The organism is Prosthecodimorpha hirschii, assembly GCF_001305515.1.
In the GTDB taxonomy this organism is placed as follows: Bacteria; Pseudomonadota; Alphaproteobacteria; order Rhizobiales; family Ancalomicrobiaceae; genus Prosthecodimorpha; species Prosthecodimorpha hirschii.
Genome location: NZ_LJYW01000001.1, coordinates 2489605 through 2545019, shown reverse-complemented (window position 1 = coordinate 2545019; position 55415 = coordinate 2489605). Strand labels below are relative to the sequence as shown.

Genomic DNA, 55415 nt, shown 5'->3' with positions numbered 1-55415 from the left:
GCGATCGAATTCTCGGCCGGCCGCGTCGAGAAGTATCTGACCTGGGGCGAGCCGCCGGCCGATGTCGCCGAGAAGGTCGCCCGCGTGCGCAAGGCGGCCGCCGCCAAAGGCCGCGCGGTGACCTTCGGCATCCGCCTGCACTTCATCGTGCGCGAGACCGACGAGGAGGCCTTCGCGGCCGCCGACCGGCTGATCTCGCGGCTCGACGACGAGACCATCGCGGCGCAGCAGGCGAAATTCGCCACCGAGTCCGATTCCGTCGGCCAGCGGCGCATGTCGGCGCTGCATGGCGGCCGGCGCGACAATCTCTATGTCGCCCCGAATCTCTGGGCGGGCGTCGGTCTCGTCCGCGGCGGCGCCGGGACGGCGCTGGTCGGCAGCCCGGCCACCGTCGCCAGGCGGCTGAAGGAATACCAGGATCTCGGCATCGATACGGTGATCGGCTCCGGCTATCCGCATCTGGAGGAGGCCTACCGGGTCGCCGAACTGCTGTTCCCGGAACTCGGCCTCGCGCCGAAGAAGGCCGAGGTGATCGTCGGGGACTTCGGTACCGGCGCGCGCCCGAAGCGGATCACCGGCCTCGCCGCCGCGGTCTGACCGCCATTCCCGCCGGCTGCCGGATCCCCGGCGGCCGGCCACCCCGCCGGCCGTGCCGGTCCGGCCCGCCGTGCCGGTTCGCCCGGCATTGTCCACCCCGAGGAGGCATCGATGGCCAGACTCCGACTTTCCAGCCTGACCCCCTATGCGCTGCCGGCCGCGGTGATCGCCGTCTGGCAGGCCGGGTCTGCCCTCGGGGTGATCTCCGATCGCGTCCTGCCGGCGCCGACCGACGTGGTCGCGGCCGGCTGGCGGCTCGCCCTGTCGGGCGAACTCCTCGCCAATGCCAAGTCGAGCACGGCGCGGGCGCTGGCCGGCCTCGTGATCGGCGGCGGCATCGGCTTCGGGCTCGGGCTCCTCAACGGGCTGTCGCGCGCGGCCGACCGGGTCACCGACACGACCGTGCAGATGATCCGCAACGTGCCGCATCTGGCGCTGATCCCGCTGGTCATCCTGTGGTTCGGCATCGGCGAGGAGGCCAAGCTGTTCCTGGTCGCGCTCGGCGTCTTCTTCCCGGTCTATGTCAATACCGTGCACGGCGTGCGCGGCGTCGACGGCCAACTGGTCGAGATGGGGCGCATCTACGGCATGAGTTCGTGGACGCTGTTCCGCAAGGTGATCCTGCCGGGCGCGCTGCCGTCGATCTTCGTCGGCCTGCGCTACGCCCTCGGCATCATGTGGCTGACGCTGATCGTCGCCGAGACCATCTCGGCCTCCTCCGGGCTCGGCTACATGGCGATGCAGGCGCGCGAGTTCATGCTCGTCGATGTCGTCGTCCTGTCGATCCTGATCTACGCCCTTCTCGGCAAGCTCGCCGACGTGCTCGCCCGCGCGCTCGAACGCCGCAGCCTGGCCTGGCACCCGGCCTTCCAGAACCATTGAGAGGATGCGAGCCATGACCCGACCCTTGCGCCAGGTTCTCGCGGAGGCCCAGTCCGTGCCTCTCGAAATCGGCTGGCTGCCGGAAACCAAGGCCACGGCGCCGGCCCTGCCGCCGGAAGAGCCGCCGGCCGTCGTGCCGCGCGGCAGCGGCGTCGCGCTCGACCTCAAGGGGGTCGGCAAGAGCTTCGGCGACAAGCGCGTGCTCGGCGGCGTCGACCTGCAGGTCCGGCCGGGCGACTTTCTGGTCGTGGTCGGCAAGAGCGGCTGCGGCAAGAGCACGCTCTTGCGGCTCCTGGTCGGGCTCGACCGTCCGACCGAGGGCGAAATCGCGATCGGCCCCGGGCGCGACGGCGGCAAGGCCAATGCCCGCATCGTGTTCCAGGAACCCCGGCTCCTGCCCTGGGCGAGCGTGCTCGACAATGTCGCGGTCGGCCTGCCGGCGTCGCTCTCGTCCGAGGCGGCCTGGAAGGCGGCCGAAACCGTGCTGGCCGATGTCCACCTGCAGGGCCGCGCCGACGATTGGCCCTCGGTCCTGTCCGGTGGCCAGCGGCAGCGCGTGGCGCTCGCCCGGGCCCTGGTCAGCCACCCGGATCTGCTCGTGCTCGACGAACCGCTCGGCGCGCTCGACGCGCTGACCCGGATCACCATGCAGTCGCTGATCGAACGCGTCTGGCACGCCCAGGGCTTCACCGCCGTGCTGGTCACCCATGACGTGGCCGAGGCGGTCGCGCTCGGCGACCGGGTCGTGGTCATCGACGAGGGCCGCATCGTGCTCGATCTGGCCATCGACCTGCCGCGCCCGCGCGAACGTGGATCGGCCGCGCTGGCGGCGCTCGAAGGCAAGCTGCTCGATGCGATCTTCGGCGTCGCCGAGGTCGTCTACTGACCGGCTGCCCCGATCGGCCGCCCGGGCCGGCCGCCGCGATCGGCCGACTTTTTCGCCCCACCTCTTTCCCCTCGAACGACAACTGCCCGGCGTGCCGCCATGCGCGGCCGCAGGCGCCCAGGGAGTGAACCATCATGACGATGTCACGCAGGAGAGTGCTCGCCGCGGGCGCCGCCGGAACAGCGGCCCTCGGTCTCGGGCTCGGCGGCCCGGCGCGCGCCGCCGACGACAAGGTGATCCGGATCGGGTTCCAGAAATACGGCACGCTGATCCTGCTCAAGGCCAAGGGATCGCTCGAGGAGCGGCTGAAGCCACTCGGCTACCGGGTCGCCTGGTCGGAATTCCCGGCCGGCCCGCAGCTGCTCGAGGCGCTGAATGTCGGCGCGATCGATTTCGGCTCGACCGGCGAGGCGCCGCCGATCTTCGCGCAGGCCGCAGGCGCCGATCTGCAATATGTCGCCCACGAGCCGCCGGCCCCGCGCGGCGAGGCGATCCTGGTGCCGAAGACGAGCCCGCTGAAGAGCGTGGCGGAGCTGAAGGGCAAGAAGGTCGCGCTCAACAAGGGCTCGAACGTCCACTACCTGCTGGTCAAGGCGCTGGAACAGGCCGAGGTGCCTTACGACGCCGTCGAGAAGGTCTTCCTGGCGCCGGCCGATGCGCGCGCCGCCTTCGACGGCGGCAGGGTCGATGCCTGGGCGATCTGGGATCCGTTCCAGGCCGCCGCCGAGGTCGCCACCGGCGCCCGGACGCTGGTCAACGGTGAGGGCCTGGTGCCGAACCACCAGTTCTATCTGGCCGCCCGCAAGTTCTCGGAGAGCCACGGCCCGGTCGTCGACGCGACCATCGCGGCGCTCGCCGATATCGACCGCTGGATCGCCGCCAATCCGCAGGCGGCCGCCGACCAGCTCGGTCCGGCGACGGGCATTCCGGCGAGCGTCATCCGGGTCGCGGTCGAGCGCCAGGCCTATGGGATCCGCTCGTTGTCGCCGGCCGTCGTCGCCGAGCAGCAGAAGATCGCCGATGCCTTCTTCAAGCTCGGCCTGCTGGCCAAGCCGGTCGTCATCGCCGAGGTCGTGCGCAAGCCGACGGGCTGAGCCAGACGGGTTGGGACAGACGGGTTGCGACCGGCGCGTTGAGACCGGCGCGCCGACCCACCCGGCGTCATCGGTCTCACGTCTCGGACCGGCCGGCCGATCCCGAGGGGCGGCCGGCCGGTGCCGTTCTGGGGTCCCTTCTCAGGCCGCGCCGAGGATGCGCGTCTTGAAGGCCGGGAGGTCGCCCTCCGCGGCGGCGGCGACGGTTCCGTCCGCGCCGAGCGTCAGGGTGACGAGCCGGCCGGTCTCGCGCCAGCGTGCGGTATCGCCGTCGTCGAGATAGAGGCTGCCGGTGGCGGTGCCATCGTGGCCCGGGACTGCGAGCGCGGTCAGCCCGCCGGCCTCGTCGATCGGCAGGATCGCCCCGGCGCGCAGGAAGACCGGCAGGCGGCCGAGCGGCGCGGGGACCTCGACGGTCCGGCCGCCTGGGTGGCGGGTGCCGTCATGCCAGTCGACCCAGCCGCCCGGATGGGCCGGCAGGGTGACGCGCCGGGTGGTGGCGCCTTCCTCCAGGACGGGGGCGACCAGCACGTCCGGCCCGAACATGAAGGCATCCTCCACGTCGCGCGCGGCCGGATCGGCGGCGAAATCCCACAAAAGCGGGCGCACGACCGGGATGTCGGCGGCGGCCGCGCGCCACATCTGGGTGTAGAGATATGGCACCAGCGCGTGGCGCAGGTCCATGGCGGCCTTGACCTGCGGCAGCACTTCCGGGTGCATCCAGGGCGTGTTGACGATGCCGCTCGCCTTCCAGGAATTCATCACCATGCGCGGCCACAGCGCGCAGAACTCGACGAAGCGGCAGAACAGTTCCGGCCCGGGCGAGGGGCCGTGGAAGCCGCCCACGTCGTGGCCGATATTGTGCAACCCGGACAGGCTCATGTTGAGGCCCTGGGTCAGGTTGAAGCGCAGCGTCTTCCAGGCGGTCTCGTTGTCGCCGCTCCAGGTCTGGCCGTAGCGGGCGATGCCGGCGCCGCCGGCGCGGGTGATGGTGTAGGGGCGCTTGTCCGGGGCGTGCGCGGCCTGGGTCTCGTAGGCGAGCTTGTGCATCAGGAGCGCCTGGGCCGGGCGCGCGAGCGCCTGCCGGTAGGGCCGGCCGTCGCCCTCGACCTCGGCATCCTCGTCCCAGATCTCGAATTCGTTGTTGTCGCTCCAGACCGCGGTGACGCCGTAGTCGAGCAGCGCGGTCCGGATGCCGTCGGCCCACCAGGCGCGCCCGGCCGGGTTGGTGAAATCGACATGGAAGCCGAGGCCGTCCCAGAACTGGGCGACCGCCGGCGCGCCGGTCTCGCCGTCGCGGACCAGGATGCCCTTGGCGCGCGCCTCGTCGAGACGGGGATGGTCGTCGAGCAGGCAGGGCTTGATGTTGGTGACCGGCACCATCCCGGCCGCCTTGAGCCGCGCCATCGTGCCGGCCGGATCGGGGAACTTGTCCCGGTTCCAGTTGAAGACGTAGCGGCGGTGGCCGATCGAGGTATAGCCCGAGCCGAAATGGAAGCTGTCGCAGCGGATGCCGTGGCGCCGGCAATCCTCGATGAAGGCGGTGATGCGCCGGTCGGCGTCGGGGGCGTCGGCGATGGTCATGGTGGTCATCGCGAAGCCGAGCGTCCAACGCGGCGGGAAGGCCTGGCCGCCGGTCAGCCAGGAGAAGCGACGCGACACGTCCGGCACGGTCGGACCGGCCAGGACGTAGTAGTCGAGGTCGCCGTCCTCGGCCCGGTAGCCGCGGAACAGGTCGTGGTAGTTGTCGAGGGTGCAGCCGAGATCGACGGAGGCGAGCGCCAGGTTGTCGTAGAAGACGCCATGGGCGCCGCGCGCGCCATCGACGATGAAGAAGGGCAGCATCTTGTAGAGAGGATCGGACAGTTCGGCGTCGTAGCCGCACGGATCGACCGCATCGATGGCGAAGCGCCGCCCGGTCCGGTCGAGCGGCCCGGCCTTGTCGCCGAGCCCGTAGTGCCGCTCGCCCTCGTGGCGCTCCATGGAATGCGCGAGCGCCCCGGTGCGGCGCGACAGGTAGTAGGCCTGGGTCGGCCGGTCGCGCAGGAACGGCACCGTCTCGCCGTCGCGATACCAGGCGATGCCGAAGGGGGCGAGCCGGATCTCCGCGCGTAGCCCGCCGGCCGCCAGGGTCACCGACCCGTCGCTCTCCGCGAGCGTCGCCGGCGGGATCGCGAAGCCCTCTTCGGACGCGCGCGGCCGGCCCTCGAAGGGCGGCTCGACGCGGTTCGGCGCGATCGCCCAGCCGCGATCGAGCCGAGTGCCCTCGGGCCGCTCCAGCGTGACGCGGCCGATATCGGCCTCCAGGATGGCGACGCGCAGGCTGGCGAGCGCCGGCGCGTCCGGCCCGGCGGCGAGATCGAACCGGGCGGCATGGCCGTCGAGGCCGCGGAAGCGGCCATGGGTCAGGGCTTTCATCGGGAGGGCTCCGGCAGGGTTCCGGTGGATCGGTCAGGGCCGCGGCAGGGCCAGGCCGTCCGTGTCGAAGAGGTGGATGTGGTCGGGCGAGAAGCGGACCGGGATCGTGGCGCCGCGGGCGAGGCGGCTCTGGCCGTCGAGACGCAGGGTGATCTGCGGCAGGCCGGCATGACCGGCATAGACCAGCGCCTCGCTGCCGAGTTGCTCGACCAGGTCGACCGTCAGATCGAGCTGGCCGCCGCCGTCCGGCGCCAGCGCGATATGCTCCGGGCGGATGCCGAGCGTGACCGCGGACCCGGCCCGCAGGCCGCGCGTGGCTTGCGGCACCGCGATTTCGCGCGCGCCGAGCCGCAGCCGCAAGGTGCCGTCGTCGGCGATCACGGTGGCCGGCAGCAGGTTCATGCGCGGCGAGCCGATGAAGCCGGCCACGAAGGCGTTGGCGGGCCGGTTGTAGAGATCGAGCGGCGCGCCGACCTGCTCGATGCGGCCCGCGCGCAGGACCACGATGCGGTCGGCGAGCGTCATCGCCTCGACCTGGTCGTGCGTCACGTAGATCATCGTGCCGCCGAGTTCGGCATGCAGCGCGGCCAGTTCCTTGCGGGTGGCGACGCGCAGTTCGGCGTCGAGGTTCGACAGCGGCTCGTCGAACAGGAAGATCTTCGGGTCGCGCACGATGGCGCGGCCGATGGCGACGCGCTGGCGCTGGCCGCCGGACAGGGCCTTGGGCTTGCGGTCGAGATAGTCGGTCAGCCGCAGCATCTCGGCCGCGCGCTTGACCCGCGCGTCGATCTCGGCCTTGGGCAGGCGCATGTTTTCGAGCGCGAAGGCCATGTTGCGGGCGACCGTCATATGCGGATAGAGCGCATAGGACTGGAACACCATGGCGAGGCCGCGATCGGAGGCGGGCAGGTGGGTGACGCGCTCGCCGTCGATATGGACCTCGCCGGCGGAGACCATCTCGAGCCCGGCGATGACCCGCAGCAGGGTCGACTTGCCGCAGCCGGACGGGCCGACGAAGACGACGAATTCGCCGTCCTTCACTTCGAGGTCGATGCCGTGCAGGACATCGACGGCGCCGAAGGCCTTGCGCGCGCCGGTCAGCTTCAGATCAGCCATGGTTGAGGCTCCGCTCGCTCATTTCATCCCCGTCGAGCCGATGCCGGTGGTGATGAAACGCTGCAGGAAGACGAAGACCAGGGCGACGGGTGCCAGCGTCACGACGGTCATCGCGAGGAGATAGTGCCACTGCGTCTGCAACTCGCCCTGGAAGGCGGCGAGGCCGATCTGCAGCGTGTAGACCTCGGTCTTGGTGAGGACGGCGAGCGGCCAGAGGAATTCGTTCCACCGCCACATGATCGAGAAGATCGCCAGCACGGCGAGCGCCGGCAGGGTCAGCGGCATGACGATGCGCCAGTAGATCTGCCATTCCGAGGCCTTGTCCATGCGCGCCGCCTCGATCAGGTCGCGTGGCAGCGTCAGCATGTACTGGCGCAGCAGGAAGACGCCGGTCGGCGTCGCCGCGCCGGGCAGGATCACGGCCCAGAGCGAATTGACCAGCCCGAGTTCGGTGACGACCAGATAGACCGGCACCAGCACGATGGTGATCGGGATCATCAGCGTGCCGATCACCGCCAGGGTGGCGGCGGTCTTGCCGCGGAACTCGTAGACGGCGAGGCCGTAGGCGGCCATCGAGTTGATCAGAAGCGTGATCGCCGTGGCGACCACGGTCACGAACAGCGAATTCGACAGGAAGCGCAGGAAGGCGAACTGGCGCAGCGGCTCGGTGTAGTTCTCCGTCGCCAGAGCCACCTTGCGCACCGGCTCGCGCTTGTCGATCGCGACCCGGTATGTCTTGTCCGGCTCGGCCGGATCGACCATCTGGGCGACGAGCCCGACGCGCCGGATCTGGGCGAGCTCCTTGACGCTGCCGTCCGGCAGGGTGGCGCGGAACAGCGGCAGCGGGTTCGGCTGGCCCGCGACCGTCACCTCGACCTGCGCCATCGGCATCAGCGAGGGCGGGAATTCCAGGAGCGCGCTCTGCGTCTTGAAGGACGAGAAGACCAGCCACAGCACCGGCCCGAACATCAGCACGACGCCGAAGGCCAGATAGGCGTAGCTGGCGATGTCGGTCCAATGCAGCGGCCGGCCGGGGCCGTCGCGACGGGCGCCGAGCAGGCGGGCGAGGGCGGCCATGTCAGCGCTCCTTCATCCGGGTGGCGGCGAGCTGCGCCAGGGTGAGGGCGAAAAGCACCAGGCCGAGCACCACGGAGGCCGCGGCGGCGAGGCCGAAATTCTGCACCTGGTTGGCGAAGGCGGTCTCGTAGATGTACTGGACGACCATCAGCGTCGCCGTGCCGGGGCCGCCGCCGGTGAGCACGAAGACCTCGTCGAAGGTCTGCACGCCCTTGATCAGCGACAAGACGATGACGACGATCATGTTCGGCCAGAGCAGCGGCAGCGTGATCCGCCACAGGATGCGCCAGCGCGGCGTTCGGTCCATCTCGGCCGCCTCGTAGAGATCGCTCGGGATCGCCTGCAGGCCGGCGAGCAGGATCAGCGTGTAGAAGCCCATATGGGCCCAGACCGAGACGAAGACGGCCCAGAACATGGCCCAGCTCGGATCGACGAAGAACAGGATCTTCTGGCCGCCGAGCGACGTGATCGCGGCGTTGAGCAGGCCGTCGCGCTGCAGGATCCATTTCCAGATCAGCGCGACCACGACCGGGGAGAGCAGGACGGGGAAGAAATAGACCGCGCGGAAGAAGCCGCGGCCGCGGATCGGCCGGTTCAGCACCAAGGCGGTCAGAAGCGAGACCAGCACCATGGTGCCGACCTGGAACAGGACGAAGACGGCGGTGTTCGAGACCCCGCGCCAGAAATGGTCCTCCCGGCAGCTCGACGGATCGAGATAGGAGCCGCAGTCGAACAGGTAGGCATATTGCTCGGCGCCGACGAAGGGGCGCTCGGACGGGAACAGGGCCGGCCCGCCGGTGACCGAGAAGACCAGGTTGATGCCGATCGGCAGGAACACGAACAGGCCGAAGAAGACGAAGTTCGGGAACAGGAAGACGTAGGGCATGCGCCCGGCGCCGATCAGCCGCTGCACGGCGGCCATCAGCGGATCGAGCAGGCGCAGTGCCAGCGCGACCGGCAGACCGGCAAGCCCGGCCGCGCGGTCGCGCCAGCGTGCGGAGGCGGGAACGCGCGCCGTGCCGGCCGAGGGCCGCCCGGGAGGTCTCGACGATCCGTCCGACATGACGCGCGCCCGCTTTTCGGTCAGCCGATCACTGCTTGTTGCGCTCGGCGATCTGCTGGGTCACGTCGGCGGTGATGCGCTTGTAGGCCTCGTCCAGGCTGGTCTCGCCCGCGATGGCCTGGCCGAGCCGGCTGATCACCGCGTTGAAGATGATGCGGCTGTTGCCATAACCCTGGATCTGGTAGGCGGTCGGGGCGACCTCGGCGGCGCTGGCGGTGAACACCTTGAGGGCGGCGGCGGCCTCCGGGCTGGCGCCGGGATACTCGATGCCCTTCTTGGCGATGCCGAGATGGCCGGGCACGAACAGGGTGCGCGAATAGAATTCGCCGAGCACCTTCTCGCTGGCCAGATAGTCCATCAGCTTGGCCACCGCCTCGGGATGCTTGGTCGCCTTGAAGGCCATCAGGCCGGCGCCGCCCGGCATGCTCGAGCAGCCGCCCGCGCCGCAGGGATTGGGCACCGCGATCCAGTCGAAGGCGTTGCCGACCGTCTTGGCGAACTGCGCGGTCTGCCAGGAGCCGGACAGATACATGACCACCTGGGCGTTCTTGAACTCGTCGTTGGCGCCGCGATAGGCGGTGCCGGAGACCGAGCCCCACAGCTCCTTCGACATGATGCCGGCCTTGTGCCAGTCGTAGACCAGCTGCGCGGCGCGCTTGAAGCCGTCGTCGATCACGGCCGGCTCGCCCTTCTCGTCGAACACCTTGGCGCCCTGCGAGACGGCCAGCGCGAAGAAGCGGTGGCCGGAGCGGTCGAGCGCCAGCGGGTAGGGCGCCTGGACCTTGTCGGCGACGGTCTTGACCGCCTTGGCCCAGTCGTCCCAGGTCGCCTTCGGTCCCGGCAGGGCGACGCCGGCCTGCTCGAACAGGGTCTTGTTGACGAAGGGGCCGGTGACGGTCAGCTGCGTCATGAAGCCCGGGATGGACTTGGTGTCGCCGGCGGTGCGCATCCAGGTCAGGAAGGGGCCGAAATTGGCCTCCCAATAGGCCGGGTCCTTCAGATGCGGCCGCATGTCGAGCGCATAGCGCGCCAGCCCGCCCATGTCGGTGACGCGGGCGATGTCCGGACCCTGCCCGGAGGCGAGCTGGACGGGGAGATTCTCGTTGATCGCCTTGAACGGCACCTGGTCGAGGACGACCGCGATGTCCTTGTTCTCGGCCTGGAAGCGCTTGAGGAGGTCGGTCATGACCTCGCCCTCGTTGCCGTCCGAGTACCAGGTCATGCGCAGCGTGACCGACTGCGCCAGGACCGGACCGGCCAGGGCGGTGGTGGCCGCAAGGCCGAGGGCGAATGTCGTGATCAGGCTCGTGACGGAACGCATGGGCTTCTCCTCCGGCTCGCGGAACCGTGTTGGACGGCGCGCGTCAGGCACCGGGACCGTTCTCTCGACGGTTCCGCGGCGCCGCGTTTCTCCCCGACGGCGACCGGACGCACCGGGCACCGTGCCGTTCGGAAAGACAGGTCGGCCCGGGACGGCCCTCGCGCCGCCTCCGTCCGCCCGCCTCCGACGGCGATGGAACAGTTTTGGCAAACGTTTGCCTAAACGTCAATCCGGTGCGATCCTGCTTTTTGCGCAGGCTCGACAACGCCCGCCGCCGATGACAATGAGAAGACGACCAGACCGGAGCCGCCAGACCCCGATGCCCGCCGACGTGTCCCTCGCCACCGTGGCCGCGCAGGCCGGGGTTTCGGTTTCCACCGTCTCGCGGATCGTCAACGGCGAGACCCGCCGCGCCTCGCCGGCGACCGTGCAGCGGGTGCGCGATGCGATCGAGGCGGTCGGCTACCGGCCCAATCCGGCCGGGCGCGCCTTGCGGCGCGGCGAGACGCAGCTGGTCGCCGTGCTGGCGGCCAATCTCGACAACCCGGCCATGGCGACCATCGCCAGTTCGACCGAGGCCGCCCTACGCGAGGCCGGCTATGTGATGATCCTGTGCGACACCCACGACCGGCCCGAACTGCAGGACGAATATCTCGCGGCGATGCGGGTGCAGCGGGTCGGCGGCCTGGTGATGATCGCGGCGGTCGCCAGCCCGGGTCTCGCCGAGATGGCCGGGGCCGGCGTGCCGATGGTCTTCGTCACGCGCCGCAATCCGGTCGGGCCGGGGCTTTTCGTCGGCATCGACGACCGTGCCGCCGGGGCGGCGGTCGCCGACCGCTTCGTCGCGGCGGGGTGCCGGAGGCCGGCCGTGGTCTTTCCACGGCGCGGCTCGTCGGCCTCGCGCGACCGGGTCGCCGGCTTCGTCGACCGGCTGGCCGCCCTCGGCGTCGCGTCGGAGGCGGTCCTGCGCGGGGAGGGCGACGGCCTGTCGCATCTTCAGGTCGGCTACGACGGATCGGCTGCCCTGTTCGAGCGGGCCGACCGCCCGGATGCCGTCCTCTGCGTGTCCGACCAGATCGCCTACGGCTTGGCGCGCCGCGCCCGCGAGGCCGGCATCGGCATCCCGGATCCGTGCTGCGTGGTCAGCATCGACGGCACGCCGCTGAACCAGTGGGTCGCACCCTGGCTCGCCTCGGTGCGCATTCCCTATCCGGTCTATGGCGCCGAGATCGTCGCCGGGCTGGAGGCGATCCGGCGCGGCGAGGCCCCGGCCGAACGCCTGCTGCCCTTCGCGTTCGGCTGAACCGCGATCTCGGCTGCTCTGGATATCTTTGTTTCCGCGAGCGTTTTCCGATCGGAGCCAACCGCCCTGATCGGGCCGTGCTCTACCCGAACCGGTCGAGCGTGAAGGGCGCGATCGGCAGGGCGGGTTCGCGCCCGAGCAGCGTGTCCGCCGTCAGCCGGGCGACGATCGGGGCGAGCGTGTAGCCGTTCGAGGTCACGCAATTGTAGAAGCCCGGCGCGCCCGGCATGGCGCCGAGGATCGGCGCGCCGTCGATATTGATGTTCATGCCTGCCCAGGCGCGCAGCAGGTGGAAGCGGCGCGCCGCCGGCAGGACCCGCGTGGCCACCCAGGCATTGCCCTCGATCGCCCAGCCGAGCGAGGAACTGGCCCCGGTCGCCGGATCGAGGCCCGCCGACCAGCCGCCGCCGATGAGGAGACTGCCGAGCCGGGTCTGCTTCAGGCTGAGATGCCGGTTGGCGTGGGCGACCAGGCGCGAGACGAGCGGCGGGCCGGGCTCGGTGACCAGCATCTGCAGCGGGGCGCCATGGACCGGGATCGGGCGACCCGCCATGGCGGCGACATGCGAACTCCAGGCGCCGGCGCAGTTGACGATCCGGCCGCAGCGGACAGGACCGGCCGCCGTCTCGACGCGCCAGCCGGTCCCCTCGCGGGCGATCGCCAGGACGGCCGCATCGGCCTCGAACACCGCGCCGGCGGCCTCAGCCAGCGCGATCACCGCGAAGGTCCCGGCGAGCGGATCGATCTTGCCCTCGGCCGGGCACAGCGCCGCGCCGGCGAGACCGTCCCACAGGGCCGGTTCCAGGCTGCGCAGCTCGTTCGCGCCGACCACATGGGTCTCGACCCCGTGCTCGCCCTCCAGCCGGGCCTTGGCGGCCAGGAACTCCATGTCGCGCGCGGTCTCGCCGACCATCAGCCCGCCGGTGATCTTGATGTCGAGGTTGCGCCCGGACGCGGCCTCGATTTCGCGCCACAGGGCGACCGACGGGTTCCCAAGCCGCAGCGTCGCCGCCGCCGGCCCGCCGTCCGCCTCGGCCTTGGCGCCGAAATCGAAGGACAGCAGCTGGACATGCAGCGAGCCGGCATTGGCGGTCGAGGCCTGCTGGCCGGGCGCGTCGCGGTCGACCACGACGACGCCGAGCCCCGCCAGCGCCAGTTCGCGTGCCACCGCCGCCCCGACCACGCCGGCGCCGACGACCAGGACGTCGGTCTCGCGCATCGCCCAGCGCGGCCGGTTGCGATCCGGGCGCGGATGGGCCGGCGGCGGCACGGCGCGCCGGTGGCCGCCCCATTCGGGCTTCTCGAAAGCGAGCGCGGCCAGCGGCACCGGCACGACCGGCGGACGCGGCGCGAACAGGGCGCGCGGTTCGGGCGCCGCGCCGCCGGCAGCCGCCACCAGCCGTGCCGCCGTCGCCGCGCAATTGCGCCCCTGGCAGCGCCCCATGCCGGTGCGGGTCAGGCGCTTGACGGTGCCGATGTCGGCCCCGCCGCCCGCGATCGCCTGGCGGATCGCCCCCGCCCGGACGCCCTCGCAACGGCAGATGACGGTGTCGTCGGCGATCCCGGCCGGATCGAAGGGCGGCGCCCGGAACAGCGTCCAGAGCGCCGACTGAAAGGCCTCCGCGCGGGCGAGCCGGCTCTGCGCCGCCGCCACGGCCGGTGCGCCGAGGCCCGGCCGGTCGAGGCTCATGAGGATGGCGTCCGCCGCCAGTACGGCGCGCGCCTGCGCGACCACCGACCCGCCGATCGCGGCGCCGTCGCCGATCGACCAGACCGTCTCCAGGCTGGTCCGCCCGGTCGCGTCCGTCTCGACCGCCAGCGCGCCGACATGGCTGTCGACGAAACGCTGCCGGCAGCCGAGCTGGCGGGCGAGTTCGCTCGACGGCACGAAGCCGTGGCCGAGGGTGAGCACGTCCGCGTCGACGCGCCGTTCGCCCGACGGCGTGGCGATCCGGCAGGCCGTCAGCGCCTCGCCGCCCTCCGCAGCGATCACGCGCGACCCCCACAGGATCGGGACGCCGGCGCGCTTCAGCGCCGCCAGATAGCCGAGCCCCTGCGCGATCAGGCCCGGCGCGGCCCGGGCCGCCCGCCAGGCGGCGGCGAGGTTCGCGACCCCGGGGGCGGGCGCGCTTTCGACCACGGCGCCGATCTCGACGCCGGACCGCAGCAGGTCGGCGGCGACCTGGAAATTCAGCGGCCCGTTGCCGGCGACCACGGCGCGGCGGCCGGGAAAGACCCGATAGGCCCGGGCGAGCGTCTGCGCAGCGCCGGTCGTCATCACGCCCGGCAGGGTCCAGCCGGGGATCGGCACCGGGCGCTCATAGGCGCCGGTGGCGAGGACGAGGCGCCGCGGCCGCAGGATGCGGTGGCGGCCGTCGTGCAACACCGCCAGTTCGTCGGCCGCGAAGGCCGACCACACCGTCGCCTCCTGCCAGCGCCGTGCGCCCGACCGGTCGAATCGCTCGGTGGCGGCGAGACCGGCGGCGAACTGGGCGTCGAGCGCGCGGGCCGGCCGATGCGAATCGGCGACCGGCTTCCAGAACTGACCGCCCGGATCCGGGCGTGCGTAGACGACCAGCACGTCGAGCCCGGCCTCGGCCAGGGCGGCGGCGACCGTCAGCCCGGCCGGACCGGCCCCGACCACGGCGACATCGACGGCGAGGTCGGGGACCCGTTCGGGCGGCGTCTCGGCGAGATCGGCGCGACGCGGGGCGGCATCGCCGGGTCCGGTTCGGCCCGGCCCGCCCGGCCCCTCGATCTCCATGCCGGCGGCGAGCTTGGTCAGGCAGGCACGCTGGCCCGTGCGTCCGTCGACGGTCACCACGCAATCGAAGCAGGTGCCCATGCCGCACCACAGACCGCGCGGATCGCCGTCGCGATGGCGCCGGAACGCGGTCACGCCGGCCGCCGAAAGCGCCGCCGCGATCGTCTCGCCATCCAGCCCCTCCATGTCGCGCCCATCGAAGCGGAACGGAATCCGGGTCCCCGGTGCGAGATCGGGGTGCGAAAAACGCATGAGAATCACCTTCCGGGGACGCGACTGGTTGTTCCGAAAATATATCGGCGGTATGCAATCATCTCCAAGGGCGCTTGCCAACCCGCCTCCGGCCCTGCGATGCCGGTCGGGGTCCGCAGAGCCTCGCGACGGAGGCCGGCCGGCGGCTCCGCATTGTTGATCGAGCGCTCCCGGGCGGGGGCATGGAGGCCCGTGTGGCAGGTTTCAGAGGCACCTATACGGTTCTGGTCACTCCCTTCACGCCGGATGGCGGCGCGATCGATGTCGCGGCCCTCAGGCGTCTGGTCGACGATCAGATCGAAGGCGGGGTGCATGGCCTGGTGCCGCTCGGATCGACCGGCGAATTCCTGTCGCTCTCCCAGGACGAGCGCGATCTGGTGATCGAGACCGTGATCGGCCAGGCGCGCGGGCGGGTGCCGGTGCTGATCGGCACCGGCGCGGAATATACCCCCGACGCGGTCCGCTATGCGCGCGAGGCGGAGGCCGCCGGCGCCGACGGCGTGATGATCATCCCGCCCTACTATGCGGTGCCGACCGAGGCCGAACTGGTCGCCCATTATGGCGCGATCGCCGGCAAGATCGGCATCCCGATCATGATCTACAACAACCCGGCCGCCGCCAATGTCGACATGCTGCCCTCGACGGTCGCCCGGCTCTCCGAGATCGACAATGTCCGCTACATCAAGGAGTCCACGCTCGACGTGACCCGGGTGCGCGACATCATTCGCCTGTGCGGCGACCGGATGACCGTCTTCGCCGGCGTGCTCGGCTACGAATCCTTCTTCCTCGGCGCCGAGGGCTGGGTCGCCGTCTGCTCCAACGTCGCCCCGCGCATCTCCGCCGATCTGTTCGAGGCCGCCTGCGACCGCAACGATCCGGCCGAGGCGCGCGCGATCCATCAGCGGATGGTCGACCTGCTCTGGTGGGTCGGCGGGCCGCGCTACGTGGCCGGCACCAAGGCGGCGCTCAAGCTGATCGGCCGGGGCGTCGGCCCGCCGCGCGCCCCGCGCCTGCCGCTGCCCGAAGCCGACATTCCCGTTCTGGCCGGCGTGCTCGAGCGCCTCGGCCTGACCCTGGCAGGTGCCGATTGAGCGAGGACGACGTCTCCACCGCCGAACCGGGCGGCAACCTGTCCGCGCTCGCCTACCGGGCGATCGCGGGCCTGATCCGGTCGCACGATCTGCGCTCCGGCGAGGCGATCGTCGAGGCCAAGCTCGCCGAGGCGCTGGCCATCTCGCGCACCCCGATCCGCGAGGCGCTGCAGCGGCTCGAAGGCGAGGGGCTGATCGTCAAGACGGCCGGCCGCTCCTACATGGTGCGGCGGGTCACGCTGACCGAGTATCTGCAGAGCCTCAGGGTGCGCGAGATCCTGGAACCGGAGGCCGCCGCCGCGGCGATCGGACGGATTTCGTCGGAGGCCATCGCCGAGGTGCGGGCCGCCATCGACGCCCTGTCGAAGGCGCCGGCCTATTCGCGCGACGCGCACTGGACCTGCGACGCGCAACTGCACAACCTGTTCGTCGATGCCTGCGGCAACGAGATCATGGCCGCAATGATCCGCTCGCTGCGCGCCACGACGCATCTCTTCGAGATCGCCCGCCTGCAGGACCGCCTGACCCCCGACAACACCGAGCATGTCGCCATCCTCGACGCGCTCGCCGCCGCCGACGCCAAGGCCGCCCGCAAGGCGACCCAGCAGCACCTGCGCAGCCTGTACAAATTCGCCGTCGAGGTGCTCGGCTGAGCCGCAGGTCCGGCGCTTGCCTCCCCTTACACGCTCCGATCCCCGCGGGTGGCCTCCCCTCACGCTTCGAGATCTCTCGGTCGCATTCCCGGACAAGGCCCGCAGGGCCGCCGATCCGGGACCTACTCCCTTTTCGGCGGCATCAAGATTGCGGGAGACGCGAAGACCTGCGGTAAGTTGACAAGCGAGTAGGTCCCGGCTCTCCGCTTCGCTCCGGCCGGGATTGCGGTTTCGGGGGGATACGCGCAAGCGAGGATCCGCTCCCGCGGTCACCTTCCCTCACGCGTTCCGCTCCCTCGATCACCATCCCTCGCGAGTTCCGCTCCCGCGGTCGCATTCCCTCACGCGCCTCGATCTCTCGGTCGCATTCCCGGACAAGGCCCGCAGGGCCGCCGATCCGGGACCTACTCCCATCTCAGCGGCATCAAGATCGCGGGAGACGCGAAGATGTGCGGCAAGTTGCGGAGCGAGTAGGTCCCGGCTCTCCGCTTCGCTCCGGCCGGGATTGCGGTTTGGGGGGGACTCCCCACCGTTTGTGAAGAGGGTTTAGGTGCTGGTGGTAAGCCTTTCACCAGCGATATCCGGATTGAATGTGGTTCCGGTTTCAAGCATGGCGCAGGCGACGGCGATGAGACGGTCTCCGACGGAGCGCAGGGCGCGGGCGTGACCGTGACCGCGCTGGCGGAGCGCGGCGTACTTGGCGCGGCTTCTGGGGTCGTGCTGCACGGCGACGCGGGACCAATGGTAGACGGCGTTGGCGAGGCGCTGATGGGCGGCCTGACGACGTTGGACGATCCTGGACTTGCCCGATCGTTTGGTGACCGGCGCGACGCCGCACAGGCAGCGCAGGGCGTGATAATCTCGGCGCTGCAGGGCCTCCCAGGCTTCTGCCAGCAGCGTGGCGAGGACGACCCTTCCGACGCCCGGCAAGGATCTGAGGATCGTCACGTCACGCTGCGCCCCGTCCTGTTGCGCCCCGTCCTGCCCCGGTTCGCCCGGCTCCCAACCCGATCCCACCTGCGCCATGCGTTCGGTCAGGCGGTCGAGCCTGGTCTCGGCTTCGGCAATCTGGCGGTTGACCAGATCGAGCCGCTTGGCGAGGGCTTGGACATGGGCGACGGCGGCCTCGGTCGTGCCCGGCGCGACCAGGATGGCCGGGCGACGCAGCCGCTCGAGCACGTCCCCGGCCGAGAAGCGGCGGATGCGGTGGCGCTTGATCAGGCGGCCGACGGTCTCCTCCCGCACCCGCCGCGCCTTCTCGGGCGTGGGAAGGAGCGCCCACAGGTCGAGGAACCAGCCGGCCGCGACATCGTCGGCGAGGTCCAGGAGTTGCGGATAGTAGCGCCAGAGCTGTTCGCGGACGCGGTTGCCCAGCCGGTTGCGCTCGGCCCGCAATTCCTCCGCCATGCGCGACCATTCGCGCAGCTCGACCAGCACCGGATCGAGCGGGGCGAGGCGGCGGAAGCAGCGCCGGTCGGTCCTGAGCGCGTCGGCCAGAACCTCCGCATCCCGGCTGTCGTCCTTGGCACCGGCGGGCGAGAAGCGATCCCGGAAGCGATAGAGTTGCTTGGGATTGATGGCGTGGACACGGAAGCCGCGTTCCAGAACGCTTTCCACCACGGGACCGTGGGGCACCTCGATCGCCACGTCGATCCCGTCCGGCTCGACGCCGGTCACGGCAACGAGCCATCCGGCCATGTCGGCCAAGCCCTCGCCGCCATGAGCGAAGATGCGCTCGCCGGCTTTGCGGCCCCTTCCGTCCGAAATCCTCACATGGTGCGTCTCGCTCGCCCAATCGATGCCGACGAACCAGCGTCTGTCCTCTTCCTCCATGCGACAGCCCTCCCAAGACACGGAGCCGCCGTGATGCTCGCCGATCCCTGTACTGGCGCTCGAAGGCGCGGACTCCCCACGGGGCATCCATCACGGCAATCTGCCGGGGCACATGTCCCCCCCAGGTGCTCGAAGCACAGGGGGCGATCGGTCGCTCCCGGCAGATCGGTCCGATCCGATCAGACTAGCCGAAACGGATCGAACTGAGAGGTACAGGGGCGTGCACCATCGGGGGGCCGCTTCTGCGGTCGCATTCCATCAAGCGCTCTGATCTCTCGATCTCGCAAGCGCCTTTCCTCGCGAGTTCCGAACCCGCGATCACCTTCCCTCGCACGCTCCGCTCCCGCGGTCGCATTCCCGGACAAGGCCCGAAGGGCCGCCGATCCGGGACCTACTCGCCCGGCAGCGGCATCAAGATCGCGGGAGACGCGAAGACCTGCGGCCAGTTGACAAGCGAGTAGGTCCCGGCTCTCCGCTTCGCTCCGGCCGGGATTGCGGTTTCGGGGGATGCGCGCAAGCGAGGATCCGCTCCCGCGGTCTCCTTCCATCACGCGTTTCGATCTCTCGGTCGCATTCCCTAACGCGCTCCGCTCCCGCGGTCGCCCTCCCAGGCGCTCCGCTCACGCGGTCGTATTCCCGGACAAGGCCCGAAAGGGCCGCCGATCCGGGACCTACTCCCTTCTCGGCGGCATCAGGATCGCGGGAGACGCGAAGACCTGCGGCCAGTTGACAAGCGAGTAGGTCCCGGCTCTCCGCTTCGCTCCGGCCGGGATTGCGGTTTCGGGGGGCACGTGCGCCATCGGCGGGGCCGCTTCTGCGGTCTCTTGCCATCACGCGCTCTGATCTCTCGATCTCGCAAGCGCCTTTCCTCGCGAGTTCCGAACCCGCGATCACCTTCCCTCGCACGCTCAGATCCCACGGTCGTATTCCCGGACAAGGCCCGAAGGGCCGCCGATCCGGGACCTACTCCCCTCTCGGCGGCATCAAGATCGCGGGGGATGCGAAAACCAGCGGCAAGTTGACGAGCGAGGAGGTCCCGGCTCTCCGCTCCGCTGCGGCCGGGATTGCGGTTTGCGGAGGCTTCGTGGGGGGCTCGCGCTCGTCCAGGCCTATCCGCCGATGGTCAGGATCCTGCGGGGGGTTTCGAGCAGCAGAAGGTCGATCTCGGATTGTGAGAAGCCGCGGTCGCGCATCAGCGGTACGACGTTGCGCAGGATGTGGCCGTAGCCGTGGCCGCCGAGGCTCTGCAGGCGGGTGCGGGTGCAGATGTCGTGCGAGATGACGACCCGGTCGCCGAGCCCGGCGTCGAACAGCTTGCGCAGGGCGCGGATGCGCATCCAGTCGTTCGGGATGTCGACCACGCCGAGCCAGTAGTTCGAATGCTCGATGCCGAAGAAGTCGTATTCGACGATTGAGCCGCGCCGCGCCAGGGCGACCACGTCGGCGTCGTCGAGCAGCGTGCGGTCCATATGGCCGATGACCACGCGCGACAGGTCGGCGCCCTCGGCCTCCAGCACGTCCAGGATCTCGTCGGGGGCGGCGCGGTCGCGGCCGGGATGGATGGTGATCGCCGCGCCGGTCGCGATCTGCGCGCGCGCGCCGGACTTGAGCGAGCGCCGCTCGAACGGGGTCAGCGGCCAGGAGCAGCCGATCTCGCCGATGAGGCCGCAGCGGACTTTGGTGCCCCAGGCGCCCTCGGTCAGCTGGCCGAGGGTGATCTCGGTCAGCGCCTCGGTCGAGAGGGCGAGCGTTTCGGCATCGAGGAAGTTCTCCGTATAGAAGCCGGCGCCGAGCACCACGTGGATGCCGGCGCCGCGGGCGATCGCCGCGAGGCCTTCCGGGTCGGGCACGATGCCGCCGGTGGTCAGTTCCACGATGGCGCCGCCGCCGTCGGCCTTGAAGGCCGCCGCCTCGCGGGTCGCGAGAGCGACATCCTGGAGCCGATGATTGCCGTGATAGCGGCCGGGCCGGTAGCCCATGTCGAAGATGGTCTCGAGCGTGATCTCGGGCTCGGGCAGGCCCTGGCCGCGCCGCGCCGGCGGGGTCAGGTCGCACAGCAGATGCTCGTGCATCAGCGTCGCCCCGAGGGCCGCGGGCGCGATCGGACCCAGCACCGTTTCGATCCGCGCATGCCCCGTCCCGGTCTCTGCCGCCGCCATGGTCCCCTCCCGAGTGTGGCGCCGAAATGCGCAGCCGACGCCATCCCGCCTCTTGTGGGATTGCCGGCAATTTGCATACTGTTTGTATGCGGGCAGTGTCACTGTGACAAGGACGCAGAGACGTTCCGGGCCCGGTTACCCGCAACCCCGGCGGAGGGTATGAGACATGACGATGGATTCACGCGACGGTTCGAACGCCCGGTTTTCCGGCCTTTCCGGCTCGAAGTTGTCCGGCCCGAGCCCTTCGGCGGCAGGTCCGACGCGGCGCGGCATCCTTCTCGGCGCGGGCGCGCTGGCCGGCAGCGTCGCGCTCGGCGGCCGCCGGGCCTCGGCCCAGGCCAAGCTCGGTGCGCCGAACCTGATCAAGCCCGGCACGCTGATCATGTCGATCAACCCGACCCTGCCGCCGCTCCAGTTCGTCAACGACAAGGGCGAGCTGCAGGGCATGCGGGTCGAGCTCGGCAACGAGATCGCCAAGGTGCTCGGCCTGACGCCCGAATATGTCCGCATCGAATTCGCCGCCATGGTCCCGGGCCTGGCCGCCAAGCGCTGGGACATGATCAACACCGGCATCTTCTGGACCGAGGAGCGGTCCAAGCTGATGTACATGGTCCCCTATGAGCGGGCGGCGGTCAGCTTCCTGGTCTCGCGCGGCAATCCGCTCGGCGTCGCCAAGTGGCAGGACCTCGCCGGCAAGGCGGTCGGCGTGGAACTCGGCGGCATCGAGGAGCGGCGCACCCGCGAGGTCGACGCCATGCTCAAGAAGGAAGGCCTGGCGGGCCTCGACGTGCGCACCTTCAACAATTTCGCCGAGGCCTTCCAGGCGCTGCGCGCCGGCCAGGTCCAGGCGGCGACCTCGATCGACGCCACCGCCATGTACTGGCAAGGCCGCGGCGACTTCACCCGCGCCATCGCCGGCCTGTTCCCGCAGACCGCGACCTTCGCCTTCGCCGACAAGACGCTGGCGCTGGCCGTGGTCGACGCGCTCAACGGGCTGAAGAAGAGCGGCTTCTACGATGCCCTGTTCGACCGCTACGGCGTGCTGAAGATCGAAGGCGACAGCTTCAAGATCGACGGCCCCGGCCCGGCCTGACGGCAGGGCCGCCGACCTCTCGCGGCGATCGGAGACCCGATGAAAGTCTGGAATTGGGAAGGCTTCTTCAGCTACTTCGTCAACGGCTACCTGTTGACGGGGGCGCTGGTCACCCTGGCGCTGGCCGCCGCGACGCTCGCGATCGGCTTCGTGCTGGGCATGGTCCTGGTCCTGTTCCGACTGTCGGGCAATCCGATCCTGTCCGGCTATGCCCGTTTCCACGTCTGGCTGTTCCGCGGCACGCCGCTGCTCGTCCAGCTGATCATCATCTATACCGGCCTGCCCCAGCTGGGGCTGGCCCGGTTCTCGGTGATCGAGTCCGCGTTGATCGGGCTCGCGCTGAACGAGGCGGCGTATCTCTCCGAGATCCTGCGCGGCGGCATCCTGTCGGTCCACCAGGGCCAGCGCGATGCCGCCTATTCGCTCGGTCTCAACCGGTCGAAGACCTTCCTGCTGATCGTCATGCCGCAGGCGCTCCGGGTCTCGATCCCGGCGCTCGGCAATTCGGTCAACGGGCTCCTCAAGACCACCTCGATCGCCTCGGTCATCTCGATGGAGGAACTGCTCCGGCGCGGCCAGATCCTGATGCAGCAGCGCTTCGAGGTGCTGGAGGTCTTCACCTGCATCGCGATCCTCTATCTCTGCATGACCACCCTCTGGGAGATGGTCCAGCGGCGCATCGAGGCCCATTTCGCCAAGGGCTATGCGGCCAAGGCGCCGGAGGACGACAGCCCGGAACTGGCGCGCGATGCCCGGTGAAGCCGGCCGGGACGATCGCGGGCGTGCCGGCGCGCGGCCGCGCCTGCGCTGTGCGCTGCTCGGCTACGGCCGCATCGGCCGGCTGATCGCCGCCGGTCTCGCCGCGCGCCCGGACGGTCCCGAACTGGTCGGCATCCTGACGCGTGCCGGGCGTGGCACGGCAGCCGGCACGGCAGCCGGCGAGGTGTCGCTTGGTTCCTTGTCGCCAGATGCCTTGTCGCCCGCTGCCGTGTCGCCGGATGTGCCGGAAGCCGGGCTCGCCTGCGCGGCGCTCGACGATCTCGTCGCACGGCGCCCCGACATGGTCGTCGAATGCGCCTCGACGGCGGCCCTGGTCGGCACTGCGCCCGTGCTGCTCGCCGCCGGTATCGACATGATCCCCCTGTCGCTCGCCGCCTTTGCCGATCCGGCCGGCGAGAGCGTGCTGCGGGCCGCCGCCGATCGGGGACCGGGCCGCATCCTGGTGCCCTCCGGGGCGGTCGGCGCGCTCGGCCTGCTGGCCGCCGCCGCCGCCGCCGGGCTCGACAGCGTCCGCTTCGTGCAGAGCTATCCGCCGGCGGTCTGGCGTCGCACGCCGGCGGCCACCATGGTCGATCTCGACCGGCTCGACGGTCCCGTCGCCTTCTTCCGCGGCAGCGCGCGGGCGGCGGCACGCCTGTTTCCGCACAATCTCAACGCCGCCACCGGCATCGCGCTCGCCGGTCTCGGCCTCGACGCCACCGAGGTCGAACTGATCGCCGATCCGAATCTGCCCGGCGTGCGCTACGAACTGGCTGCGGAGGCCGCGACCGGACCGATTCGCCTGGTCATCGGCCCGCGCCCCGATCCGGGACCGGATCTCACCGCCTATTCGGTTCTCGCCCTGCTCGCCGGCCGCGCGGCCGCAATCGCCCTCTGACGGAGCCTTGCCCATGACCCTTCCGGCGGACGATGCGACCGGCGCCATCCTGGCCCGCCTGCGGGCGGCTTCGGCCGAACGCCGCGCCGCGACGATCGGGCTGCTGCAGACGCTGATCGCCGCGCAGCGCGACGGCGAGGCCGCCGTCCAGGCCCGTGTCGCCGAGGCCTTCGCGGCTCTCGGCGTCGCGGTCGAGACGGTTGACTATGATCCGGCGGCGGTGCCGCTGGTCGGCGAGTTCGCCGCGCCGCGCGCGACGCCGGCCGAGACCCGCACCTGCGTGGTCGCGCGGCTGAAGGGCCGCGGCGACGGCCGCAGCCTGATCTTCTTCGCCCATCCCGACAGCGAGCCGCTCGCCGGGCTCGACACGTGGACGCGCGATCCCTTCGCCGGCACGATCGAGGACGGACGCCTTTACGGCTGGGGCGTCGCCGACGATCTCGCCGGCGTCGCCGCGATGGTCGGGGCGGTCGACCTGATCCGGGCGGCCGGTCTCGAACCGGACGGCGACGTGATCCTGGTCTCGACGCCGAGCAAGCGCCACGCCCGCGGCGTGTCGGCGCTGCTCCATGGCGGGCTGACGGCGGATGCGGCCGTCTATCTGCATCCGGCCGAATCTGGCGCCGGTCTCGCCGAGGTCAAGGCCTTCGCGTCCGGGCAGCTCGAGTTCCGGATCGATGTCCCGGGTCGCGGCCCCGACACCACCGAGCCGCTGCAGACCGCCTTCGCCCATCAGGCGATCGATCCGATCGCCAAAGGCGCCTATGTGCGCGCGGCCTTGCGCCAACTCGAGGCCGAACGGGCGGCGCGCATCCGGCATCCGCTTCTGGAGGCGGCGGTCGGCCGGTCGACCAACATCATGGTCTCCCATGTCGTCGCCGGCAGCCTGGATGCCCTGGCGCGGGCGCCGGAGCTGTGCACCGTCGCCGGCGCCGTCTCGTTTCCGCCCGGCGAGACGCTGGAGGCGGTGGCCGAGGAACTGGCCGGCGCGGTCCGGACGGCCGCCGCGGCCGATCCGTGGCTGGCGGCGCATCCGCCGACGGTGCGTTTTCTGGCCGGCGTCTCGCCGGCCGAGACTCCGGCCGACAGCCCGCTGTTCCGGTCCGTCGCGCAGGCGGTCGAGGCGGTCACCGGCCGGGCGCCCTTCGTCAATCCGATGCATACGGCGAGCGACATCCGCAATCCGATCGTCCAGAAGGGCATCCCGACCGTCGGGCTCGGCCCGCTCGGCGGCGACCTGACGCAGAACGGCCGGATCGACGAATGGGTCGATCTTGAGGATCACCTGCGCGCCGTCGAGGCCGCCGCCGCCATCGTGGCCACCTGGTGCGGGCTCGGTGCGGTGCGGGCATGATCGATGCGGCAGCAACTCCCGAGTGATTCGGGCGGATGGGGGAGGTCATGAGCAGCGACGTCGAAGCGTCCGTTCGTGAGGGCACGGGCGGCTACAACCTCTCCAACCTCGCCTACAAGTCGGTCTCCGAGATGATCCGGACCCGCCGGCTGAAGGGCGGCGACCTGATCGTCGAGGCCAAGCTCGCCGACCTGCTCGGCATCTCGCGCACGCCGCTGCGCGAGGCGCTGCAGCGTCTCGAAGGCGAGGGCCTGGTGGTCAAGGTCGCCAACCGCTCCTTCGCGGTCCGCTCGGTCGATCTCGCCGAATATCTGCAGAGCCTGAAGGTGCGCGAGGTGATCGAGGGCGAGGCCGCCGCGCTCGCCGCCGGCAACGTCCCGGCGGCCAAGATCCGGGCGGCGCGGCGCGAGGTCGAGGAACTGATGACCGCGACCAGCTATCACACCGACGCGCATTGGCGCTCGGACGACAATGTCCACGGCCTGTTCATCAATGGCTGCGGCAATCCGGTGATGGCCGGGATCATCCATTCGCTGCGCGTGACCACCCGCCTGTTCGAGATCGCCCGCCTCGCCGACCGCGTCGGCCCGGACAGCCTCGAGCATCTGGCCATCCTCGACGCGCTGGAGGCCGGCGACCCCAAACTCGCCCGCAAGGCTGCGCAGGCGCATATCCGCAGCCTGTCCAAATTCGCCCTCGCCAACGTCGCCTGAGGCTCGTCGCACGGCCCTTTTCAAGGACCGCCCGAGTTCACTGGCCGGTGCGGATCAGGCCGATGCCGCAGAGCGTGACGAGTCCGGCGCCGAGCAGGGTGGTGACGGTCGGCACCTCGCCGAACATCAGATAGCCGAGGATCAGGGCCGAGACGATCTGGGTATAGACCATCGGCGACACGACCGACGTCGGCGCGATCCGGAAGGCGGCGACCAGCAGCATGTGGGCGGCGGTGCCGAAGGCCGCGCCGAGGGCGAGCAGGCCCCATTCCCAGGGCGCCATCGCCGACCAGGTCCAGGGCAAGGCCAGCGCGGTCAGCACGGTCGCCACCGCCGCGACCAGGAACACCATCGCGAACGGATCCTCGTCGGCCGCGATGGCGCGGGTCAGGACGTGATAGAGCGCGTTGGCGAAGGCCATGCCGACCGGCAGCAGGAGATGCCAGCCGGCATCCGGGGCGCCGGGCCGGAGCGCGATCAGGACGCCGACGAAGCCGGCCGCGATCCAGGCCAGCCGGCGCAGCGAGACGGTCTCGCCGAGAAAAAGCCGGGCCATCAGCACGGCCAGGAACGGGGTCGAGAAGGTGATCGCATAGGTCTGCGCCAGCGGCAGGACCTTGAGCGAGAGCACGATCAGCACGGTCGTGGAGACCAGCAGGGCACCGCGGCCGAGCTGCATCCCGGGGTGTCGAGTCGTCACCATGCGCCGGCCGCCGAGCACCGGCATCAGCGCCGCCATGTAGGCGACCTGGAACAGGTTGCGGCCCCAGGCGAGGAACAGCACGTCGTGCCGGGCGACCAGCAGCTTCAGGATGGAATCGAGGCTCGTGAAGCAGACCACCGCCGCGACCATCATCAAGGCGCCGGCCAGCGCGGCTTGGGGGCGCACGGGCGCGGCTGCGGCATCTGTCACGGGCGGGCTTTCACGGTCGGGCATTCATGGTGGGATTTCAGGGGCGGCATTTCACGGCGCGCGCAGCCGAAGGCGATCCGGCCGCGCGGGGAGGGAACCGCTGCCTTATCCCGCGGCAGTGCCGGATGGATAGAGGTCCATCCATCCGGATATCGCAGATGTGCCCTGCCCGGGCGGCCGGGCGGCCGGCCAGCCGGGCTTACGGACCGCGGCCGGGCAGGGGGATGCGGAACGGGCGGTTGCGGAGGTCCGGCTCAGAAGTAGGGCGACCAGCCGGTCGGGTTGATCATGTCGATGCCGAACCACTTCTTCCAGGCGGCGTCGGTCTTGCCCCGGCGATGCATCTCGAAGATCGCGACGTTCAGCCAGTCCTTCAGTCCCGTCGAGGCCTTCGAGACGCCCATGCCGCAGTAATAGACATCGACCGGGGTCTCGACCACCTTCCACTTCACATCCTTGAAGCGGTTCATCTGCTCGCCGACGAAGTCGATCACGTCGATCATCGCATCGCCGCGGCCCTGCGCCAGCGCGCGGATCGCGTCGGGGTAGTTGTCGAGCAGGGTGACCTTGGCGTTCTTGAGATTGTCCTCGATGAACTTGACCGGCGTGCTGCCGCGCACCTGGATCAGCATGACCTCGGGCTTGTCGAGATCCTTCCAGGACTTGAACGGCTTGCCCTCGGTGGTCAGGACGCCGAACACCTCGGTATGCACCGGAACGGTGAAGTCGATGACCTTGGCGCGCTCCGGATTGCGCGTCATCGCGCCCATGACGACGTCGATCTTGCCCGAGACGACGAAGGGGATGCGGTCCGGCGAGCCGACCTGCACGAACTCGACCTTCACGCCGAGCATCTTGCCGATCTCGGTGGCGAAATCGACGTCGAAGCCGACCATCTCGTTCTTCTCGTCGAATTTGGCCAGCGGCGGCAGGGTCGGGTTCACGCCGACCTTGAGCACGCCGGACTTCAGTACCTCGTCGAGCGGCCGGGCGTTCGCGTCCGGACTGGCGGTCAGGAGCGATGCGGCGAGCGCCGCCATGGCCAGGGCGGCTTTGCCGAAGGCAGACTTTCTGAACATGAGGCACCTCTCCGTTGATGGCGTCCTGAAGCTGCGATGCGGGTTCCGTCGAAGGGAAATGTTGCACCGCCTGTCTATAGACAGTATACAATTGATCGCCGCTGTAAAGCGCGGATGCCGAGCAGAACCAACCGAAAGCGCCCATGCCAGCCGTCAGAATCGCCAAGGGGATCGAACGCGGGCGACCGGTGACGATCGTCGTCGACGGCCAGCCCGTCGCCGCCCATGAGGGCGAGACGCTGGCGGCGGCGCTGGCGGCGGCCGGCCGCACCGTGCTCCGCCACAGCCCGCGCGCGGGTACGGCGCGCGGCGCCTTCTGCCTGATGGGCGTCTGCCAGGAATGCCTGGTCCGGGTCGACGGCCGCCTGCGCCAGGCCTGCCGGGTCGGCGTCGCCGATGGCCAGGTGGTCGAGTGCCGGGGGTCGCTGTGAGCGCAAAGGAGACCCGGGCCGATCTGATCGTCGTCGGGGCCGGTCCTGCCGGGGCCTCGGCCGCGCTCGCCGCCCACCGCGCCGGCCTCGCGGTCGTGCTGATCGACGAAGCCGGCCGGCCCGGCGGCCAGGTCTGGCGGGCGCCGGCCTCCGGCGTCGCGATCCCGGACGCCTTGCGGACGCAGGACGACCGCGACGGCGCCGCGCTTCGCGCCGAAGTCGCCGCGTCCGGCCTGACTTTCGTCGGCGATGCTCGGGTCTGGTCGGTCACCGGACGGTTCCGGGTCGACGCCGCGACCGAGACCGGCACGCAAGCCTATGTCGCGCCGCGGCTGGTCGCCGCGACCGGCGCGCATGAGCGCGTCGTCCCGTTCCCGGGCTGGACCCTGCCGGGCGTGGTCGGCCTCGCCGCGGCCACCATCCTTCTGAAATCCGAAGCCATGCTGCCCGGCCGGCGCACCGTGGTGGCCGGTTGCGGGCCGCTGCTGGCCGCGGTCGCGGCGAAGATCGTCGCCGCCGGCGGTACCGTCGCGGCGCTGGTCGACCTCGCCGGCCCGGCCGACTGGATGGCCGTCGCCCCGCGCCTCGCCCGTCGCCCGCGCCTGCTGCGCCAGGGGCTCGGCTGGATGCTCCGGATCGGTCTCGCCCGCGTGCCGGTCCATTTCCGCCATGCGGTCGTCGCCGCCGAGGGTGCGGAGGCGGTCGAGCATGTCACCATCGCGCCGGTCGATGCCGAGGGTGCCCCGGCCGCCGGCCCCCGGCACCGGATCGCCGCCGATGCGCTCGCGGTCGGTCACGGGCTCGTCGCCGGCGCCGAGATCCCGCGCCTGCTGCGGGCCGCCCTGCGGTTCGATGCCCTGGCGGGCGGCTGGATTCCGGTGCTCGACGCGGCCGGGCGGACCTCGATCGAGGGGCTCTATGCCGCCGGCGACGGCGCCGGCATCGCCGGGGCGGCGGCCGCGCTGCTGTCCGGCCGGCTGGCCGGTCTGGCGGCGGCGCGCGATGCCGGCGCGCTGGCCGAACCGGCCTTTGCCGGCGCGCGCGATCGGATCGCGGCCGAGCGCGACGCCGTCGAGGCCTTCGCGGGCGCCGTCCGCCACCTGATGCGGCCGCGCCGGGGCCTGGTCGACGCCGTCGCCCCCGAGACGGTGGTCTGCCGCTGCGAGGACGTGACCCGCGCCGAGATCGACGCCGCGGTCGCGGCCGGTGCGAGCGAGGTCAACCAGCTGAAGCATTTCACCCGCTGCGGCATGGGGCCGTGCCAGGGCCGCTTCTGCGGCGACACCGCCGCCGAACTGGTCGCGCGCCATGTCGGTTCGCGCGCCGCGGCCGGAGTCTGGACAGCGCGCCCGCCGCTACGGCCGGTCCCGCTCGATACGCTCCTCGGCGATTTCGACTATGCCGACATCCCCGTTCCGAAACCGGCGCCGCTATGACCCCAACCCTGTCCGGCGAACGCTACGATCTGGCCGTGGTCGGCGGCGGCGTCCATGGCGCCACGGTGGCGCTGTTCTGCGCCCGCGCCGGCCTGCGCACCATCCTGTTCGAGCGCGGCTCGCTCTGCCGCGAGGCCTCCGGCGTCAATGCCGGCACGCTGACCATGCAGATGACCCGCGTGGCGTTGATCCCCTATGCGCTGCAGGCCCATGCCATGTGGGCCTCGGCGCCCGAATGGCTCGGCCACGATGTCGGCGTCGTCGTCTGCGACGGGCTCTCGCTCGCCTTCACGGAGGGCGAGGCCGAACTTCTCACCTATCGCGCGGGCAGGCGCCGGGAGGCCGGCGCGCCGATCGAGCTCGTCGGACCCGCCCGCGCGCTGGAGGTCGAGCCCGGCCTGTCGGACCGGGTGCTGGTCGCCGGCCATTGCAAGGTCGACGGCTTCGCCAATGCCTATCTGACCGGCCTCGCCTACCGTGCGGCGCTGATCGAGGCCGGCGTGACGCTGTGCGAGCAGGTGCCGGTCGCGGGCGTGGTGCCGGATGGCGGCGGCTACGAACTCGATAGCGCCGCCGGCACGGTGCGGGCGCGCCGGCTGGTCCTGGCCGGTGGCGTCTGGCTGGAGGAGATGGCCGCCTGGCTCGGCCTCCGCCTGCCGATCAAGGTCCTGATCAACCAGCTCGCCGTCACCGAGCGGATCGCCCCGGTCATGCGCACCGTGGTCGGCATCGCGTCGGGGCTGCTGTCCCTGAAGCAGTATCCGCACGGCACCGTGGTGATCGGCGGCGGCTGGCAGGGCCGCGGCGACCGGCAGCAGGGCGGCGTCGAACTGGTGCCCGACAGCCTGATCGGCAACATGCGGCTCGCCTGCCACGCGATTCCGGCCCTGCGCCGGTCGCGGCTGGCCCGCGCCTGGGCCGGGCTCGAGGCGGAAACCCGCGACGCCCTGCCGGCGGCCGGGCCGATCCCGGGTTTCCCCGATGCCTGGATCTGCGGCAGCGTCCATTCCGGCTACACGAGCGGCCCGTTCATCGCCAAGAGGCTCGCCGACCGGATTCTCGAGCGCGGCGATCCCGATCCGCTCTTCCCCATCGATCGGCTGCTGGCGCCCGATGCCGGCGCCGCCGACCCCGCTCCCGTCGCAGAGGCGCCGCTGTCATGACCGTGCCGACCGCCATCCGCCGCCTCACCGGCATCCATGCCGCAACCGTCACGCCGATGCGGCCGGACTCCTCCGTCGATTGGGAGGCGCTCGCCGCGCATGTCGGCCGGGTCGGCCGCGCCGACGGCATCCGCGGCCTGCTGATCAACGGCCATGCCGGCGAGAATTTCCTGCTGACGCGCGAGGAGAAGCGGCGGGTCATCGAGATCTGCCGCGCCGAACTCGGCCCCGACGTCTTCCTGACCAGCGGCGTCAACGCCGAATCGAGCCTGGAGGCGGCGCTGCATGCCGCGGACGCGGAAGCCGCCGGCGCCGACGCACTGCTGCTGTTCCCGCCCAATGCCTGGATCGGCTTCCGCGATGCGGCCTCGGCGCGCCTGCACCACGAGCATGTCATCGCCGCCTGCGGCCTGCCGATCCTGCTCTATCAGGCGCCGGTCGGCGCCGGCTCGATGCCCTACGGGCCGGACACGCTCGCCGAGCTGGTCGCCCTGCCGCGCGTCGCCGGCATCAAGGAGGGCAGCTGGGAGGTCGCCACCTACGACCAGAACCGGCGCATCGCCAAGGCGATCCGGCCCGATCTCGCCGTCCTCGGCTCCGGCGACGAGCATCTGCTGACCGCCTATCTGATCGGCTCGGAGGGAAGCCAGGTCAGCCTCGCCGCGGTGACGCCGGAACCGCTGGTCGCGCTCTGGGACGCGGCGAGCCGCCAGGACTGGGCCGCCGCCCGCCACTGGCATGACGTGATCTATCCGCTCGCCTGCGCCATCTACCGCGACAAGCCCGCCGGCCGCGCGACACCGCGGCTGAAGGCCTGCCTGCGCATCCTCGGGCTTCTGGACCACGACACCGTCCGTCCGCCCTTCGCGCCGATCCCGGCCGAGGAATACGGCCGGCTGGAAGCGGCCCTGCGGCACGCCGGGGCCTTCGGCTGATCCGGCCCGGCGGCGCGCCGGGACGGTCGTCCGGTTCGCGGACGGCCGTTGACAAGCCGCCGCCACGAGGGCTCAATCGCATACAGAACGTATACAGCCAAGAAGGCTCCGCATGGGCTATACGCTGCAATACGGCCAGGTCACGCCCTATCTCGGCTATCTGGCCGGGGGCGCCTGGCTGGCGCTCCAGATCGCCGCGGTCGCGTTCCTGATCGGCTGGGCGATCGGCCTCGTCTGCGCGTCGGTCTTGCACTACGGCCCGCGCCCGGCGCGCTGGCTGGTCCGCGCCTATGTCACCTTCTTCCTGAACACGCCGCTTCTGGTGCAGATCTTCTTCATCTACTTCGCGCTGCCCGACTACGGCATCCTGATCGGCTCGGTCGAGGCGGTCATCCTCGGCATGTCGCTCAATGCCGGCGCCTACATGGCCGAGATCCAGCGGGCCGGCTTCGCGTCGATCCGGCGCGCCGAGATCGAAGCCGCCGAGACCCTCGGCTTCAGCCGGCTGCAGCAGATCCGCTACGTCATCCTGCCGCATATCGCCAAGGTTCTGTATCCGCCGCTTTCCAACCAATACATCATCCTGACCATGACCACCTCGGTCGCCGCCATCTTCGGCGTCGAGGAGCTGACCGGCCGCGCCTACAACATCAATGCGCAGACCTTCCGGTCGCTGGAGATCTTCTCGATCGCCGCGGTCTACTACGTCGTTCTGACCGTCATCGCCAGCGCCGTGCTCTACGCGATCGGCCGCTTCCTCTTCCGCATCAAGGGGAAGGTGTTCTGATGGCCGCGCTCCTCGACGAACTGCCGCGCTTCTTCAGCTACTACAACGTGATCTTCCTGGCGCAGGCCTTCGCCTATACGGCCGGACTGTCGCTGGTCGGCTGCGGGCTCGGCTTCGTGGCCGGCTTCGGCCTCGCCGTCCTGCGCCAGGAGCGCGTCATGCGCTTCGCGCCCGTCCGCATCCTGGCGCTGCTCTATGTCGAATTGTTCCGGCGTATCCCGTTCCTGGTCCTCCTGATGGTCGTCTTCTTCGGCTTCCAGCTGGCTGGGGCGGACGTGCCGATGTTCGTCGTCGCCGCCACCACGGTGGCGCTGTCGGCGGCGGCCTTCTCGGCCGAGAATGTCCGTGCCGGCCTGGAGGCTGTCCACCGCAACCAGTGGGACGCGGCCGAGACGCTCAACATGGGCGGGCTCAGGGCGCTGCGCCTGGTCGTCCTGCCGCAGGCCTGGCGGATCATCATCCCGCCGTCGATGACCTATGCGGTCGGCCTGGTCAAGGCGACCTCGATCGCCTCGCAGATCGGCGTCGCGGAACTCACCTTCGCGGCCAAGATCCTGAACCAGAAGGGCTTCTCGCCGGCGCTCTGCTTCGGGACGATCCTCGTTCTCTACTTCGTGCTGTGCTGGTCGCTGAACCGGTTCGCGGCCCATCTGGAGGTCCGGCTTGCCCCATCTCGTTCTCGATAGCCTCTCGGCCGACTACGGGCGCGATCCCGTGCTCAGCGATGTCGGCCTCTCGGTCGAGCGCGGCGAGATCGTCTCGATCATCGGCCCGTCCGGCTCCGGCAAGAGCACCTTGCTGCGCGTCCTGGTCGGCCTCCTGCGCCCGCGCGCCGGCACGGTCGCGGTCGCCGGCACGCCGGTCGACTACGGCTCGGATGCGGCCCTGCGCAAGGTGCGCGAGCGCTTCGCCATCGTGTTCCAGCAGTACAACCTGTTCCAGAACATGACCGCGCTGCGCAACGTCACCGTCGCCCCGACGGTGGTCAAAGGCCGGCCGGCCGGGGAGGTCGAGGCCGAGGCGCGCGCGCTCCTCGCCAAGGTCGGCCTGTCGCACCGGGTCGAGGCCTATCCGGATGAGCTCTCCGGCGGCCAGCAGCAGCGCGTCGCCATCGCCCGCGCCCTGGCGCTGAAGCCCGACATCCTGCTCCTCGACGAGGTCACCTCGGCGCTCGATCCCGAGCTCGTCTCCGAGGTGCTCGACACCATCCGCCTGCTCGCCGCCGACGGCATGACCATGCTGATCGTCAGCCACGAGATGGCCTTCGTGCGCGAGATCTCGTCCAAGGTGGTGTTCATGGCCGACGGCCGCGTGGTCGAGACCGGCCCGCCGGCGCAGATCTTCGACGCGCCGCAGACCGAGCGCTGCGCCGATTTCGTCCGCCGCATCCTGCGGCACTGACCCCGCCGGCCGCCGACATGGCCGCCCGCATCCGTCCCGCGATGGTCCCGCGCCTCTGGCGCCCGTCGGATCGTCGCGTCGCTTCCCCGGCCCGATGCGCTCGCAGCCCGGGCCTCATCCCCGACCTGGAGACCGCGATGCGCCCTGGCCTGAGCTACCTGAACGGCGCCGTGGACGTGCATGTCCATGTCTGCCCGCATCTCAACGGCCGCAGCGCCAATGTCTTCGAGGCGGTGCGCCAGGCGGCCGCGCTCGGCATGCGCGGCCTCGGGCTGATGGACAATTTCCAGAACTCGTCCGGCTATGCGGCCCTGGTCATGCAGGAGCTCGGCCATCTCGGCGTCGAGGTCTTCGGCGGGCTGATCATGCAGCCGACCGCCGGCGGCGTCAGCTACGAGGCCGCCCGCAACGCCGTCGACTACGGCTACGGGCCGGGCACAGGCGCGCGCTTCCTGTCGCTGCCGACCCACCATACCCATGCGGAGGCCCTGCGCGAGGGCCGCAGCCCGGCCTTCCTGGAGACCACCTTCCGGGTGCCGTCCTCCGGCAAGGTGCCCGACCCCGTCCCGGCGATCATGGATCTCTGCGCCGAGCGCGACATCGTGTTCGATTGCGGCCATGTCTCAGGCCCCGAGGCGCTGGCGCTGGCCGAAGAGGCGCGGCGGCGCGGCACGACGCGGGTGCGCTGCCACGCCCAGCGCTACGAGCCCGACGAGATCGCCGCCCTGGTGGCGCTCGGCGCCGTGCCGGAATTCTCCTTCTTCCTGCTCACCCACGCGACCCAGGTCGGCCTGACCCATGTCGACGCCGAGAAACACCGCGCGCCCTTCCAGACCGTCGACGACCTCGCCCCGCGCCTCCGCGCCGCCGGCCGCCACGCCGTCCTGTCCAGCGACGCCGGCATCGCCCTCCTGCCCGAACCCGCCGAAGCCCTGCGCGAATTCCTCCTCCTCCTGGAAGCCCAGGGCTTCGCCGAGGCCGACCTCAAGGCGATGATCTCGGAAAACCCGGCGCGGTTGTTTCGGGTGGGCGGGTAGGGAAGGGCCAAGCCAGGCCAAGCCGTCCCGACCGGATCCGCGGATCTACTGCGGAAAATGCTCGACATGGGTGTCGGCGCTACGCCCGAAATAGAGGACACGGCGGCCCGGGAAGGAGACGATGTAGCCGGCGCAGCCGTGCGCCTTCACGGATTTGGAGAATGCGGCGTAGGAATAGTCGGGCGGATCGGCCTGCGCCCATCGAACCTCGGCGGCGATCGCCTGGGGGTCGAAATCGGCAGCGACCGTGCCGACCGATACACGGTTGGCCAGCACGACGTTGTCTCCATCGGGGAGGAAATAGGTGGTCGTGTTGCGCCGGTAGTCGACGACATAGCCTTCGAAGCCGGCTTCGATCAGCCTCCCGACGATGTCCGGGAAAGCCAGGGTCCGGTCGTAGGCTGCGTCGAGGCAAGCCTGTGCCGTGCGGACGCGTTGCGCTTCCATGGCGATTTTCCTTTCTGAAGTTTCGGCGATGGGTTCGATCGCGGCTGGGATCAGTCGATCGGAACGCTGGTCAGCCCGTGTGCCTGGGCGATCCGGCGCAGGATTTCGGTGAGGGTTCGGCGCTGGTCGGATGGGAGGGCGTCGAAGAACTCCGCGTCGTTCTGATCGGCCAGCGCGGCGAGACGGGGCACGAGCCGGCGGCCGGCGACGCTCAAGGCGAGCGTCTGGGCGCGCTTGTCGTCCGGATTGGCGCGGCGCTCGATCAGGGATTTTTCGAGAAGGCGGTCGGCAAGCTTCGAGACGGCCCCCCGCGTCAATCCCAGGTCTTGCGCAAGCTGCGACGGCGCGATGCCTTCGAGATCGTAGAGCGCGCGCAGGAGAACCCATTCGGCAACCGTCACCCCCTCGCGCTCGACCTTGCGGGCGAAACCCTGCGAGACGGCGTTGGAGGCCATCCTGAGCCAATAGCCGAGATGCGCGTCGAGTTTGGCAAGCGTCGGTTTCGCCGGCATGGCCACCTCCATGGTTGACTAGGAAACTATATCGATCCTGTTTCCTAGTCAACAAAAAGACGGGGCCCCCGCCGCGCTAAGCCGGCGAGGGCCGTGCCTCGACGCCACCAGTCGTCGGCGCTCCGGGGGCGGCCCTTATCGGATGCCGGTCCCGACGGCATCGGGCCGGTACGGCCGCCATGATCGTCCTGTCCTGGGCCCCGCCGGCCGGATCCGTCAGACCGTCGGGATCGTCCCGCCGTCGATGACATAGTCCGCGCCGTGGATGGACGCCGCGCGGTCCGATGCCAGGAACGCCACCAGTTCGGCGATCTCCTCCGGCCATGCGGGGCGTCCGATCGGGATGCCGCCGAGCGCGTCCATGATCCCGCGTCGCGCGGTCTCCTCGTCGGTGCGGCCGCTTTCGGCCAGGCGCTTGACCATGCGGTCGGCGGCGGATGTCATGATCCAGCCCGGCGACACGGTGTTGACGCGCACGCCTTTGGGACCGACTTCCTTCGACAGCGTCTTGCTGTAGCTGGCGAGCGCGGCCTTGGCGGCCGCATAGGCGATGGTGGATTCGAACAGCGGCAGCCGGCGCTGGATCGAGGCCACATGGACGACCACGCCCGCGCCCTTTTCGATCATCCGGGGCACCAACAGGCGGTCGAGGCGGACGGCGGCGAGCAGGTTCAGGGCCAATTCGGCCTGCCAGAACTCTTCCGTGGCCGCCACGAAGCCGCCGCCCGGTGTGCTCGAGCCGCCCAGACAATGCACCAGGACGTCGACGCCTCCCATCCGGGCGGCAACGCCCTCCGCCAGTGCCTCGACACCGGCCGGCGTCGCGAGATCGGCCTGAACGAAGAGACCGTCGCCGGGGTCCTCGGTGGGCTCGTTGCGGGCGCTGGTCGCGGTTAGCGCGCCGGCGGCCCGGAAGCGGCGCAGGATCGCCGCGCCGGCCCCGTGCGTTCCGCCCGTGACGAGGACGCGCTTGCCGGCGAACTCGGTCGGGTCGATCTTGAAGGTCGGGGCGATCGTCATGGGGCAATCTCCAGGCGAACGATCCGGTCGGCCTTCATGGTGAAGTCGAGCCGCAGAAGGATCGGACTTCCGGGGAAGGCTCCGGAGACCTCGACGACAGTGCCTCTGGTGGCACTGTGTCTTGCCGTCGCCCGGTCGTCATATTTGGCGATCGTCTCCGCAATCCACGCCCGGATGGCGGCCGGTCCCGTATGGTCCCGGCCCTCATCTTTGACGGTTGCGGTTTCGGCGAAGCCGGAGACGGCGATGTCGAGATCGCGCGCGTTCTTGCCGGAGAAATAGTCTTGAATGGAGCGCGGTAGACTGTCTGACATGCGCATCGTCCTTGGTTCTGCTTGGCGGGCAAGGCCGCGCCGGCGACACTTGCTTCCAACCCAAGATGGCGGTACGCTGCCGGAATGACAAGAACAGACGAAAAAGTAGGGTACTTACCATCAAGTAAGGACCTGTTCCCGACGCCGAAGCTGGCGGCGGACGGCGTGGAAAACGTGCTGCGCATTCTCGAGGGCCGCTGGAAGCTGGTGATCCTGTTCCACCTGTTCGGAGGCAAGGTGCTCCGGTTCTCCGAGCTCGAGCGGGAGATTCCTGCGATCTCCCAGAAAATGCTGATTCAGCAACTGCGCCAGATGGAGAAGGACGGCATCGTCCACCGCATCGTCCATCATCAGGTTCCGCCCAAGGTGGAATACTGTCTCACCGCCTGGGGCCAGGCGCTCTGTCCGGCCCTCGACGCGCTGCTCACCTGGGCGATCGAGCGCCCCGCCGAGCCGACCGGCCACGAGCCGGCTCCCTGACGGTCAAATTCTCCAATCGGCCCCCGCTCGCCAGGCCTTTCGATGCGTACAAAACAGTGAGGCATGGCGAACCATAAACATAAATTCAGTAATTGGTTAGTCGATGATTGAGAAATCAAATATCTATCATCACATTCGACGCAGAACGGTGTGAGATCAATCAAATGTATTTTCAATCATTGTGGATTCATTGTAAATATTTTTTGAACACTGAATTATCATGAATATAGTTTGAGCCGAGCGATCCAGATCGCGTGCTCCCACCATGAAGAGACGTCGGAAGACAGCTTTGCGGCAGGGAGTTCGGGGATGTTCTTGTCGAAGGACTTCGGCGCGCCGCGTCGGGTGAAGACGAGAGCCATGCCTCCGCCATTCCCGCAGGCGAGGCCTCGGAATGCCCTGCCGGCAGGGCACGGATCATTCCATTCCTTCAGAGCGCAAGCAGCGCCAGGGCCCGGGTCACCAGGCTGTCGGCGAATTGACGGTCGAGCGGCAGATGACCGACGAGCAACCGATAGAAGATCGGCGCGTAGATCATGTCGAGCACCGTCTCGAGTTCGGCCGGCGCCGATATCTCGCCTCGCGCGACGGCCTCGCCTATGAGGCGCCGCCCGGCTTCCCGGCTCGACAGGATGATGCGGTTGCGAAAGGCCTTGGTCATTTCGCTTTCGGGATCGGACGCCGCCAGCGCCAGCGCGATCTGGCGTCCGCGTGTCGTTGCAAAGGCCGTGACAAGGGCGTGCATCTGGGCGCGCAGCGATCCTGCCAGGCCGTCCTTGGCCTTGTCCGCCTGGAAATCCGGATCGGCCATGAGTGCCGCCATCGCCAGTTCGCCGGCATTGGCCCAGTTGCGATAGATGGTCGGCTTGCTGATCCCGGATTTCGCGACGACGGCTTCGATGCTCAATCGGCCGAACCCCTCGCTCAACAGAATGTCGCGCGCCGCCTGCAGCGCCTTCTCGCGTGCAACTGCGCTTGGCGGCCTGCCGCGCGGACGAGGCAGAGATGATCGTTCTTGACTCATTTAATTACGTTTCGTACCGTAAATTATATATCCTTGCAAGGAGCGGTCATGTCGTCCGTCACTTCGGTCTCACCCTATATCGTGGTGCGCGGTGGTGAAGCGGCCATCGCCTTCTACAAGGCCGCCTTTGGCGCCGAGGAAGTCTTCCGTCTGACCGACCCTTCCGACGGGCGCATCGGCCATGCCGAATTGCGTTTCGGCGAGAGCTTCGTCATGCTCAGCGACGAATATCCCGATTTCGGCGCGGTGAGTCCGGACACGATCGGCGGTTCTCCCGTGACGCTGCATCTGTCGACGAAGACCGTCGATGCGGACGTGGCGCTGGCTGCCGCGCAGGGCGCCACCGTGTTGCGCGCGGCCGCCGACCAGAGTTTCGGGGAGCGCAGCGCGCTGGTGCTCGATCCCTTCGGTCATCGCTGGATGCTGTCGCAGACGGTCGAGACAGTCTCACCCCAGGAAATGCAGCGGCGTTGGAATGAGGAGACCGGAGCATGACCGCCGACGAGCAGGCGCTGGTCGATGCCGAGGCGGCGTTCAACCGCGCGATGATCTCCAACGATCCCGCGAAAATCCGTGAGTGCATCAGCGCGGATTGGGTCTTGGTGACGCCGGAACGCGGCCCAATTCCGGGCGCGGCCGTGCTGGACGCGATCGCCGGCGGGACCCTGGTTCACGATACCATGACCAAGCAGAGCCGTGTTGTCAGGGTATTCGGCACGACGGGTTTCGTCACGGGCCGCGGTCAGAACACCGGTTGGTTCCGCGGCCAACCGATAGGCGCGGATGAATGGATCACCGATATCTATCGCCGCGCCGATGGCCGCTGGTTGTGCGAGCTGACACATCTGACCCCAGCGGTCACGCCAGACGACAAGGCATGACGCAATGGAGGCCGGCACGCCTTGCGATGTCGGCCCGGATCTCGACCTGCGGCCCCGGCCTCGCCGTTCCCTCCGTCCGTCAAACGTGCTGGACCGGACACGGCGCGCCATCCCGCCGTGGCATCGGCTCAATGTTTAGGCGGCTCATGTCCAGACTCTCCCGACGCGAACAACGCGGAAGGACAAGAAGGATTCGAACTCTTCTGCCGCCCCTGCACTTCGCCGCTCACCGGCCGTTGCACGCTATGAGCCCCGGCGCAGTTCCGGCGGCGCATGCGCAATATGGAGACCAAAAGTCGGAAAGTGGCGCACCCGACAGGATTCGAACCTGTGACCTCTGCCTTCGGAGGGCAGCACTCTATCCAGCTGAGCTACGGGTGCGTGCTCTCGTCCCCACATGGGTGGGGAGGGATGCGGCTTGAATAGCCGATCCGTCGGGCGGGGGCAACCGCGAAACGAGGCCGATCGGGGATTTGGTCGCCAGCCGGCGGTTGGTCTCCGGCGACGGCGGCGGTCCTGCCGAACACGCCGCCGCCTGCCGGCGACGCGCTGGCCTCCGCAGCGGCGGCGTCGTTGCGGGCCGACCCCGGCGTTGCCAGGCGCCGGAGGATTGCCGCCGGGCGTGCGTCCTGACGAGGTGCGCCCCGCATCCGTGGCCGGGAGCGTAGAGTGCCTGCAACGCGGTGCCGCAGACCGCCCGGAAACCGGTCCCCGCATCGCCGGGGCCGCAGTCCCCCGGACTGCCGGGAACGCAGTCCCCCGGACTGCCGGCAACGCAGTCCCTCGGACTGCCGGCAACGCAGTCCCCCGGACTACCGTGAACGCAGTGCTACGGATTGCCGGGGCCGGTTCGGGCGGCCAGAGTCCGGTAATCGGAGTGGCGGGAGAATGCGCGTGAAGGGTCATCAGTTCAGCCGCGGCGCGGTGGTCGCGGCGGCGATCGTCGTCGGGGCGGGTTTTGGCGGTTCGGCCGGGGCGGAAACGTCGCTGGAGGTCGGCCGGTCCGAATTCGCCAGCTATTGCGCGGCCTGCCACGGCCATGACGGGCGCGGCGACGGGCCGTTCCAGGTCCTGCTGACGCGGCGTGTGCCCGGCCTGACCGGGCTGGCGCGCGCGAATGGCGGCACCTTTCCGGCCGACCGGGTCGCCGAGGTCGTGCGCGGTTCGGTCGACATGCCCGGCCACGGGCCGATGGGCATGCCGCTCTGGGGCGATCACTACCGGACCAAGGCGCCGAGCCAGCTCGGCCCCTATTTCAAGCCGGAGGACGCCGAGGCCTATGTGAAGAGCCGCATCCAGGGCGTCGTCGACTATCTGGCGACCATCCAGGAGAAGTAGCGGCCGACGCCCGTCCAAACAGCCGACGTCCGTCCAGGCGGCCGGTGCCGTGCAGGCGGCCGGCGCCGTCCAGGCGGCTGACCCCGCTCCCGGCGGGTCCGGGCCGCCTGTCCGTCGGGACGCGGGCCGCCGGCGATTCGGGGTCGGCATGGCGTCGGACGGACCGCGCTGACCCCGCTTCCGGCCGGGCGCGCAAAGGCTTGCGGCCCCCGTGGTCGCACGCGCCGCAAGACGGCGGTGGCGACCGAGGGGCGGCGACGCGTTGAATGCCGGCGGGCGCTCCGAAGCGCCCCGGGGACCTTGCACAGACCGGCCGTCATGGCCGAAACGCGATCACCCGCCCGGCGTCACTGAACCGTGCACGTCCCGACCGCGCCCGTGCCCGGCATCGGACGGGAGATTTCGGACGGACCGATCGGAAGGTCGGACCGCTCCGGCCCGGCGGGGGGCGCTCCGGCCGGCTGGCCGCACCTTCAACGGGCTGCGGCGGCCGGGGACGCCGCCTCCCATTCGGCGCGCACGTCGGGATCGGTCTCGGCGGGCGCGCGGGCCTCGGCCAGGGCGCGGAACGCGGCGGTGTCGAGGAGCCGCGACAGGGCCCAGACGGCGGCGCCGCGGACCAGGGCGGCCGGATCGGCGCTGAGGCGGAGGGCATCGGCGGCCAGTGACGGCTCGGCCGAATTGCCGATGGCGATCAGCACGTTGCGCAGGAAGCGGTCGCGCCCGATGCGCTTGATCGGCGAACCGGCGAACAGGGCCCGGAACGCCGCGTCGTCGAGCCGGGCCAGGGCGGCGAGCGCCGGCCGGCGCAGATCGTCGCGCGCGACGAGCCTGGCCTCGCGGGCGGTCTGCGCGAACTTGTTCCAGGGGCAGACCGCCAGGCAGTCGTCGCAGCCATAGATGCGGTTGCCGATCAGCGGCCGGAACTCAGCCGGGATCGGTCCGGCATGCTCGATCGTCAGATAGGAGATGCAGCGGCGCGCGTCGAGCCGGTAGGGCGCCGGGAAGGCGGCGGTCGGGCAGGCGTCGAGGCAGGCGCGGCAGGAGCCGCAATGGTCGGTCTCGGCCGGATCGGGGGCCAAGTCGAGGCTGGTGAAGACCGCGCCGAGAAACAGCCACGAGCCGTGCCGGCGCGAGACCAGGTTGGTGTGGCGGCCCTGCCAGCCGAGGCCGGCGGCGGCGGCGAGCGGCTTCTCCATCACCGGGGCGGTGTCGACGAACACCTTCACGTCGCCGTCGAGGCCGAGCGTGCGGGCGCGCGCGACGAGGCGGCCGGCCAGTTCCTTCAGGCGGCCCTTGATCAGGTCGTGATAGTCGCGGTTGCGGGCATAGACCGAGATGGCGCCGCAGCGCGGTTCGGCGAGCGCGGCGCGCGGATCCTCGTCCGGGCCGTAGTCGAGGCCGAGCATCAGGATCGAGCGCACCGCCGGCCACAGGACGCGCGGATCGGCGCGGCGCTCGGCCGTCTCGGCCAGCCAGGCCATGCTGCCGTGGTGGCCTTCGGCGAGACAGGCGGCGAGCCGGGCCGGCGCCTGCGGAATGGCGTCGGGCCGGACGATGCGGGCCTCCGCGAAGCCGAGGCGCAGCGCTTCCGCCTTGACGAAGGCGGCGAGGCGCTGCGCCGGATCGGGCTTCGCGGGGCCTGGCGTCACTCCAGGCCTTCGAACAGGGCCGTCGACAGGTAGCGCTCGGCGAAGCTCGGGATGATGATGACGATGGTCTTGCCGGCGAATTCCGGCCGCGACCCGACCTTGACGGCGGCCGCGATCGCCGCGCCCGACGAGATGCCGACCGGGATGCCCTCGATGCGGGCGACCAGGCGGGCCGTCTCGAAGGCCTCCTCGTTGGAGATCTGCTGCACCTCGTCATAGACGCCGGTATCGAGCACGCCGGGCACGAAGCCGGCGCCGATGCCCTGGATCTTGTGCGGGCCGGGCTGGCCGCCGGACAGGACCGGCGAGGCGGTCGGCTCGACGGCGACCACATGCACCGAGGGCTTGCGCGCCTTCAGCACCTGGCCGACGCCGGTGATCGTGCCGCCGGTGCCGATGCCGGAGACGAACACGTCGACCGTGCCGGCGGTGTCGTTCCAGATCTCCTCCGCGGTGGTCTTGCGGTGGATCGCCGGGTTGGCCGGGTTCTGAAACTGCTGCGGGATGATCGAGCCGGGGATCTCGGCGAGCAGCTCCTCGGCCTTGGCGATCGCGCCCTTCATGCCCTTCGGGCCTTCGGTCAGCACCAGTTCGGCGCCGAGCAGCTTCAGCATCTTGCGCCGCTCGATCGACATGGTCTCGGGCATGACCAGGATCAGCCGGTAGCCGCGCGCGGCGGCCACGAAGGCGAGCGCGATGCCGGTATTGCCGGAGGTCGGCTCGATCAGGGTCGCGCCCGGCGCCAGGCGGCCTTCGGCCTCCAGCGCGTCGATCATGGCGACGCCGATGCGGTCCTTCACGCTCGAGATCGGGTTGAAGAATTCGAGTTTGGCGAGAAGATGGGCGCCGACGCCCTTCTCCTTGGCGATCCGGTCGAGCCGCACGATCGGAGTGTCGCCGATCGTCTCGGTGATCGAGCCGTAGATGCGGCCGCGGCCGGGCTTGCGGTCGGCGTCACTCATGGGGTCCTCCATCATTCATCGACAGGCTTGGCGGCTGGCGGGCCCCCGTGCGGGGCACGCCGCCAATTCGCGCGAGACTCTAGGGCGCAGAGGCTGGCGCGGCCAGTCAGCGGCATGACGAAGCAGGGCGCCCGGGTGGAAAATTATTCCAAGAGATGGCGATGCTGGCGGATTCCATCAATGTCGTGCGGGGTGGCGCGGATCGGGCGGGGAAATCGATACCAGCCGGCGTCGAGGCCGGCGGTCCTCAGCGGCGACCGGTCGAGCCGAATCCGCCGGCGCCGCGATCGGTCTCGCCGAGGGTCTCGACCGTGGCGAAGCCGACCTGGATGACCGGCGCGACGACCATCTGGGCGATGCGCTCGCCGCGCTCGACCCGAAAGGTCGCGTCGCCGAGATTGACCAGGATGACCTTGACCTCGCCGCGATAGTCGCTGTCGACCGTGCCGGGGCTGTTCAGCACGGTGACGCCGTGCCGGGCGGCGAGCCCCGAGCGCGGCCGCACCTGACCTTCGTAGCCGGGCGGGATCGCCAGGACGAGGCCGGTCGGGATCATCGCGCGGGCGCCGGGGGGGATCTCCACCGGCGCATCGGCCGGCACGGCGGCGATCAGGTCGAAGCCGGCTGCGCCCGCCGTCTGGTAGGCCGGCAGCGGCAGGTCGTGCGAATGGGCGAGGCGGAGGATTTCGACGCGGGGATCAGGCATGGCACCGGCGGGTTTCGAGCAGCCGGCGCGAGGCTGCCCGGCCGCCATCCATAGCCGCAACGCCGGCCCGCCCGCCAGTGCCGATGCGGCGGCGGGCGACCGGACGCGCGTCGGGACCGGTCGCCCGGGATGCCTCCCGTCAGGAATTGCCGATCAGGACGCCGGTCATGAAGACCAGGAAGCCGCCGACGACGATCTGCAGGGCGGCGCGGAAGAAGGGCGTGTCCATGTATTTCCAGCGGATCCACGAGATCGCCCAGAGTTCCGCGATGACCAGCAGGATCGCCACCACGGTCGCGGTCCAGAAGTTCGGGATCAGATAGGGCAGGGCGTGGCCGAGGCCGCCGATGGTGGTCATGATGCCGGCGGCCGAGCCGCGGATCCAGGGCGAGCCGCGCCCCGAGAGTTCGCCGTCGTCGGACAGGCCCTCGGCGAGGCCCATCGAGATGCCGGCGCCGATCGAGGCGGCCAGGCCGACCAGGAAGGTGTCCCAGGTGTTGTGGGTCGCGAAGGCGGTCGCGAACAGCGGCGCCAGTGTCGAGACCGAGCCGTCCATCAGGCCGACCAGACCGGGCTGGACATATTGCAGCAGGAACATGCGCCGGGCGGTCTCGTCCTCCTCGGCGCGCACGTCGGTCGGCAGGTTCGAGAGACCCAGCCGGTGGGCGAGCGAGACGTGGCTCTTTTCGGCCTCGGCCAGATCGCCGAGCAGCTTGCGGATCGAGGCGTCGGAGGTCCGGGCGGCGGACTGCCGGTAGAAGCGCGCCGCCTGCGCCTCCATCACCATGGCCTCGCGGCGGATGGTGTCGAGCGAGAGGTTCTTCATCAGCCAGACCGGCCGGCGCTCGTAGAAGCCGCGCACGTTCTCCCGGCGGATCAGCGGGATCCGCTCGCCGAATTTCTGCCGGTGCAGTTCGATCAGGCGGTGCCGGTGCTCGCTCTCCTCGGCGGCCATGTCGTCGAAGACCTTGGCGGAGGCCGGGTAGCGCTCGCGCAGCGCATCCGAATACATCCCGTAGATGCGGCCGTCGTCCTCCTCGGACGAGATCGCCAGGGCCAGGATCTCCTGCTCGGTGAGGTCGGAGAAGGCGCGCTTGCCGAAGCCGAAGAGGGTCATGGTGGAGCTGCTTTCCAATAATTTAGAAGAGTTCCAATCTACCTAGGACCGTCCGCGGCTCCAGGCAAGTCCTGACAGACATGAGCGGATCGCGGGGGTTGCCGAAAATTCCGGCAGAGGGGCTGCGCGGGCGTCGCTGCATGTGCCGCCACCGGCCTGAGGCCGTGCCGGTGCGGCGGTTCAGAGCGCGGCGAGGGTCTCGGTCGCCGCCCGGATGCCCTCGGCCCAGGCGCCGCCGACCGAGCCCCAGAGGCTCGGATGGGTCGCCTCGCCGGCGAGCCTGAGGCGCTCGTCGACCGGCCGGCGCAGGATGGCGCGATCGCGCGCCCGCCCCGGTTCGGCGCAGCTGAAGGCGCCGCGGATCCAGGGATCGGCGCGCCAGCGCGTGACATGGCTGCGGCCCGGCCGGCGCACCGCATCCGCGCCGAAGCTCTGCGCGACCAGCTCGAGCGCGAAGGCCACCGCGGCCCGGTCGCCCGCGCGGGCGAGATCGGCCGCGAAGCTGCCGGCCGCATCGGCCATCACCAGACCCGAGCCGCCGAGATTGGCCAGGAGACCGAGGGTGCGGCGGCCCTGGCGCTTGAGCAGCACCGGTTCGTCGGGGCCGAGGCCGAGCGCGCCTTGCGGCAGTTCGACGAAGATATGCTCGTAGTCGCCGAGCGACAGGCCGGTCAGGGCATCCTCCTGGTCGGCCGGCAGCGGCGGGTCGAAGCGGACCGCCCCGGCGGCCAGGGCGTCGGTCGAGACGGTCACGATCGCGGCGCGCGCCGACACGGTGCCGCGCGGGGTCTCGACGGCGAGACGCGGGCCGGACCGCACGATCCGGGTCACCGGAATGCCGGTGCCGACCGGAATGCCCTCGGCGAGGCGGGCGATCAGGGTGCCGTAGCCCTCGGTCACGAAGGCCTGCGGATATTCGACCGCGGCGGCGAAGTCGACCGTCGAGATATGCTCGACATCCTTGGCGCAGCCGAAGGGGCCGAGCGCGAAGGCGACCGTGTCGGCCCAGTCGCCGAGCCCGGTCGGCATGACCTCGGCCGCCGAGAGGTCGCGCTGTGCCCGTCCGGCCGCCAGGATCGCCTGCTCGAAAGCCTCCCAGGCATCGCCGAAGGCGTCCGCATCGGGGCCGCTCAGCCGTCGGCGACCGTCATAGAGGGTGAAATCCTGCCGCGCCTCGATCAGCCCGAGGCCGAGTTCGGCGGCGTGCCCGGCGAAGGGCGTCGCATCGACGGCATGGATCCAATGGGCGCCGAGATCGACCGGGCGGCCGAACAGGGCGGTGTCGGTGACGCAGCGCCCGCCGATGCGGTCGCGCGCCTCCAGCACCAGGAAGGACCGGCCGGCCGCCAGCAGGGTCCGGGCCGCCGCGATGCCGGCCGCCCCGGCACCGACCACGACGACATCGACCTCGGCGGCCGAAGACGTTGCGGTCCCGGCGGCATTGGCCGCGCCGGCGGCTTGGGCCGCGTCCGCAATGGTGGCCGCCAGGGCGGCGCCGAGAAAGCGGCGGCGATCGAGCGGGAGGCCGGAGCGGGCAGGCGGGACGGGCGGGCGGGTCATGGGGCGATCGGTCCGTCCGCAACAGGCGCGGCAGGTCCGACGGGGCCGGTCGGCAGGACGGCGGTCACCGCTTCCAGGTCGCCATCATCTGCTGGCCGAAGCGGACCACCACGGTGTCCTTGTCCGGGCCGGGGCGGACGTTGAAGCATTTCTCGCGGTTCTGGCCGGACCAGCGCGAGCAGTAGCCCTCGGCGATGGCGCGCCAGAAGCCGGTGGCGCTGGTCAGCCCCTTCTTCTTCTCGGTCGGCTTGCGCGACGACTTGCCGTCCGGCGTGAAGGTCATCACGAAGCCGGTGCCGTCCGGCGACAGGGCGGTGAACGGCCGGCCGTCGAACCAGGCTGCCTTGATCGCGTCTCCCGACATCTTCTCCGGCAGCTTTTCGGCTGCCGCCGGCGGGGTCGACTGCGCGGCGGCGGAGCCGGCCGCGGCCCATCCGGCCATGATCGATCCGACCAAGGCCAGCCCGATCGAAGCAAAAGCACGACACGATCCCATCACGACCTCCCGAACGGCCGCTCTCCAACCGCAGCATCGACTATGCGGCGCCCCCTCCGGAAGGGCAATCCGTAAGCTGACGGTCAGTTGTCGCGCCGCCCCTCAAAGCATGGACGGCAGCACGCGATCCGGCGGACGGTGGCCGTCCATGAAGGTCTTGATATTGATGATCACGCGCTCGCCCATGTCGACGCGGCCCTCGATCGTGGCCGAGCCCATATGCGGCAGCAGGACCACGTTCGGATTGCGGGCGAGCTTCGGGTTGACGGCGGGCTCGTGCTCGAACACGTCCAGGCCGGCGCCGGCGATCTCGCGCGCCTCCAGCATGCGGGCGAGCGCGTTCTCGTCGATCACCTCGCCGCGCGCGGTGTTGACGATATAGCTGATCGGGCGGATCAGCTTCAGCCGGCGCGCCGACAGGAGGTGATAGGTGCCGGGCGTGTGCGGGCAGTGGACCGAGATCACGTCCATGCGGGCGAGCATCTGGTCGAGGCTTTCCCAATAGGTCGCCTCCAGCTCCTCCTCGATCACGCCCGGCAGCCGGCGGCGGTTGTGATAGTGGATCGACATGCCGAAGGCGCGCGCGCGCCGGGCGACGGCCTGGCCGATGCGGCCCATGCCGATGATGCCGAGGCGCTTGCCCCAGATGCGGTGGCCGAGCATCCAGGTCGGCGACCAGCCCTTCCAGTCGCCCTGCTGCATCACCTTGATGCCGTCCGCCATGCGCCGGGGCACGGCCAGGATCAGCGCCATGGTCATGTCGGCGGTGTCCTCGGTCAGCACGCCGGGCGTGTTGGTGACCGTGACGCCGCGGGTCAGGGCGGACTGCACGTCGATATTGTCGACGCCGTTGCCGTAGTTGGCGATCAGGCGCAGCTGCGGACCGGCCTGGCTGATCACCGCGGCATCGATCTGGTCGGTGACCGTCGGCACCAGCACGTCGGCGGTGCGCAGCGCCTCGACCAGCTGGGCCTGGGTCATCGGCTTGTCGTCGTCGTTGATGCGGGCATCGAAGAGCTCGCGCATCCGGGTCTCGATGACGTCCGGCAGCTTCCGCGTCACCACCACCAAGGGCTTGCTCTTCGGCATCCCAACGCTCCCCTCGCCTTTGGTCCCTAACGCCGTTGTTGCGGCTCGACCTTCAGCGGTCGTTAACCTCGTCCCGCGCACAGTCGAATTCGACCGGTCGGATGCTCTGTCTAGCAGATGCCTCGCGAATGGCAATTGATCGCCCGGAGGCAGCGGGGCGGGTTTATCGTCGCGCCGCGTCCGGCATTCGCCTCGCCGCCGGACGTGTTATGAAGCGCTCCATCCTCATCCTGTCGGGAGAATCGGCGTGACGGGTTGCAAATCCGGGCTGTCCTCGTCCCTTTTGATTGCTGGTCTCGCCCTTCTCGGGGCCGTCGCCGCCCCCTCCGGACCGGCTTCGGCCCAGTCCGTGCCGACCGGTCCGAGCGGCCTGCAGCTGCCGCGCTTCGCCAGCATGAAGTCGCATCCGGTCAATATTCGGGTCGGTCCGAGCCGCGACTACGATATCGCCTGGACCTTCACGCGCAGCGGCATCCCGGTCGAGATCACGCAGGAATTCGATGTCTGGTACCGGGTGCGCGATTCCGAGGGCCAGGAAGGCTGGGTGCAGAAGTCCTTCCTGTCGGGCAAGCGCACCGCCCTGATCGCCCCCTGGGAGAAGTCCGGATCGATCCCGATGCGCGCGCGTCCCGACAACCCGACCGTGGTCGCCAATGTCGAGCCGAACGTGCAGGTCGAGGTCGCCAATTGCGACGGAACCTGGTGCAAGATCACGGTCGAGCGCTATTCCGGCTATGTCGAGCAGCAGCGGCTGTGGGGTGTCTACCCGAAGGAAAAATATCCGGTCGATTGACCGCGCGGATGCGTCGATGATACCGAAGGATCGTCCATTGTAGTGGACGATCCTTCGACGGAACCACCGTCGCCCGGGAGGACCGCATGACCGCCGCCGCCTTCACGATCCGCGATGCGGACGACGCCGACATGCCGGGCATTCGCGACATCTATAACGATGCCGTGGCGAACACGACGGCGATCTGGAACGAACAGCAGGTCGATACCGCCAACCGGATCGCCTGGGCGGCAGCCCGGCGCGCGCTCGGCTATCCGGTGCTGGTCGCCGAGTGCGGCGGCACGGTCGCCGGCTATGCCAGCTTCGGCGATTTCCGCGCCTTCGACGGCTATCGCCACACCGCCGAACATTCGATCTATGTCGATGGCCGCTTCCGCCGAATGGGCATCGCCCGCGCCCTGCTGCAGGCCCTGGAGCCGCGCGCCCGGGCGGCCGGCAAGCATGTGCTGATCGGCGGCATCGAGGCCGGCAACGCCGCTTCGATCACGCTGCACGCCGCGCTCGGCTATCGCGAGGTCGGCCGCCTGCCCGAGGTCGGCCGCAAGTTCGACCGCTGGCTCGACCTCGTCTTCATGCAGAAGACGCTCGACTGAACGCTGCCCGCTATCCGCGGCCGGGGACGCGTCGCCGGCCGACCGGCGTCAGGGGCCGGCGATCCGCCGGAAGCGCGGGCTTGCCTCCTCGCGGTCCTCGTCGCCGCCGGCCCAGCGGCCGGACTGCCAGAGCGCGGTGAGGCCCTCGCGATAGGTCGGATGGGCGAGCGGAACGCCCAGATCGGCGTGCAGGCGCCGATTGCCGACGCGCTTGTTCTCGCCCCAGAAGGTCGCCGCCATCGGTGTCATATCGGCCGCCTCGAAGGGCACCTCAGGCGGCGGTTCGACGCCCATCAGGCCGGCCGCATAGGCGATCGGATCCTGCGGCGGGGCCGGTTCGTCGTCGGCGACGTTGATCGGCCCGCCGAGCCGGGCGCGCGCCGCTGCCGCCGTGACGGTGGCGATGTCGTCGACATGGATGCGGTTGAAGACCTGGCCGGGCCGGATCACACGCCGCGCCGTGCCGGCGGCGAGATTGACGAAGGCGTTGCGGCCGGGGCCGTAGATGCCGGCGAGCCTCAGCAGCGCAACCGGCACATTCCCGGCCGCCCCGAGATCCGACCAGGCCGTCTCGGCTGCGACCCGCCAGCGCGTCCGCTCCGAGGCCGGGTTCGGCGGCGTCAGGTCGTCGACCCAGTCGCCGCCGGTATCGCCATAGACGCCGACCGTCGAATAGTAGCCGATCCAGGCGAGCCCGCCGCCGGCGACCGCCCGGGCGACATCGCCGGCATGGTGGCGCAGGAACGGATCGCCGTCGCGGTCCGGCCCGGCCGAGACCAGGATATGGCTCGCCGTGCCGATCGCCGCGGCGAGCGCCGGGGAGGGGGCGGTACCGTCATACGCGATGGCGTCGAGGCCCTGCGCGACCAGCCGGGCGGCCTTGGCGGCCGACCGGGTCGTGACGGCGATGGAGGTGGCCTCGTCGGCGAGGCCGGCGAGGCTGTGGCGGGCCGAATAGCCGAGGCCGAGGATCAGGAGGCGCATGGGCTCACCACTACAGGCTCGCGCCGCCGCCGCAAAGCCCGGGTTCTAACCGGTCACGCCGCCAGCAACGCCTCGGCGGTCGCCTCGCCGATGGCCAGGCGCAGGCGGTTGCCGGCCGGATCGACGGTGATCACGGCGCCGTCGCCGCTGTCGGCCCGGTATCCGGCCGTCGCCAGACGGGTCGCGGTCGCCGCGAGCGCCGCGGCGTCGGGCACCACGATGGTCGTCTCGGCGAGGCCGTATTCCTCGCGGGCCGGCTTCGGGCGGCCCTTCGAGCGCCAGACATTGAGGCCGAAATGGTGATGGTAGCCGCCGGCCGCGACGAACAGCGCGCCCGGATAGGTGGTCATCAGGTCCATGCCGAGGGTCTCGACATAGAAGCGGCGCGCGGCGTCGAGATCGGCGACCTTCAGGTGGACGTGACCGACCGTGGTGCCGCTCGCCGCGCCGGTCCAGGCCGGCAGGCGTCCGCCCAGGGCGAGCAGGCCCTGCACGTCGGCGGCGAGCGTGTCCATTTCGATCTCGTCGCCCTTGCGGCGCCATTCGCCGCGCGGCCGGTCGCGATAGACCTCGATGCCGTTGCCTTCCGGATCGCTCAGGTAGAAGGCCTCGCTGACCAGATGGTCGGAGGCGCCTTCGATCGGGATGCGCTGGGCGGCGACATGGGCGACCCAGCGGGCGAGATCCTCGCGGCTCGGCACCAGATAGGCGACGTGGAACAGGCCGGCCGTGCGCTGGTCGTGCGCGGGCAGGCCCGGCTTCTGGTCGAGCACCAGGAGGGCCGCGCCACCGGCGGCGCCGAGCACGCTGCGCGTCGCGGAGCGCGCCAGTTCGACGAAGCCGAGCACCCGGCCGTACCAGGCGACGAGGCCGTCGCGGTCGGCGACCGCCAGGGTGACGGGACCGTCGCGGGTGTCGACGGGCAGGCGGGTGTGGACGGGAGCGGAGACGGAAGCGTCAGGGGTCATCACGAAAACTCCGGCGCCGGACGGAGGCCGGCTGCGTTGCCCCCAATATGGTCGTTTCCCCTCAGGATGCCAATCCGGCGGAAGTTCGACACTTCGTTCCGCAATCGTGGACAATGCGACGACGGCCGATCCCGACAGGGGCGTAGAAACGAAAGAGGCCGCCCCGAAGGACGGCCTCTCGCAGCCTCAAAGGGTCAGCCGCAGATCACTCCGCGGGCTTGCCCTCGGCGTCCTGCTTGATCTCCTCGCCGGTCGTCTGGTCGACGATCTTCATGGACAGGCGGACCTTGCCGCGCTCGTCGAAGCCGAGCAGCTTGACCCAGACCTTGTCGCCTTCCTTGACCACGTCGGTGACCTTGCCGACCTTGCGCGGGGCGAGCTGGGAGATGTGCACGAGGCCGTCGCGCGAACCGAAGAAGTTCACGAAGGCGCCGAATTCCATGCACTTGACCACGGTGCCCTCGTAGATCAGGCCGATCTCGGGCTCCGCCGCGATCGACTTGATCCAGTTGACCGCGGCCTTGATGGCCTTCTGGTCGGACGAGGAGACCTTGACGGTGCCGTCGTCGGAGATGTCCACCTTGGCGCCGGTCTTCTCGACGATCTCGCGGATCACCTTGCCGCCCGAACCGATCACTTCGCGGATCTTGTCGGTCGGGATCTTCATGGTCTCGATGCGCGGGGCGAACTCGCCGAGCTCGGCGCGCGGGCGGGTGATCGCCTTGGACATCTCGCCGAGGATATGCAGGCGGCCGTCCTTGGCCTGGTCGAGCGCGACCCGCATGATCTCCTCGGTGATGCCCTGGATCTTGATGTCCATCTGCAGCGAGGTGACGCCGTTCTCGGTACCGGCGACCTTGAAGTCCATGTCGCCGAGATGGTCCTCGTCACCCAGGATGTCGGAGAGCACCGCATAGCGCTCGCCTTCCAGGATGAGGCCCATGGCGATGCCGGCGACCGGATGGATCAGCGGCACGCCGGCATCCATGAGAGCCAGCGAGGAGCCGCAGACGGTGGCCATCGACGAGGAGCCGTTCGATTCGGTGATCTCGGAGACCACGCGGATCGTGTAGGGGAACTCGTGATGCACCGGCAGCATCGGGCGGATGGCGCGCCAGGCGAGCTTGCCGTGGCCGATTTCGCGGCGGCCGGGCGAACCCATGCGGCCGGTCTCGCCGACCGAATAGGGCGGGAAGTTGTAGTGCAGCAGGAAGCGCTCCTTGTAGGTGCCTTCCAGGCTGTCGATGAACTGCTCGTCCTCGCCGGTGCCGAGGGTCGCGACCACGAGGGCCTGCGTCTCGCCGCGGGTGAACAGCGCCGAGCCGTGGGTGCGCGGCAGCACGCCGACTTCCGACAGGATCGGACGCACGGTCTTCACGTCGCGGCCGTCGATGCGGCCGCCGGTGTCGAGGATGTTCCAGCGCACGATCTTGGCCTGGAGTTCCTTGAACACGGTCGCGACGGTTTCCTTGTCGTACTTCCCGTCGCCGGCTTCCTTGGAGATCATGGCATCCATGACCTTGGCCTTGACCGCGTCGACGGCGGCGTAGCGCACCTGCTTCTGGGTGTTCAGATAGGCGGCGCGCAGATCGGTCTCGGCGATGGCCAGCATCGCCTTCTCGATCTCCGAATAGTCCTTCGGCTGGAAGTCGCGCGGCTCCTTGGCGGCCTTCTCGGCGAGCCGGATGATCGCGTCGATGACCGGCTGGAACGAGCGGTGGCCGAACATGACCGCGCCGAGCATCACGTCCTCGGGCAGTTCCTGGGCTTCCGACTCGACCATCAGGACGGCGTCCTGGGTGCCGGCGACGACCAGGTCGAGCTTCGAATCGCCCTTGCGGTCGAGCATCGTGTTGAGCACGTACTCGCCGTCGATATAGCCGACGCGGGCACCGCCGATCGGGCCCATGAAGGGCACGCCCGAGATCGTCAGCGCGGCCGAGGCGGCCACCAGGGCGACGATGTCGGGATTGTTCTCGAGGTCATGCGACAGCACGGTCGCGACGACCTGGGTGTCGTTCTTGTAGCCCTCGACGAAGAGCGGGCGGATCGGGCGGTCGATCAGGCGCGAGACGAGGGTCTCGTTCTCGCTCGGGCGGCCTTCGCGCTTGAAGTAGCCGCCGGGGATCTTGCCGGCCGCGAAGGTCTTTTCCTGATAGTTGACCGTGAGCGGGAAGAAGTCCTGGCCCGGCTTCGGCTCCTTGGCCGAGACGACGGTGGCGAGCACGGTCGTGTCGCCATAGGTGGCGAGCACGGCGCCGTCGGCCTGGCGCGCAATGCGGCCGGTTTCGAGCACGAGCGTACGGCCGCCCCACTCGATCACTTCACGATGGATATCGAACATGTCGTGTCTACCTTGCGGTCGAACGCGACGAGCCATGGACAAGACGGCGAGAGGCTCTCGGGTGCCGCCCTTGGGCGGGTCGGCCTTGCGATGCGGCGGCGTCCGCCCAAGGGCGGAAGAGGCGATGGCCGCTTTGGCGGGAACCGGGACAGGCTCCGACCGCCAGGGCGCATTCGCTTCCACGTCAGAGTGCCGGGGGCATCATGGCCCGGATCGGCACGCCGTCGCCCGCCATCGGGCACCCGCATCCTGCGGGGTTGAGAGCATCCGGCGATCTCGCCATGGCTCCTTTCACGCGTTCAGGTCTTGAATGACTGCAGGCCGGCCCCATGCCGCCCTGCATGCTTGTCTGCCCCGTCCCGCCGAAGGCCCGCGCGGTTCGCGAGCCAATGCCCGGCAGGGCGAGACGATCTCGTGGTCAAAATCTGACATTTGCGAGACGCAAATGTCAGATTGAATTGACCACGACGCCAAAGAGTAAGTGGTTCGGATTCACGAGACGGACGGGAACCGTCCGTCGCGATCGAACCACCGGGCGCATCCCATGATGCCGCCCGGCAGATTGGAACTCAGCGGCGCAGGCCGAGCTTCTCGATCAGCGTCCGGTAGCGCGCCTCTTCCTTGCCCTTGAGGTAGTCGAGGAGGCTGCGGCGCTGGCTGACCATCTTCAGGAGGCCGCGGCGGGAATGGTTGTCCTTGCCGTGGGTCTTGAAGTGCCCGGTCAGGTTCGCGATGCGCTCGGAGAGGATCGCCACCTGCACCTCCGGCGAACCGGTATCGCCGGCGCCGGTGCCATATTCCTTGATGAGCGCCTGCTTGCGCTCTGCCGTGATCGACATCGGCTTATCCTTCATTTGGAGTGTCGGCCCGGCCGGGATGTCGTCCAGCCGGGTCAAAAACGCCTAAATCCGCGCCCGAGACGTCTCGGGCACGGACCAGCGCGGTCCTTATGCCTGAAGGGCGGCCCGAACGCCAACGAAATCGTACACAAGAGCCCCAGACGGCCGGAGCCCCGACGGCCGGTCAGCCCCGCGCCGAACCGTCGACCCGGCGGCTGCGGATCGTGATCGCGAGGGCCGCGCCGGCCAGCAGGGCGGCGACCCCGAAGGTCGCGGCCAGACCGGTGCCGAGCGCGGCCGGCGCGGCCCCGGCCATGTCGCCGGCCTTCACCGCCAGCGCGAACACCGCCCCCATCGCGGCCGCCCCGGTGATCAGGCCGAGATTGCGCGACAGCCCGAGGAGGCCGGAGACGAGGCCGCGCCGGTCGGACGGGACTTCGGCCAGGACGCCCGTGTTGTTGGCCGCCTGGAACAGCTGGTAGCCGGGCGTCAGGACCGCGATCGCCGCAATGTAGCCGGCGGTGCCGAACCACAGCGGCAGGCTCGCCAGGCCCGCCGACCCGGCCGCGACCAGCAAGAGCCCGGTCCGCATCACCGCCGGCGCGCCGCGCCGGTCGACCAGCCGGCCGGCCAGGATGCCGGTCGCCATCGAGACGACGGGGCCGACCGACATGACCAGCCCGACGCGCGCCGCATCGAGCCCGAGCGCGCCCGACAGGTAGAACGGCCCGACCACCAGCGTCGCCATCATGATGGTCGCCACCAGGGCATTCGCCGCGAGGCTGCCG

The 55415-nt window shown here is 70.1% G+C and carries 54 protein-coding genes and 1 tRNA gene (2 of these 55 only partly in view); 26 read left to right on the top strand and 29 right to left on the bottom strand.

What is annotated here, in order from left to right; genetic code table 11:
* The 4 genes from ssuD to ABB55_RS11175 form a co-directional block, all read left to right on the top strand.
* A protein-coding gene (gene ssuD, locus ABB55_RS11190) for an FMNH2-dependent alkanesulfonate monooxygenase (RefSeq protein ID WP_054358876.1) crosses the window boundary here: on the top strand, positions 1 to 597 show its 3' portion. 561 nt of this gene lie to the left of the window's left edge; the window shows 597 of its 1158 coding nt (coding positions 562–1158); its start codon lies off the left edge, out of view; the stop codon is at positions 595 to 597.
* A gap of 111 nt (positions 598 to 708) precedes the next feature.
* Positions 709 to 1479 (top strand): ABC transporter permease subunit, encoded by a 771-nt coding sequence (locus ABB55_RS11185; protein ID WP_054358875.1) that lies wholly within the window; start codon positions 709 to 711, stop codon positions 1477 to 1479.
* A gap of 13 nt (positions 1480 to 1492) precedes the next feature.
* Positions 1493 to 2365 (top strand): ABC transporter ATP-binding protein, encoded by an 873-nt coding sequence (locus ABB55_RS11180; RefSeq protein ID WP_083463540.1) that lies wholly within the window; start codon positions 1493 to 1495, stop codon positions 2363 to 2365.
* Positions 2366 to 2499: 134 nt separating this feature from the next.
* Positions 2500 to 3459 (top strand): sulfonate ABC transporter substrate-binding protein, encoded by a 960-nt coding sequence (locus ABB55_RS11175; protein ID WP_054358874.1) that lies wholly within the window; start codon positions 2500 to 2502, stop codon positions 3457 to 3459.
* Positions 3460 to 3600: 141 nt separating this feature from the next.
* Here the strand turns inward: ABB55_RS11175 and ABB55_RS11170 are convergent, their stop codons facing one another.
* The 5 genes from ABB55_RS11170 to ABB55_RS11150 form a co-directional block, all read right to left on the bottom strand.
* Complete coding sequence (locus ABB55_RS11170; protein ID WP_054358873.1) at positions 3601 to 5877, bottom strand: glycoside hydrolase family 31 protein; 2277 nt, start codon at positions 5875 to 5877, stop codon at positions 3601 to 3603.
* Positions 5878 to 5910: 33 nt separating this feature from the next.
* Positions 5911 to 6993: an ABC transporter ATP-binding protein gene (locus ABB55_RS11165; RefSeq protein ID WP_054358872.1), complete on the bottom strand. Its 1083-nt coding sequence runs from the start codon at positions 6991 to 6993 to the stop codon at positions 5911 to 5913.
* Between the two features lie 18 nt (positions 6994 to 7011).
* Entirely contained in the window at positions 7012 to 8070 is a 1059-nt protein-coding gene (locus tag ABB55_RS11160) for a carbohydrate ABC transporter permease (RefSeq protein WP_054358871.1), read from the bottom strand.
* Position 8071: 1 nt separating this feature from the next.
* Positions 8072 to 8992, bottom strand: coding sequence for a carbohydrate ABC transporter permease (locus tag ABB55_RS11155; protein ID WP_244472164.1), 921 nt, complete (start codon positions 8990 to 8992; stop codon positions 8072 to 8074).
* A 169-nt stretch (positions 8993 to 9161) separates the two neighbouring features.
* Positions 9162 to 10454: an ABC transporter substrate-binding protein gene (locus ABB55_RS11150; RefSeq protein ID WP_054358870.1), complete on the bottom strand. Its 1293-nt coding sequence runs from the start codon at positions 10452 to 10454 to the stop codon at positions 9162 to 9164.
* A gap of 319 nt (positions 10455 to 10773) precedes the next feature.
* On the opposite strand from ABB55_RS11150, the gene ABB55_RS11145 reads away from it, so the two are divergent.
* Positions 10774 to 11757 (top strand): LacI family DNA-binding transcriptional regulator, encoded by a 984-nt coding sequence (locus tag ABB55_RS11145; protein ID WP_054358869.1) that lies wholly within the window; start codon positions 10774 to 10776, stop codon positions 11755 to 11757.
* Between the two features lie 82 nt (positions 11758 to 11839).
* Here ABB55_RS11145 and ABB55_RS11140 read toward each other — a convergent pair whose 3' ends face one another.
* The gene (locus ABB55_RS11140) at positions 11840 to 14773 is read right to left on the bottom strand and encodes an FAD-dependent oxidoreductase (RefSeq protein ID WP_054358868.1); all 2934 of its coding nucleotides are present in this window, start codon (positions 14771 to 14773) and stop codon (positions 11840 to 11842) included.
* 194 nt (positions 14774 to 14967) lie between these two features.
* On the opposite strand from ABB55_RS11140, the gene dapA reads away from it, so the two are divergent.
* Both dapA and ABB55_RS11130 read left to right on the top strand, forming a co-directional pair.
* Entirely contained in the window at positions 14968 to 15864 is an 897-nt protein-coding gene (gene dapA, locus ABB55_RS11135; RefSeq protein WP_152982006.1) for a 4-hydroxy-tetrahydrodipicolinate synthase, read from the top strand.
* A complete protein-coding gene (locus ABB55_RS11130) occupies positions 15861 to 16517 on the top strand; it encodes a GntR family transcriptional regulator (protein WP_054358866.1) in 657 nt (218 codons plus the stop codon). Before dapA ends, ABB55_RS11130 begins: the two co-directional genes overlap by 4 nt.
* A 546-nt stretch (positions 16518 to 17063) precedes the next feature.
* On the opposite strand, the gene ABB55_RS28880 is transcribed toward ABB55_RS11130, so the two are convergent.
* Positions 17064 to 18350 (bottom strand): IS110 family RNA-guided transposase, encoded by a 1287-nt coding sequence (locus ABB55_RS28880; protein ID WP_083463538.1) that lies wholly within the window; start codon positions 18348 to 18350, stop codon positions 17064 to 17066.
* Between the two features lie 1109 nt (positions 18351 to 19459).
* Positions 19460 to 20509 (bottom strand): phosphotriesterase family protein, encoded by a 1050-nt coding sequence (locus tag ABB55_RS11115; protein WP_054358865.1) that lies wholly within the window; start codon positions 20507 to 20509, stop codon positions 19460 to 19462.
* Between the two features lie 166 nt (positions 20510 to 20675).
* Here ABB55_RS11115 and ABB55_RS11110 point away from each other — a divergent pair, with 166 nt between their 5' ends.
* Genes ABB55_RS11110 through ABB55_RS11090 form a run of 5 tightly spaced genes read left to right on the top strand, consistent with a single transcriptional unit; the run spans position 20676 to position 25326 of the window.
* Positions 20676 to 21602 (top strand): ABC transporter substrate-binding protein, encoded by a 927-nt coding sequence (locus ABB55_RS11110; protein ID WP_244472018.1) that lies wholly within the window; start codon positions 20676 to 20678, stop codon positions 21600 to 21602.
* A 39-nt stretch (positions 21603 to 21641) separates the two neighbouring features.
* The gene (locus ABB55_RS11105; protein ID WP_054358864.1) at positions 21642 to 22361 is read left to right on the top strand and encodes an amino acid ABC transporter permease; all 720 of its coding nucleotides are present in this window, start codon (positions 21642 to 21644) and stop codon (positions 22359 to 22361) included.
* Complete coding sequence (locus tag ABB55_RS11100; RefSeq protein WP_054358863.1) at positions 22351 to 23259, top strand: aspartate dehydrogenase domain-containing protein; 909 nt, start codon at positions 22351 to 22353, stop codon at positions 23257 to 23259. Before ABB55_RS11105 ends, ABB55_RS11100 begins: the two co-directional genes overlap by 11 nt.
* Before the next feature lie 13 nt (positions 23260 to 23272).
* Positions 23273 to 24613 carry a M20/M25/M40 family metallo-hydrolase gene (locus ABB55_RS11095; RefSeq protein WP_054358862.1) on the top strand — a complete coding sequence of 447 codons (1341 nt, stop codon included), beginning with the start codon at positions 23273 to 23275 and terminating at the stop codon, positions 24611 to 24613.
* 47 nt (positions 24614 to 24660) lie between these two features.
* A complete protein-coding gene (locus tag ABB55_RS11090) occupies positions 24661 to 25326 on the top strand; it encodes a GntR family transcriptional regulator (RefSeq protein ID WP_054358861.1) in 666 nt (221 codons plus the stop codon).
* Positions 25327 to 25363: 37 nt separating this feature from the next.
* On the opposite strand, the gene ABB55_RS11085 is transcribed toward ABB55_RS11090, so the two are convergent.
* Positions 25364 to 26239: a DMT family transporter gene (locus tag ABB55_RS11085; RefSeq protein WP_160321213.1), complete on the bottom strand. Its 876-nt coding sequence runs from the start codon at positions 26237 to 26239 to the stop codon at positions 25364 to 25366.
* Between the two features lie 254 nt (positions 26240 to 26493).
* Complete coding sequence (locus ABB55_RS11080) at positions 26494 to 27318, bottom strand: transporter substrate-binding domain-containing protein (RefSeq protein WP_054358859.1); 825 nt, start codon at positions 27316 to 27318, stop codon at positions 26494 to 26496.
* Between the two features lie 143 nt (positions 27319 to 27461).
* Here ABB55_RS11080 and ABB55_RS11075 point away from each other — a divergent pair, with 143 nt between their 5' ends.
* The 8 genes from ABB55_RS11075 to ABB55_RS11040 all read left to right on the top strand — a co-directional run bounded on the left by ABB55_RS11075 (position 27462) and on the right by ABB55_RS11040 (position 34508).
* The gene (locus ABB55_RS11075; RefSeq protein ID WP_054358858.1) at positions 27462 to 27749 is read left to right on the top strand and encodes a (2Fe-2S)-binding protein; all 288 of its coding nucleotides are present in this window, start codon (positions 27462 to 27464) and stop codon (positions 27747 to 27749) included.
* Positions 27746 to 29185: a (2Fe-2S)-binding protein gene (locus ABB55_RS11070; RefSeq protein ID WP_054358857.1), complete on the top strand. Its 1440-nt coding sequence runs from the start codon at positions 27746 to 27748 to the stop codon at positions 29183 to 29185. Before ABB55_RS11075 ends, ABB55_RS11070 begins: the two co-directional genes overlap by 4 nt.
* Complete coding sequence (locus tag ABB55_RS11065; RefSeq protein WP_054358856.1) at positions 29182 to 30348, top strand: NAD(P)/FAD-dependent oxidoreductase; 1167 nt, start codon at positions 29182 to 29184, stop codon at positions 30346 to 30348. The genes ABB55_RS11070 and ABB55_RS11065 overlap by 4 nt, the downstream gene beginning before the upstream one ends.
* Positions 30345 to 31283: a dihydrodipicolinate synthase family protein gene (locus ABB55_RS11060; protein WP_054358855.1), complete on the top strand. Its 939-nt coding sequence runs from the start codon at positions 30345 to 30347 to the stop codon at positions 31281 to 31283. Before ABB55_RS11065 ends, ABB55_RS11060 begins: the two co-directional genes overlap by 4 nt.
* Positions 31284 to 31395: 112 nt before the next feature.
* The gene (locus tag ABB55_RS11055; protein ID WP_054358854.1) at positions 31396 to 32070 is read left to right on the top strand and encodes an amino acid ABC transporter permease; all 675 of its coding nucleotides are present in this window, start codon (positions 31396 to 31398) and stop codon (positions 32068 to 32070) included.
* Positions 32070 to 32756, top strand: a complete 687-nt coding sequence (locus ABB55_RS11050; protein WP_083463533.1) for an amino acid ABC transporter permease — start codon at positions 32070 to 32072, stop codon at positions 32754 to 32756. Before ABB55_RS11055 ends, ABB55_RS11050 begins: the two co-directional genes overlap by 1 nt.
* Complete coding sequence (locus ABB55_RS11045; protein ID WP_054358853.1) at positions 32734 to 33471, top strand: amino acid ABC transporter ATP-binding protein; 738 nt, start codon at positions 32734 to 32736, stop codon at positions 33469 to 33471. The genes ABB55_RS11050 and ABB55_RS11045 overlap by 23 nt, the downstream gene beginning before the upstream one ends.
* Before the next feature lie 137 nt (positions 33472 to 33608).
* On the top strand, positions 33609 to 34508 hold the full coding sequence (locus ABB55_RS11040; RefSeq protein ID WP_054358852.1) for a DUF6282 family protein: 900 nt from the start codon (positions 33609 to 33611) through the stop codon (positions 34506 to 34508).
* 45 nt (positions 34509 to 34553) lie between these two features.
* Here ABB55_RS11040 and ABB55_RS11035 read toward each other — a convergent pair whose 3' ends face one another.
* The 4 genes from ABB55_RS11035 to ABB55_RS30870 all read right to left on the bottom strand — a co-directional run bounded on the left by ABB55_RS11035 (position 34554) and on the right by ABB55_RS30870 (position 36801).
* Entirely contained in the window at positions 34554 to 34955 is a 402-nt protein-coding gene (locus tag ABB55_RS11035) for a DUF1398 domain-containing protein (protein ID WP_054358851.1), read from the bottom strand.
* Positions 34956 to 35005: 50 nt separating this feature from the next.
* The gene (locus tag ABB55_RS11030; protein WP_054361984.1) at positions 35006 to 35467 is read right to left on the bottom strand and encodes a MarR family winged helix-turn-helix transcriptional regulator; all 462 of its coding nucleotides are present in this window, start codon (positions 35465 to 35467) and stop codon (positions 35006 to 35008) included.
* Between the two features lie 216 nt (positions 35468 to 35683).
* Positions 35684 to 36487 (bottom strand): SDR family oxidoreductase, encoded by an 804-nt coding sequence (locus ABB55_RS11025; RefSeq protein WP_054358850.1) that lies wholly within the window; start codon positions 36485 to 36487, stop codon positions 35684 to 35686.
* Positions 36484 to 36801 carry a nuclear transport factor 2 family protein gene (locus ABB55_RS30870; RefSeq protein ID WP_054358849.1) on the bottom strand — a complete coding sequence of 106 codons (318 nt, stop codon included), beginning with the start codon at positions 36799 to 36801 and terminating at the stop codon, positions 36484 to 36486. Before ABB55_RS30870 ends, ABB55_RS11025 begins: the two co-directional genes overlap by 4 nt.
* 84 nt (positions 36802 to 36885) lie before the next feature.
* On the opposite strand from ABB55_RS30870, the gene ABB55_RS11015 reads away from it, so the two are divergent.
* A complete protein-coding gene (locus ABB55_RS11015) occupies positions 36886 to 37281 on the top strand; it encodes a winged helix-turn-helix transcriptional regulator (protein ID WP_054358848.1) in 396 nt (131 codons plus the stop codon).
* Between the two features lie 218 nt (positions 37282 to 37499).
* Here ABB55_RS11015 and ABB55_RS30320 read toward each other — a convergent pair whose 3' ends face one another.
* A complete protein-coding gene (locus ABB55_RS30320) occupies positions 37500 to 37643 on the bottom strand; it encodes a hypothetical protein (protein ID WP_160321212.1) in 144 nt (47 codons plus the stop codon).
* 68 nt (positions 37644 to 37711) lie between these two features.
* A complete protein-coding gene (locus ABB55_RS11010; protein ID WP_054358847.1) occupies positions 37712 to 38305 on the bottom strand; it encodes a TetR/AcrR family transcriptional regulator in 594 nt (197 codons plus the stop codon).
* A 48-nt stretch (positions 38306 to 38353) separates the two neighbouring features.
* On the opposite strand from ABB55_RS11010, the gene ABB55_RS11005 reads away from it, so the two are divergent.
* Positions 38354 to 38800: a VOC family protein gene (locus tag ABB55_RS11005; protein WP_054358846.1), complete on the top strand. Its 447-nt coding sequence runs from the start codon at positions 38354 to 38356 to the stop codon at positions 38798 to 38800.
* Positions 38797 to 39186: a nuclear transport factor 2 family protein gene (locus tag ABB55_RS11000; protein ID WP_054358845.1), complete on the top strand. Its 390-nt coding sequence runs from the start codon at positions 38797 to 38799 to the stop codon at positions 39184 to 39186. Before ABB55_RS11005 ends, ABB55_RS11000 begins: the two co-directional genes overlap by 4 nt.
* 304 nt (positions 39187 to 39490) lie before the next feature.
* On the opposite strand, the gene ABB55_RS10995 is transcribed toward ABB55_RS11000, so the two are convergent.
* Positions 39491 to 39567 (bottom strand) — tRNA-Arg (locus ABB55_RS10995).
* 513 nt (positions 39568 to 40080) lie between these two features.
* On the opposite strand from ABB55_RS10995, the gene ABB55_RS10990 reads away from it, so the two are divergent.
* On the top strand, positions 40081 to 40524 hold the full coding sequence (locus tag ABB55_RS10990; protein WP_160321211.1) for a c-type cytochrome: 444 nt from the start codon (positions 40081 to 40083) through the stop codon (positions 40522 to 40524).
* A 473-nt stretch (positions 40525 to 40997) separates the two neighbouring features.
* Here ABB55_RS10990 and queG read toward each other — a convergent pair whose 3' ends face one another.
* The 7 genes from queG to ABB55_RS10955 all read right to left on the bottom strand — a co-directional run bounded on the left by queG (position 40998) and on the right by ABB55_RS10955 (position 48106).
* On the bottom strand, positions 40998 to 42176 hold the full coding sequence (queG, locus tag ABB55_RS10985; protein ID WP_054358843.1) for a tRNA epoxyqueuosine(34) reductase QueG: 1179 nt from the start codon (positions 42174 to 42176) through the stop codon (positions 40998 to 41000).
* Positions 42173 to 43138, bottom strand: coding sequence for a cysteine synthase A (cysK, locus tag ABB55_RS10980; protein WP_152982005.1), 966 nt, complete (start codon positions 43136 to 43138; stop codon positions 42173 to 42175). Before cysK ends, queG begins: the two co-directional genes overlap by 4 nt.
* A gap of 247 nt (positions 43139 to 43385) precedes the next feature.
* The gene (gene dut / locus ABB55_RS10975; protein ID WP_054358841.1) at positions 43386 to 43844 is read right to left on the bottom strand and encodes a dUTP diphosphatase; all 459 of its coding nucleotides are present in this window, start codon (positions 43842 to 43844) and stop codon (positions 43386 to 43388) included.
* A gap of 139 nt (positions 43845 to 43983) precedes the next feature.
* A complete protein-coding gene (gene mbfA / locus ABB55_RS10970) occupies positions 43984 to 44961 on the bottom strand; it encodes an iron exporter MbfA (RefSeq protein WP_054358840.1) in 978 nt (325 codons plus the stop codon).
* 180 nt (positions 44962 to 45141) lie between these two features.
* On the bottom strand, positions 45142 to 46521 hold the full coding sequence (locus ABB55_RS10965) for a flavin monoamine oxidase family protein (RefSeq protein WP_054358839.1): 1380 nt from the start codon (positions 46519 to 46521) through the stop codon (positions 45142 to 45144).
* A 64-nt stretch (positions 46522 to 46585) separates the two neighbouring features.
* Complete coding sequence (locus ABB55_RS10960) at positions 46586 to 46963, bottom strand: hypothetical protein (RefSeq protein ID WP_152982004.1); 378 nt, start codon at positions 46961 to 46963, stop codon at positions 46586 to 46588.
* Positions 46964 to 47119: 156 nt separating this feature from the next.
* Positions 47120 to 48106: a 2-hydroxyacid dehydrogenase gene (locus ABB55_RS10955; protein WP_054358837.1), complete on the bottom strand. Its 987-nt coding sequence runs from the start codon at positions 48104 to 48106 to the stop codon at positions 47120 to 47122.
* A 247-nt stretch (positions 48107 to 48353) separates the two neighbouring features.
* On the opposite strand from ABB55_RS10955, the gene ABB55_RS10950 reads away from it, so the two are divergent.
* Positions 48354 to 48899, top strand: coding sequence for an SH3 domain-containing protein (locus tag ABB55_RS10950; RefSeq protein WP_083463532.1), 546 nt, complete (start codon positions 48354 to 48356; stop codon positions 48897 to 48899).
* Positions 48900 to 48985: 86 nt separating this feature from the next.
* Entirely contained in the window at positions 48986 to 49492 is a 507-nt protein-coding gene (locus tag ABB55_RS10945) for a GNAT family N-acetyltransferase (RefSeq protein WP_054358836.1), read from the top strand.
* A 48-nt stretch (positions 49493 to 49540) separates the two neighbouring features.
* Here ABB55_RS10945 and ABB55_RS10940 read toward each other — a convergent pair whose 3' ends face one another.
* The 5 genes from ABB55_RS10940 to ABB55_RS10920 form a co-directional block, all read right to left on the bottom strand.
* Positions 49541 to 50476 (bottom strand): Rossmann-fold NAD(P)-binding domain-containing protein, encoded by a 936-nt coding sequence (locus ABB55_RS10940; protein ID WP_054358835.1) that lies wholly within the window; start codon positions 50474 to 50476, stop codon positions 49541 to 49543.
* Between the two features lie 53 nt (positions 50477 to 50529).
* A complete protein-coding gene (locus ABB55_RS10935; protein ID WP_054358834.1) occupies positions 50530 to 51444 on the bottom strand; it encodes a VOC family protein in 915 nt (304 codons plus the stop codon).
* A 205-nt stretch (positions 51445 to 51649) separates the two neighbouring features.
* Positions 51650 to 53788, bottom strand: a complete 2139-nt coding sequence (gene pnp, locus ABB55_RS10930; protein ID WP_054358833.1) for a polyribonucleotide nucleotidyltransferase — start codon at positions 53786 to 53788, stop codon at positions 51650 to 51652.
* A 569-nt stretch (positions 53789 to 54357) separates the two neighbouring features.
* Positions 54358 to 54627 (bottom strand): 30S ribosomal protein S15, encoded by a 270-nt coding sequence (gene rpsO / locus ABB55_RS10925; protein ID WP_054358832.1) that lies wholly within the window; start codon positions 54625 to 54627, stop codon positions 54358 to 54360.
* 184 nt (positions 54628 to 54811) lie between these two features.
* Positions 54812 to 55415 carry the 3' end of an MFS transporter gene (locus ABB55_RS10920; RefSeq protein ID WP_054358831.1) on the bottom strand. The gene runs 860 nt beyond the window's last position, so 604 of the gene's 1464 nt are visible here — the last part of the coding sequence; the start codon falls outside the window, past its right edge — the gene reads right to left on this strand; it ends in the stop codon at positions 54812 to 54814.

Coding starts and splice junctions, on each gene's coding strand:
- ABB55_RS11185 (WP_054358875.1), top strand. CDS start 709: ATGGCCAGACTCCGACTTTCCAGCCTGACCCCCTATGCGCTGCCGGCC.
- ABB55_RS11180 (WP_083463540.1), top strand. CDS start 1,493: ATGACCCGACCCTTGCGCCAGGTTCTCGCGGAGGCCCAGTCCGTGCCT.
- ABB55_RS11175 (WP_054358874.1), top strand. CDS start 2,500: ATGACGATGTCACGCAGGAGAGTGCTCGCCGCGGGCGCCGCCGGAACA.
- ABB55_RS11170 (WP_054358873.1), bottom strand. CDS start 5,877: ATGAAAGCCCTGACCCATGGCCGCTTCCGCGGCCTCGACGGCCATGCC.
- ABB55_RS11165 (WP_054358872.1), bottom strand. CDS start 6,993: ATGGCTGATCTGAAGCTGACCGGCGCGCGCAAGGCCTTCGGCGCCGTC.
- ABB55_RS11160 (WP_054358871.1), bottom strand. CDS start 8,070: ATGGCCGCCCTCGCCCGCCTGCTCGGCGCCCGTCGCGACGGCCCCGGC.
- ABB55_RS11155 (WP_244472164.1), bottom strand. CDS start 8,992: ATGGCCGCCGTGCAGCGGCTGATCGGCGCCGGGCGCATGCCCTACGTC.
- ABB55_RS11150 (WP_054358870.1), bottom strand. CDS start 10,454: ATGCGTTCCGTCACGAGCCTGATCACGACATTCGCCCTCGGCCTTGCG.
- ABB55_RS11145 (WP_054358869.1), top strand. CDS start 10,774: ATGCCCGCCGACGTGTCCCTCGCCACCGTGGCCGCGCAGGCCGGGGTT.
- ABB55_RS11140 (WP_054358868.1), bottom strand. CDS start 14,773: ATGCGTTTTTCGCACCCCGATCTCGCACCGGGGACCCGGATTCCGTTC.
- ABB55_RS28880 (WP_083463538.1), bottom strand. CDS start 18,350: ATGGAGGAAGAGGACAGACGCTGGTTCGTCGGCATCGATTGGGCGAGC.
- ABB55_RS11115 (WP_054358865.1), bottom strand. CDS start 20,509: ATGGCGGCGGCAGAGACCGGGACGGGGCATGCGCGGATCGAAACGGTG.
- ABB55_RS11110 (WP_244472018.1), top strand. CDS start 20,676: ATGACGATGGATTCACGCGACGGTTCGAACGCCCGGTTTTCCGGCCTT.
- ABB55_RS11105 (WP_054358864.1), top strand. CDS start 21,642: ATGAAAGTCTGGAATTGGGAAGGCTTCTTCAGCTACTTCGTCAACGGC.
- ABB55_RS11100 (WP_054358863.1), top strand. CDS start 22,351: ATGCCCGGTGAAGCCGGCCGGGACGATCGCGGGCGTGCCGGCGCGCGG.
- ABB55_RS11095 (WP_054358862.1), top strand. CDS start 23,273: ATGACCCTTCCGGCGGACGATGCGACCGGCGCCATCCTGGCCCGCCTG.
- ABB55_RS11090 (WP_054358861.1), top strand. CDS start 24,661: ATGAGCAGCGACGTCGAAGCGTCCGTTCGTGAGGGCACGGGCGGCTAC.
- ABB55_RS11080 (WP_054358859.1), bottom strand. CDS start 27,318: ATGTTCAGAAAGTCTGCCTTCGGCAAAGCCGCCCTGGCCATGGCGGCG.
- ABB55_RS11075 (WP_054358858.1), top strand. CDS start 27,462: ATGCCAGCCGTCAGAATCGCCAAGGGGATCGAACGCGGGCGACCGGTG.
- ABB55_RS11065 (WP_054358856.1), top strand. CDS start 29,182: ATGACCCCAACCCTGTCCGGCGAACGCTACGATCTGGCCGTGGTCGGC.
- ABB55_RS11060 (WP_054358855.1), top strand. CDS start 30,345: ATGACCGTGCCGACCGCCATCCGCCGCCTCACCGGCATCCATGCCGCA.
- ABB55_RS11055 (WP_054358854.1), top strand. CDS start 31,396: ATGGGCTATACGCTGCAATACGGCCAGGTCACGCCCTATCTCGGCTAT.
- ABB55_RS11050 (WP_083463533.1), top strand. CDS start 32,070: ATGGCCGCGCTCCTCGACGAACTGCCGCGCTTCTTCAGCTACTACAAC.
- ABB55_RS11040 (WP_054358852.1), top strand. CDS start 33,609: ATGCGCCCTGGCCTGAGCTACCTGAACGGCGCCGTGGACGTGCATGTC.
- ABB55_RS11035 (WP_054358851.1), bottom strand. CDS start 34,955: ATGGAAGCGCAACGCGTCCGCACGGCACAGGCTTGCCTCGACGCAGCC.
- ABB55_RS11030 (WP_054361984.1), bottom strand. CDS start 35,467: ATGCCGGCGAAACCGACGCTTGCCAAACTCGACGCGCATCTCGGCTAT.
- ABB55_RS11025 (WP_054358850.1), bottom strand. CDS start 36,487: ATGACGATCGCCCCGACCTTCAAGATCGACCCGACCGAGTTCGCCGGC.
- ABB55_RS30870 (WP_054358849.1), bottom strand. CDS start 36,801: ATGTCAGACAGTCTACCGCGCTCCATTCAAGACTATTTCTCCGGCAAG.
- ABB55_RS11015 (WP_054358848.1), top strand. CDS start 36,886: ATGACAAGAACAGACGAAAAAGTAGGGTACTTACCATCAAGTAAGGAC.
- ABB55_RS30320 (WP_160321212.1), bottom strand. CDS start 37,643: ATGGCTCTCGTCTTCACCCGACGCGGCGCGCCGAAGTCCTTCGACAAG.
- ABB55_RS11010 (WP_054358847.1), bottom strand. CDS start 38,305: ATGAGTCAAGAACGATCATCTCTGCCTCGTCCGCGCGGCAGGCCGCCA.
- ABB55_RS11005 (WP_054358846.1), top strand. CDS start 38,354: ATGTCGTCCGTCACTTCGGTCTCACCCTATATCGTGGTGCGCGGTGGT.
- ABB55_RS11000 (WP_054358845.1), top strand. CDS start 38,797: ATGACCGCCGACGAGCAGGCGCTGGTCGATGCCGAGGCGGCGTTCAAC.
- cysK (WP_152982005.1), bottom strand. CDS start 43,138: ATGAGTGACGCCGACCGCAAGCCCGGCCGCGGCCGCATCTACGGCTCG.
- dut (WP_054358841.1), bottom strand. CDS start 43,844: ATGCCTGATCCCCGCGTCGAAATCCTCCGCCTCGCCCATTCGCACGAC.
- mbfA (WP_054358840.1), bottom strand. CDS start 44,961: ATGACCCTCTTCGGCTTCGGCAAGCGCGCCTTCTCCGACCTCACCGAG.
- ABB55_RS10965 (WP_054358839.1), bottom strand. CDS start 46,521: ATGACCCGCCCGCCCGTCCCGCCTGCCCGCTCCGGCCTCCCGCTCGAT.
- ABB55_RS10960 (WP_152982004.1), bottom strand. CDS start 46,963: ATGGCCGGATGGGCCGCGGCCGGCTCCGCCGCCGCGCAGTCGACCCCG.
- ABB55_RS10955 (WP_054358837.1), bottom strand. CDS start 48,106: ATGCCGAAGAGCAAGCCCTTGGTGGTGGTGACGCGGAAGCTGCCGGAC.
- ABB55_RS10945 (WP_054358836.1), top strand. CDS start 48,986: ATGACCGCCGCCGCCTTCACGATCCGCGATGCGGACGACGCCGACATG.
- ABB55_RS10940 (WP_054358835.1), bottom strand. CDS start 50,476: ATGCGCCTCCTGATCCTCGGCCTCGGCTATTCGGCCCGCCACAGCCTC.
- ABB55_RS10935 (WP_054358834.1), bottom strand. CDS start 51,444: ATGACCCCTGACGCTTCCGTCTCCGCTCCCGTCCACACCCGCCTGCCC.
- pnp (WP_054358833.1), bottom strand. CDS start 53,788: ATGTTCGATATCCATCGTGAAGTGATCGAGTGGGGCGGCCGTACGCTC.
- rpsO (WP_054358832.1), bottom strand. CDS start 54,627: ATGTCGATCACGGCAGAGCGCAAGCAGGCGCTCATCAAGGAATATGGC.